Origin of the sequence: Mycobacterium gordonae (assembly GCF_001417955.2) — a bacterium.
Lineage (GTDB): Bacteria > Actinomycetota > Actinomycetes > Mycobacteriales > Mycobacteriaceae > Mycobacterium > Mycobacterium gordonae_B.
On the sequence record NZ_LKTM01000013.1, the window covers coordinates 56,615 to 111,573 of the forward strand.

Here is a 54,959-nt window from a genome sequence, read left to right on the forward strand (position 1 = left end):
TTGCTGTCCACCGATCCGAGCCTCATCGAAGCGGCCCAGCGCCTGCGCTACGACGTGTTCAGCAGCACCCCCGGTTTCGCCCTGCCCACCGCTGTCGACGGCCGAGCGGGTCTGGACAAGGACAGGTTCGACGAGTACTGCGACCACCTCCTGGTCCGCGACGACGACACCGGCGAGCTCGTCGGTTGCTATCGCATGCTGCCGCCGTCGGGCGCCATTGCCGCCGGCGGCCTTTACACCGCAACGGAATTCGACGTCCGGGACTTCGACGCGCTGCGGCCGTCACTGGTGGAGATGGGGCGCGCGGTGGTGCGCGACGGCCACCGCAACGGCGGGGTGGTGCTACTGATGTGGGCGGGCATTCTGGCCTACCTGGATCGCTGCGACTACGACTACGTGACCGGTTGTGTCTCGGTGCCGGTCGAAACCGGCGGCGAGGCGCCCGGCAGCCAGATCCGCGGCGTGCGCGACTTCGTCCTCAGGCGGCACCCTTCGCGGTACCGGGTAAGGCCGTACCGTCCGGTGTGCCTCGACGGCGTGGCTCTCGACGACATCGCACCACCCGCACGGCCAACCGTCCCGCCGTTGATGCGCGGTTACCTGCGACTCGGCGCCCGGGCCTGCGGCGAACCCGCCCACGACCCGGACTTCGGCGTCGGCGACTTCTGCGTGCTGCTGGGCAAGAGTGACGCAGACACCCGCTATCTCAAGCGACTGCGGTCAGTGTCGGCCGCCAGCGAAATGGGCGGCGCGGGACTGGGGGGAGCGGCCCGGTGAACACACCGGGCGGGCACTCCTGGCTGCCCCGCGCATCGTGTGACGTCGGCTGTCTGGACGCCGCGGCGGTGTCGGGGCCGGCGGTGCGGTTGCGGGCCGCGCTGCGCATCACGCTGGTCCTGCTGCTGGCCCCCGGCCTGCCGTTGCTGGGCATCCCGCTGCCGGGTTCCACCCACCTTCAGCGCGCCTACTGCCGGTTGATGCTGCGCAGCCTTGGGGTGCGAATTTCATTGTCGGGCAACCCGATTCGCAATCTCAGCGGAGTCCTCGTGGTGAGTAGCCACGTCTCGTGGCTGGATGTCTTCGCGATCGGCGCGGTGCTGCCGGGGTCGTTCGTCGCGCGGGCCGACATGTTCGCCGGCCCGGCGAGTGGCATCGTAGCGCGGATCCTGAAGATCATCCCGATCGAGCGGAGCAGTCTGCGGCGGTTGCCCGCCGTGGTGGACGCCGTCGCCCGGCGACTGCGGGCCGGCCAGACGGTGGTGGCATTCCCGGAGGGCACCACCTGGTGCGGTGTCGCGTTCGGCAGCTTCTACCCGGCCATGTTCCAGGCCGCGATCGACGCGGGCCGGCCGGTGCAGCCGCTGCGCCTGACCTACCACCACCTCGACGGGCGGATGTCGACCGCACCGGCCTACGTCGGCCGGGACACCCTGCTGAGCTCGGTCTACCGGGTGGTCTGTGCGCGCCGCACGGTGGCCCGGGTCCGGGTCGAGTCGCTGCAGCTACCGGGGGCCGACCGGCGCGCCCTGGCCCGTCGCTGTCAGTCCGCGGTGCGCTCGGGCGCACCGGCGGCGCTGGACCACGCGCTGGTGGCCTGAAAGCTCCTCCGCGTCTCGATGGACAATGGAGTTCGTCGAGCGCGGAGGTACCTAAATGAGTCGTTGGCCGAAGCCGGATGTCGCTGGTCCTGGGCAGGAGTCCGTGTGGGACTATCCCCGCCCGCCGCGGCTGGAAGACTTCGCCGGTTCGATCACCATCGAGTTGGGTGGTCAGCAGATCGCCGCGACGCAGCGCGCCTGGCGGGTGCTGGAGACCAGTCACCCGCCGACCTATTACCTGCCCCGGGAAGCGTTCGCCGAAGGTGTGCTGCGGCCGGCGGCCGGTTCCTCGTGGTGTGAATGGAAGGGCCAGGCCAGCTACTTCGACCTGGTGACGCCCGCGCGGGTGGCTCCGCGCGCGGCCTGGACCTATCCGCGGCCTACGGCGGGGTTCGAGCCGATCGCCGGCGCGATCGCGGTGATGGCCGCGCAGGTGGACCGCTGCACCGTCAACGGCGAAGAGGTGATTCCGCAACCCGGCGGGTTCTACGGGGGCTGGATCACCAGCTGGATCGTCGGCCCGTTCAAGGGAATTCCGGGATCGATGGGTTGGTAGCCGGCGAATGGGAAACCTGGATCGATGACGTTCAGTGTGAATCGGTTCGTTGCCGCGTCCCCGGAGGCGGCGTGGGACCTGCTCGTCGACCTCGACGCCTGGCCGCGCTGGGGGCCGTCGATCAACGGGGCCGAACTCGACCAGCCCGGGAGGCGCCTGGGTCCGGGTGTCACCGGCACGGTCCAGACAGCGCTGCTGGTCCGACTGCCGTTTGCCGTCACCGACTTCGAACCCGGCAGGTGCTGGGCCTGGAAGGTGGCCGGTATTCCCGCCACCTGGCACCGGGTGGATCCGGCGGACGGCGGTGCACGGGTCACCTTCGGGGTGCCGCGGTGGGCTCCCGCCTATCTGGCCGTGTGTGAGATCGCGTTGCGCCGCATCGAGAAGCTGCTGACCTGACGGACTTACGGGGGACCGTCGGCGAGGCGACGCTGCTGGGCGACCACCTCGTCCAGGTCCTTCAGCCTGCCCAGCCCCGCCATCGGTTGCGCCATCCGCCGGTTGCGTCCCAATTCCTCGGTGTTGCGTGCCAGAAACCACCAGTAACCGCCGGTGAACGGGCAGGCGTGCTCGCCGACCCGCTTGCTGGGCTGGTACCTGCAGCCGCCGCAGTAGTCGCTCATGCGGTTGATGTAGGCGCCGCCGGACGCATACGGCTTGGTCGCCATCAATCCGCCGTCGGCATGCAATGACATCCCAACCACGTTGGCCACCATCACCCAGTCGTAGCCGTCGACGAAGGATCGGTGGAACCAGTCGGTGACGGCGGCTGGGTCCCAACCCCGTTGCAGCGCATAGTTGGACAGCACCATCAGGCGCGGGATGTGGTGGACCCAGCCGTGGTCGCGCACCTGCGCCAGCACGTCGGAGAGGCAGTTCGCTTCCACCGCATCGGCGTCCAGTTCGGTGAACCAGGTCGGCAATGCGGCTTTGGCATGTAATGCGTTGCGGTGACGGTAGTTTCGCCCGAAATGCCAGTAGACGTGCCAGATGTAGTCGCGCCAGCCGATCAGCTGGCGGACATATCCCTCGACGCTGCTGATCGGCGCGTCGCCGCTGCGGTAGGCGTCCTCGGCGGCGTAGGCGCAGTCCAACGGGTCCAGCAGGCCCAGGTTCATCGGCGCCGAGAGCAGGCTGTGGGCCATCAAGCGGTCGCCGGTGAGCATGGCGTCCTCATGCGGGCCGAAGTGCGGCAGCCGTTCGCGGACAAAGATTTTCAGCGCCTGCTGCGCCTCGGCCGCGGTGACGGCGAACTCCCGCGGGCCGTCGCGTCCGACGAACGACACCGCCCCGTCGCGCTCCCAGCGGTCCAGGTCGGCACGGACCTGTTCGTCGATCTCGTCCTCCTCGGGCTGCCACGGCGGCGGAACGCCCAGGTCTTCGGTGTCGTTGGGCGCGGGCTCGCGGTTGTCGGAGTCGAAATTCCACCTGCCCTCGACGGGCTGGTCACCGTCCATCAACAGGTCGAACCTGCGGCGAGCGCTGCTGTAGAAGTTCTCCATGCGCAGGGTGCGCTGTGATTTCGCCCACTCGTCGAAATCCTCCCGGCTGGTGCAGAACCCCCGGGCGGGCAGCACGTCGACCGACGGCAGCGACCGGACGAACCGGTCGGCCGCCCACGAGGTGGGCTGGCATACGCTGACCGGCTCCTTGAGCTGATCGAGTGCCTCCCGATAGCTGCTGGTCTGCAGAAACACGGCCTGCTCACCGAGTTCAGCCGCCCGGTGGCGCAGCGCCGAGAGCACCAGATGAGCCTTGCGCCGGTGGAAACGGCGACGTGCGAACACCGCCTGCGACTCGATCAGCAGCACCGGCTGGGCGGGATCGTCCAGAAAGTGGGGGCCGAGTTGATCGGCGAAGCACCACCGCCGGGCGTCGGCGCTCATGCGGTCCCGGGCTTGGTCGGCAGTACGGTCAACTGTCCCCCTATAGCAGTACTGAACACTTTGTTCACTACGCTAACAGGCGCCGGCCTTTCCGCTGCTCCGGCCGGAATCGTCGCAGACGGTGCTGGATGGTCCGGCTCCTCATCCGGCCGTTCCGGCCGGAATCGTCGCAGGACGGTGCTGGATGGTCCGGCTCCTCATCCGGCCGTTCCGGCCGGAATCGTCGCAGGACGGTGCTGAACGGTCCGGCTCCTCATCCGGCCGTTCCGGCCGGAATCGTCGCAGGACGAGCCGGTATCGTGGGGCGGGTCATGGTCTACCTCGATCACGCCGCCACCACCCCGATGCACCCCGCCGCCATCGAGGCGATGACCGCTGTGCTCGGCACCGTGGGCAACGCGTCGTCGCTGCACACCACCGGTCGCACGGCGCGCCGGCGGATCGAGGAATCGCGGGAACTGATCGCCGACAAACTCGGTGCGCGCCCCTCGGAAGTCATCTTCACCGCTGGCGGCACCGAAAGCGACAATCTGGCCGTCAAGGGCCTGTACTGGGCCCGTCGCGACGAGAACCCGAACCGCCGCCGCATCGTCACCAGCGAAGTGGAGCACCACGCCGTACTGGACAGCGTCAACTGGCTCGTCGAGCACGAAGGCGCCGAAGTCACCTGGCTGCCCACCGACTCCGACGGTTCGGTGTCGGCCGCCGACCTGCGCGAGGCGCTCGACGGCGGTGACGACGTGGCGCTGGTATCGGTGATGTGGGCCAATAACGAAGTCGGCACCATTCTGCCGACGGCCGAATTGGCAGCTGTGGCAGCCGAGTTCGGCGTCCCGATGCACTGCGACGCCGTGCAGGCGGTCGGGCAGCTGCCGGTCGACTTCGGTGCCAGCGGACTCTCGGCGATGAGCGTGACCGGGCACAAGTTCGGCGGCCCGCCCGGGGTGGGTGCGCTGTTGCTGCGCCGCACCGTCGCGTGTGTGCCGCTGCTGCACGGCGGTGGCCAGGAGCGCGACATCCGTTCCGGGACACCGGATGTCGCCGGCGCGGTGGGGATGGCAGCGGCGGCCCGCATTGCGGTGGACGGGCTGGAGTCCAACAGCGCTCGGCTGCGGGCACTGCGGGACCGGCTGGTCGAGGGTGTGCTCACGCAGATCGACGACGTCCGGGTCAACGGAGCCCCCGACCCACGGCGGCTGCCAGGCAACGCGCACTTCACCTTCCGCGGCTGCGAAGGCGACGCGCTGTTGATGCTGCTGGACGCCAACGGAATCGAGTGTTCGACCGGATCGGCGTGTACCGCCGGGGTGGCGCAGCCGTCGCACGTGCTGATCGCGATGGGCGCCGACCCGGCCAGCGCCCGTGGATCGCTACGACTTTCCTTCGGGCACAACAGTGTTGACTCTGATGTCGACGCCGCGTTGCAGGTACTGCCCGGTGCTGTGGCCCGCGCGCGGCGTGCCGCCCTGGCCGCCGCGGGGTCGGCCCAGTGAGAGTTCTCGCCGCGATGAGCGGTGGGGTGGACTCGTCGGTGGCCGCCGCTCGCATGGTGGACGCCGGGCACGACGTGGTCGGCGTGCATCTGGCGCTGTCGACCGCCCCGGGCACCTTGCGCACCGGATCGCGCGGCTGCTGCTCCAAGGAGGACGCCTCCGATGCCCGCCGCGTCGCCGACGTCCTCGGAATACCGTTCTACGTCTGGGATTTCGCGGAGAAGTTCCAGGCGGACGTCATCGACGATTTCGTTTCCTCCTATGCGCGCGGGGAGACTCCGAATCCCTGCGTCCGCTGTAATCAGCAGATCAAGTTCTCGGCCCTGTCGGCGCGCGCGCTGGCGTTGGGATTCGACCAGGTGGTCACCGGGCATTATGCGCGGCTGTCCGGCGGACGGCTGCGCCGCGCCGTCGACCGCGACAAGGACCAGTCCTACGTGCTGGCCGTGCTGACCGCCGAGCAGTTGCGGCACGCGGCCTTCCCGATCGGCGACACCCCCAAGCCGCAGATCCGTGCCGAGGCGGCCCGGCGCGGACTGGCGGTCGCGGAAAAGCCGGACAGCCATGACATCTGTTTCATCCCGTCCGGCAACACCCAGGCCTTCCTCGGCGAGCGGATCGGCGTCCGGCGCGGAGCGGTGGTCGACAAGGACGGCGCGGTGCTGGCCGAACACGACGGCGTGCACGGCTTCACCATCGGCCAGCGCAAGGGTCTGGGCATCGCCGGGCCGGGCCCGGACGGTCGTCCCCGCTATGTGACGGCGATCGATGCCGACACCGCCACCGTGCGTGTCGGCAGCGCGGCCGAACTGGACGTCCACACACTGACCGGCCGCGCCCCGGTCTTCACCGGCGGGACGGCGCCCACGGGTCCGATCGAGTGCGCGGTGCAGGTGCGCGCACACGGCGAAATCGCCGACGCGGTAGCCGAATTGGTCGACGGTGAGCTGGTGGTGCAGTTGCGGGCACCGCTTCGCGGCGTGGCGCGCGGTCAGACGCTGGTGCTCTACCGTCCCGACCCCGAGGGCGACGAGGTGCTCGGCAGCGCCACCATCGCCGGCACCGGGCAGGCCTAACTTCCCGGCACGTTGGCCGCCATGTTCGTCATGACGATCTCCGAGACCGATTCCGGGAAGCCGCAGAAGGTGACTTCCAGCAGGGCCACCGAGAGCACCCGGTAATCGCGACCGCACGACCCCGGTCGCATCCGCAGCGAATCGGTGCCGGCGTCCCACGAGTTGACGAACAACCAGCCCATCGAGCTGTCCGCACAGCCCTTGACCGTGGACACCAGCCCGTCGAAAGCCCGCCGGGCGGTACCGGCGTCGTGGTAGCTCGCGGCGCCCTCGGAGATCAGCCGGCCATCGGGAGGGTCCTGAAAGGTCGTCTTGTGGAAGGCCTTGACATCGGGGCCGAACGTGGCCGTCTCGGCGAAAACGAACCGGCATTCTGCCGGCGCGGTCGTGGCGAGTTCCTCGATGTCCACCGGGTATCTGCCGTCCATCGAGGGAATGATCGTCAGGTGCTCGCCGGCGCCGGTGATCGACCGCATCCGTGACTGGTCCAGCAGGACCGTGCCGGCGTCGAGCACGCCCAGAGGGACGGCGCCGAAGGCCGGCAGTGCCTCGCCGCTCAGCACGCGAGTGCAGGCCGTCGCCAGCACCACCGCGCCGCACGCCAGGAGCAACCGCGTCGATCTCGCCATATGCCGCCCTTCCGGCTCGAAATCTACCCGCGTCCAACAGTGCTAAACACCCCTGCTCGGAGGCCCGTTGTGTGAGGTCGAATACGGTTGGCCGGTGAGCGTTTTCGCACAGGGCAGCGGCATCGGATCCTGGCCCGGCACCTCCGCGCGCCAGGCCGCCGAAGTCGTCGTCGGTGAACTGGCCGGAGCGCTGGCCCATCTCGTCGAGTTGCCGGCCCGCGGAGTGGGCGCCGACATGCTCGGGCGCGCCGCGGCCCTGCTGGTCGACGTGGCCCTGGACACCGTGCCGCGCGGCTACCGCATCGCCTCCCGTCCGGGTGCGGTGACGCGCCGGGCCGTCAGCATGCTGGACGAGGACATGGACGCGCTGGAGGAGGCGTGGGAGACCGCGGGCCTGCGGGGCGGCGACCGGGTGGTCAAGGTGCAGGCGCCAGGGCCGGTGACCCTGGCGGCGGGGCTGGAGCTGAGCAACGGCCACCGCGCGATCACCGACGCGGGTGCGCTGCGCGACCTGACCGCCTCGCTGGCCGAAGGGGTCGCCGCCCACCGCGCCGCGCTGTCGCGCCGGCTGGACACCCCGGTGGTGGTGCAGTTCGACGAACCGACGCTGCCGGCCGCGCTGGGCGGACGGCTGACCGGTGTCACCGCGCTGAGCCCGGTGCCCTCGCTCGACGAGGCGGTGGCCGAGACCCTGCTGACAACGTGCGTCGAGGTGGTCGGCGTCGATGTCGTGCTGCACACCTGCGCTCCGGATGTTCCGTGGGACATGTTGGGGCGCACCGGTATTGACGCGGTATCGGTGGATGTCAACACGCTGCGCGCCGCGGAGCTGGACGGGATCGCGGCTTTCCTGGAGACGGGGCGCGCCGTGGTGCTGGGGGTGGTCGACAGCAGTGCGCCCGAGCGCCGGCCGTCGGTCGAAGAGGTGGCCACCAGGGTGGTCGGGGTGACCGACCGGCTTGGGTTCCGGCGTTCGTCCCTGCGCGGACGTATCGGTGTCAGCCCCGCGTGCGGGTTGGCGGGCGCGACGCCCCAGTGGGCGCGCACCGCCGTCGGGCTGGCCCGGGACGCCGCCGAGGCGTTCACCCGGGATCCCGACGCCATCTAGATCTTTGCGCAACCATTTGGTTGCATTTCTGAGCCTGGCGTGATGGGGTAATACGCAACCAGGAGGTTGCGCGTGGAGAGTGATCGGATCGAGAAGCAGGTCCTGCTGCGGGCGCCGCTGCAGCGGGTGTGGGCGGCGATCAGCGATGCGGAGCAGTTCGGACGCTGGTTTGGCGTCCGGTTCGACGGTCCGTTCGTCGAGGGCCGAGAGGTCACCGCGACAATCACGCCCACCGAGGTCGACGCCGAGGTCGCCAGGCGTCAGGAGCCCCACGCCGGCGTCGCCAGCCGGTGGCAGATCGTCGCGGTGGAGCCGCCCCGGCGGTTCGCCTACCGCTGGCCTATCGACCCCGACCGCGAGGACACCACGCTGGTGGAGTTCACCCTTGCCGAGGTTTCCGGCGGGGTATCGCTCACCATCGTCGAGTCGGGCTTCGACGCGATACCGGAGGCACGCCGCGGTCCTTCCTTCGAGGCGAACTCCGAGGGCTGGGCGATCCAGGCCGATTTGGTGCGCCGCTATCTGGAACTCGCGTGACGGCCGTCGGTGCGGCGCTGTTCGACGCCCTCGGCGACGCCAACCGGCTGCGCATCGTGGTGCGGCTGTGTGAGGTGGGTCCGAGCTCGACAACCCAAGTGACACAGGCTATTCCGGTCACCCGGCAGGCGGCCAGCAAGCATCTGCAGCTGCTGGAGTCGGCGGGAGTGGTGAGCAGCTGCCGGCGCGGCCGCGAACGAGTGTGGACGGTGCGGACCGAGCCGCTGGCCCAGGCCGGCGACTATCTCGCCCAGTTGTCGCGGCGCTGGGACGCCGCGGTGGATCGGCTGCGCGCCTACGTGGAGGACTAGGGCCCGTTCGCCGACACTGCCGGGAGGGCTGTGATGTCGTCCCCGGCGAGACCATGGCGGCAATGTCGGCGCGAGCGGATAGCCTGCCAAGGTGACGTCTCCCGAGGTGCTACGGCCCGAAGTGATGCGCGCATGGCAGGACCTGGCCGAGGAGGTACGCGAACACCAGTTCCGCTATTACGTGCGCGACGCGCCGGTCATCACCGACGCGGAATTCGACCAGCTGCTGCGCAAGCTGGAGGCGCTGGAGGCCGAGTACCCCGAGCTGCGTACACCCGACTCGCCCACCCAACTGGTCGGCGGCGCCGGGTTCGCGACGGAGTTCGAGGCGGCCGAGCACCTCGAGCGGATGCTGAGCCTCGACAACGCGTTCAGCGCCGAGGAACTGAGTGCCTGGGCGGCCAGGGTGCACGCCGAGGTCGGGGACGAGGCGCACTACCTGTGCGAACTCAAGATCGACGGCGTCGCACTGTCGTTGGTGTACCGGGACGGACGACTGGCCCGCGCGGCGACGCGGGGAGACGGCCGCACCGGCGAGGACGTCACCCTCAACGCGCGCACCATCGACGACGTGCCGCTGCGCCTGGCCTCCAGCGACGAATACCCGGTGCCCGATGTTCTCGAGGTGCGCGGTGAGGTCTTCTTCCGGGTCGACGATTTCGCGGCCCTGAACGCGAGCCTGGTCGAGGAGGGCAAGGCGCCGTTCGCCAATCCGCGCAACAGCGCCGCGGGCTCGCTGCGCCAGAAGGATCCCGCCGTCACCGCCCGCCGGAAGCTGCGGATGATCTGCCACGGGCTGGGGCACACCGAGGGTTTCCGGCCGGTCAGCCAACACGCGGCCTACCTGGCGCTCAAGGAGTGGGGACTGCCGGTGTCCACGCACACCACCGTCGTCAGCGGCCTGGCGTCGGTCCAGGAGCGCATCGAGTACTGGGGTGAGCACCGCCACGAGGTGGACCACGAGATCGACGGTGTGGTGGTCAAGGTCGACGAGATGGCGTTGCAGCGCCGGCTGGGTTCCACATCGCGGGCCCCGCGCTGGGCGATCGCCTACAAGTACCCGCCGGAAGAGGCCCAGACCAAGCTGCTCGACATCAGGGTCAACGTCGGCCGCACCGGGCGGGTCACTCCGTTCGCATTCATGACTCCGGTCAAGGTGGCGGGCTCGACGGTGGCGCAGGCCACGCTGCACAACGCCTCGGAGGTCAAACGCAAGGGCGTGCTGATCGGCGACACCGTGGTGATCCGGAAGGCCGGCGACGTGATCCCCGAGGTGCTGGGTCCCGTGGTCGACCTGCGCGACGGCTCGGAACATGAATTCGTCATGCCCACAACGTGTCCCGAGTGCGGCACCACCCTGGCGCCGGAGAAGGAAGGTGATGCCGACATCCGGTGCCCGAACTCCCGGCGGTGCCCGGCGCAGTTGCGCGAGCGCGTTTTCCATGTCGCCAGCCGGAACGCACTGGACATCGAGGTGCTCGGTTACGAGGCCGGGGCCGCGCTGCTGCAGTCCGGGGCGATCTCCGACGAAGGCGACCTGTTCAGCCTCACCGAAGAGGACCTGCTGAGCACCGAGTTGTTCCGGACCAAGGCCGGCGACCTGTCGGCCAACGGCCGGCGCCTGCTGGCCAACCTGGACAAAGCCAAGGCCGCGCCCCTGTGGCGGGTCCTGGTGGCGTTGTCGATCCGTCATGTGGGGCCGACGGCGGCGCGCGCGCTGGCGGCCGCTTTCGGCAGCCTCGACGCGATCGCCGAGGCGACGACCGAGCAGTTGGCCGCCGTCGAAGGGGTGGGCACCACCATCGCGGCCGCGGTCACCGACTGGTTCACCGTCGACTGGCACCGCGACATCGTGGACAAGTGGCGCGCCACCGGTGTCCGAATGGCCGACGAGCAGGACGACAGCGTGCCCCGCACGCTGGCGGGGCTGAGCATCGTGGTGACCGGCTCGCTGGCCGGCTTCTCCCGCGACGATGCCAAGGAGGCGATCGTCAGCCGGGGTGGCAAGGCGGCCGGTTCGGTATCGAAGAAGACCTCGTTCGTCGTGGTGGGGGACTCGCCCGGCTCGAAATACGACAAGGCCGTCGAACTCGGCGTGCCTGTCCTCGACGAGGACGGGTTCCGCAGATTGCTGGCCGAGGGACCGCCGGAAGCCGAGGCCGAACCGGAGTGAATCGGTACGGTACTGGACCGTACTAGGGCCGGAGTCCTATCGTGGGCGCTATGGCGGGCACGGCGGAACTCCCCACGGAGGCATCACCGTGGTCGCCGCGTGAAGCCGAGTTGCTCGCGGTGACGTTGCAGCTGCTGGCCGAACACGGGTACGACGGGCTGACGGTGGACGCCGTCGCCAACACCGCCCGCGCCAGCAAGGCCACCGTCTATCGCCGCTGGCCCTCGAAAGCCGAACTGGTATTGGCGGCCTTCATCGAGGGTGTCTGCCAGGTTGCGGTGCCTCCCAACACCGGCTCACTGCGAGGCGACCTCGTCCAGATCGGCGAGACCATCTGCGAGCACGCCGCCCAACAGTCCAGCACCATCCGCGCGGTGCTCGTCGAAGTGTCGCGCCACCCGGCGCTGGCCGACGCCATGCAGCATCAGTTCCTGGATCAGCGAAAAGCCCTCATTCAGGACGTATTACGGCAGGCGGTCGACCGGGGCGAGATAGCGGAGGCGGCCATCACCGACGAGTTGTGGGATCTGCTGCCGGGGTACCTCATCTACCGCTCCATCATCCCGAACCGGCAGCCGGACAGCCGCACCGTGCGGGCTTTGGTGGACGGCTTCATCCTGCCCGGCCTGACCCGATCCGGCTGACACCGCCCGCCACCGGCGGTTAGCAAAGTGCACGCGCGCGTCTCTTGTGCAGTACGGTCCAGTACCGTACTGTCAAAGCCAGAGAACGTGCCGGCGCGCCGGTGGAATCGCCCGATCATCGAAAGGTCAACGGGTGAAAGGTGTTTCGCGGACATCCTGGTTCAGGAGGGGATGGATGGGGCTGGTTGCGGTCGTCGTCGTAGTGACCGCGGGATTTGCCATCTACCGCCTGCACGGCATGTTCAACGCCGGCAAGAGCGCGTCGGCCGGCCACGGCATTTCCAATGAGATCGTCCCGTTCAACCCCAAGCACGTGGTTCTCGAGGTCTTCGGCGCCCCGGGGGCGACGGCCACCATCAACTACCTCGACGTCAACGCCCAGCCGCAGGAGGTCGTCAACGCCGTCCTGCCGTGGTCGTTCACCATCACCACCACCGAGCCGGCGGTCCTGGGAAACGTTGTGGCACAAGGCAGCGGTGACACCCTCTCGTGCCGGATCACCGTCAACGGCGACGTCAAGGACGAACGCACCGTCACCACGCCCAACGCGTACACCTTCTGTCTGGACAAGTCCGGATGAGCAACGAGCAGCTGCCACGAATTCCGCACACCATCCGCCGGCTCTCGGTGCCGATACTGCTGTTCTGGGTGGTGCTGGCGGGAGTCTCCAACGCGCTGGTGCCGCAACTGGAAGAGGTGGGCAAGACCCACAACGTGGCGCTGATCATGGCGGACGCGCCGTCGCTGCAGGCGACCAAGCGCATCGGTCAGAAGTTCCACGAGTTCGACACCGACAGCACCGCCATGGTTGTGCTGGAAGGTGATCAGCCGCTGGGAGCCGACGCCCACCGGTATTACGACACGCTGATCCGCAGGCTCGAGGCCGACCGCAAGCACGTCGAGCACGTTCAGGACTTCTGGGGGGACACGCTGACCGCCGCCGGGTCGCAGAGCTCCGACGGCAAGGCCGCCTACGTGCAGCTGAATCTCGCCGGCAATCAGGGTTCGGCGCTGGCCAACGAATCCGTCGGCGCGGTAAGGGAAATCATCGAACACCTACCACCCCCGGCGGGTGTCAAGGCCTGCGTGACCGGTGCGGCGCCAGTGATCTCGGATCAGTTCGACGTCGGAAGCAAGGGGACCGCCAAGGTCACCGGCATCACCGTCGGGGTGATCGCCTTGATGCTGCTCTTCGTCTACCGCTCCTTCTTGACCATGCTGCTGGTGCTGGTGACGGTCCTGATCGAGATGGCCGCGGCCCGCGGCATCGTCGCCTTCCTCGGTAATGCCGGCATCATCGGATTGTCGACCTATGCGACGAATCTGCTCACCCTGCTGGTGATCGCCGCCGGAACCGACTATGCGATCTTCGTCGTCGGTCGCTACCAGGAAGCGCGCGGCGCAGGCGAAGACCGGGATACGGCCTACTACACCATGTTTCGCGGCACCGCCCACATCGTATTGGGTTCGGGGCTGACCGTTGCCGGTGCGGTGTTCTGTTTGAGTTTCACCCGGCTGCCGTACTTCCAAAGTCTGGGTATCCCGGCGGCACTTGGCATCCTCGTCGCCCTGGTCGCCGCGCTGACGCTGGCCCCGGCCGTGCTGACCCTGGGCGCCCGGGTCGGCATCTTCGAACCCAAACGTGCGATGCGGACCCGCGGTTGGCGCCGAATCGGAACGGCCATCGTGCGCTGGCCGGGCCCGGTGCTGACGGTGGCGTGCGCCCTGGCCTTCATCGGCCTGCTCACCCTGCCCGGATACAAAACGAGCTACGACACCCGCCCCTACATGCCGGACAGCGCGCCGGCCAACGTCGGATACGCCGCTGCCGAACGGCATTTCTCGCGGGCCCGGCTGGAACCCGAATTGCTGATGCTGGAAAGCGACCATGACATGCGCACCCCAGCCGACATGCTGATCCTGGACAGGGTGGCCAAGGCGGTGTTCCACCTACCCGGCATCGCGCAGGTGCAGTCCATCACCAGGCCGCTGGGCACTCCGCTCAACCACACCTCGCTGGCGTTCCAGATCAGCGCGCAGAGCGCCAACCAGACCGAAAACCTGCGTTACCAACGAGATCGCGCGGACGACCTGCTACGCCAGGCCGGTGAGCTGTCGAAGGGCATCGACATCCTGCGCCAGCAGTACACCCTGCAGCAGGAACTTGCGGCCACCACGCACAGCGAGGCCCAGAGTTTCCGCGACACCGTCGCCATCATGAACGACCTGCGCGACAAGATCGCCAACTTCGACGATTTCTTCCGGCCCATCCGGAGCTACTTCTATTGGGAGAAGCACTGTTTCGATATCCCGGCCTGCTTCGCAATCAGGTCGGTGCTCGACGCCCTGGACGGGATCGACCAACTCACGTCACGGTTTGAGGACCTCACAGCCACCCTGGAGAAACTCGACGCGTTGCAGCCCAAACTGGTGGCTCTGATCCCGCAACAGATCGCCAGTCAGGAGACCAATCATGACCTGACGATGGCGAACTACGCCACGCTGTCCGGAATCTACGCGCAGACCGCCGCGGCCATCGAGAACTCGACGGCGCTGGGGCGCGCCTTCGACACCGCCAAGAACGACGACACCTTCTACCTGCCGCCGGAAGTCTTCAACAACCCCGACTTCAAACGGGGGCTCAAGCTCTTCCTCTCACCCGACGGCAAGGCCGCGCGAATGATCATCACCCACGAAGGCGATCCCGCAACGCCGGAAGGCATTTCCCATATCGAGCCGATCAGGAACGCCGCACACGAGGCCGTGAAGGGCACGCCGATGGCCGAGGCGAAGTTCTATCTCGGCGGCACCGCGGCCACCTATTCGGACATCCAGGACGGCGCCAAGTACGACCTGATGATCGCCGGAATCGCCGCGCTGAGCCTGATTCTGTTGATCATGATGATGCTGACCCGCAGCCTGGTCGCCGCGCTGGTGATCGTCGGCACGGTGGCGCTTTCGCTGGGCGCCTCGTTCGGGCTGTCAGTGTTGGTGTGGCAGTACATGTTCGGGATCAAGCTGTACTGGGTGGTGCTGGCGCTGGCGGTGATCCTGCTGCTGGCCGTCGGCTCGGATTACAACCTGCTGTTGATCTCCCGGTTCCGCGAAGAGATCGGGGCCGGTCTCAACACCGGAATCATCCGGGCGATGGCGGGATCGGGTTCCGTGGTCACCTCGGCGGGCCTGGTGTTCGCGGTCACCATGTGCGCCTTCCTGTTCAGCGGCTTTCAGGTGCTGGGTCAAATCGGGACCACCATCGGGCTGGGCCTGTTGTTCGACACGCTGATCGTGCGGTCGTTCATGACGCCGTCAATCGCGGCGCTGCTGGGGCGCTGGTTCTGGTGGCCGCAACGCGTGCGTCCGCGTCCGGCCAGCCAGATGCTGCGACCGTACGGCCCCCGGTCGGCGGTCCGGCAGCTGCTGCTGTGGGAGGACGACGACCCGGTGGTGAAACCCCAAGCGCACTAACGCAATCCGGTTTCGATGCGCCCGGCCGCAAGCAGCTGTCGGGTTGCCGAGGCGGACAGCGGCCGGCGGAACAGGAAGCCCTGAGCCCGCACGCAGCCCTCCTTCAGCAGTGTCCGGGCCGCACCTTCGCTCTCGACGCCCTCGGCGACCACGTTCAGGTCGAGCGCCTCGGCCAGCCCCATGACGGCCCGGACGATGGCCAGATCGTCGGCGCTGACGTCGAGATCCCGGACGAATCCGCGGTCGATCTTCAGGGTGCTCACCGGCAGTGTCCTGAGCAGTCCCATGCCGCTGAACCCGGTGCCGAAGTCGTCGATGGCGATGTCGATGCCGAGGTCGGTGAGTGCGCTCAGCGTGGCCCGGGTGCTGGACACGTCTCGGATGAGCATGCTCTCGGTGATCTCCAGCCCGATCGCCATGCCGGTGAGGCCGAACTTGCCGACGATCCTGCTGACCGTGTTCACCAGGTCCTGGGCGACCAGCTGGGCCGGGGAGACGTTGACGCGCAACATGGTATCGAGGCCGACGCCTTCGGAGCGCCACTGTGACAGGTCGGCGCAGGCCGCGTTGAGCACCCACTTGCCCAACTCGCCGGCCAGGTTCAGCGATTCGGCGATGGGGATGAACACGTCGGGCAGCAGGAGTCCCCGGGTCGGGTGTTGCCAGCGAGCGAGCGCCTCAACCGCGAGGATCTTGCCGGTCAGCATGTCTATCTCGGGCAGGTAGAGCACCGTCAGCGCATCGGTTTCGATGGCGCCCGGCAGGTGCAGCTCGATGTCGGCACGAATCTTGCGCCGGTTGATCACATCGGTGGAGACGACGCCGATCCGTTGCGCGCCAGTGCCTTTGGTGCATTGCAGTGCGTCGTCGGCGTGCCGGAGCAGGTCCAGGCTGGAGTCTTTTCCGGGGGTGCCGGTCGCGACACCGACGCTCACTGTGCGGTTGAGCACCTCGCCGCCGATGGCCACGTGATCCGTCAGCCGGGAGCTCAGTCGCTCGGCCAGGAGCCTCGCTTCGGCGAGGTCCATCGCCGTCGCCGGCACGACGACGAATTCGTCGCCGCCGATCCGGGCGATCAGGCCCTGCCCCTGTATTGCCGCACTGGTTTCGGTGGCGAAGTCGCGGATGAACGCATCGCCGGCGTCATGCCCGAGGTAGTCGTTGATCGCCTTGAGACGGTCGAGATTGAACACCAGCACCGTCACCGGGCCGGGCTGGCCCGCGGCCAGACGCCCGTCGAGGTGGTTCACCAGGGCGCGCCGGTTAGGCAGGGCGGTCAGATCGTCGTGGCTGGCTTGATAGCTCAACTGATCCTCGATGCTGATCCGAGCCTGAACCTGCGCCAGCATGGTGGCCACCACGGTCAGCGCGTTGATCTCGTCGCCGCTCCAGCTACGGTCGCCGTATTTGATGAAACCGAGTGTCCCGGTGGTGACATCGCCGGACAGCAGTGGAATTGAGGCCAGCGAGACGGCCGGAAGGCCGCTCGCTTCGGAGATGGTCTGCTGGTATTTCTCGTCCTGGGATTCGGGCCGCAGGATCACCGGTTCCTTGGCGTTCTCGGCGAGCGCGAACACCGGGTCGGCATCGGCGAAATAGATGGTGTGCAACGGGTCGGGGTCCGGAATGTGTGGTCGCGGCGGCCATTCGGCCACCAACACGGTGGCGCGGATGGTGTGGTCGTTGTGCCGCAGAAAGCTGACATCGACGTCGAGGTAACGAACGAGCTCAGCCAGGACCTCCGTAGTTTTCGCCATGGCGGTGCTGCTGGTGGCGCCCAGCAGCTTGGTGGCCACCGTGGTGATGATGGCGTGCAAACTGGCCGGTGAAGGGTGGCTCTGCATGTGGCGGCTATCGAGCTGGTTTGCTGAAAACGGTCCGATGCGAACCCTAACAGCACATTCGTCCAGCCCGGCAACATTTCGTCTATTTGCCAGGTAATTCGCTCCGCAACCTGGATGGGAGTGGCGGGCCGGCTCGGGCGTCCAGATTATGCTGATGAAATCCGTTGTGGCGCAATCGGTCGTGCCGTCTTCAGCGCAGCAGGGTGGCGACGATGCCGGCCAGGTAGCCCAGGCGGGCCACCTCCGACGGCCGGAATTCCGGACCCGGCCGGCCCAGCACCACGGCGGTGTGCGAGTCGCCCAGCGGGGCCGCGACCATCGTCGTGTCCATATCGCGCCAGGCCTGCGGCACCCATTCGGCGCTGCCGTCGAGCGTCAGGGCGTGTTCGATCGGTAGCCATGGTGCCGAATCGGCCCGTGTTTCGGGTGCACCGGTGCTGCCGGCCAGCCGCTGCACCTTGCCCTGGGTGTCGCGCAGTACCGTGCACCAGCTCACCCGCAGGATCCGCGGCGCCTGGTCCGCCAGCACCTGCAGCCTGGACGCGTTGTCGCCGGCGGCGGAGACGAGGTCGAGCAGTTCCAGCTCGCGGTGGGCCTCGAGCAGGCCGGTGTGCGGGCGCACGCTGTCCACGCGAACTCCGGGCAGCGATTCGGCTGCGGTGATCAGAGTGTCGGGCATTGCTCCCGGGGGAAGTTCGATCACCAGGTCGTCGATCGCGTATCCGGCAGCGCGCTCCACGACATCCAGCGACAGGATGTCGGCGCCTACCGACCCGAGCGCGACGGCGAGCGACCCCAGACTGCCTGGTCGGTCGACCAACTCGATGCGCAACAGATACGACGGCACGGCCAACACTGTTGCACAGCGACGCGCGAGTGGCATGTCGGCCGCTGCGGCCGGACGGTCCCCCTACGCGAGCGTGAAGCCGTCTTCACGCTGGTAGGCGGGCGTGAAGCCAGCTTCACGCCCGCGGCACGTTAGGCTTTTCGCTCGTGTCCCAGATCTCCCGCGACGAGGTGGCCCACCTGGCCCGGCTGGCCCGGCTGGCATTGACCGAGACCGAGCTGGACAGTTTCGCCGGCCAGCTCGACGCCATCTTGAGCCACGTCAGCCAGATTCAGGCCGTTGACGTGACCGGCGTCGAAGCGACCGACAACCCGCTCACGGACGTCAACGTGACCCGTCCGGACGAGCCGGCGCCCTGCCTGACTCAGCAGCAGGCGCTCGCCGCGGCGCCGGAGGCGGTCGACGGGCGCTTCGCGGTCCCGCAGATCCTGGGGGAGAGCCAGTGACCGACATCATCCGGCTCGACGCTGCCACCCTGGCCGCCAAGATCGCCGCCAAGGAGCTCTCGTCTGTCGAAGTCACGCAGGCCTGCCTGGACCAGATCGAGGCGACCGACGACCGCTACGGCGCCTTCCTGCACGTCGCCGCCGACCAGGCGCTGGCGGCCGCGGCGGCGGTTGACGAGGCGGTGACCGCCGGCAAGCAGCTCCCGTCGGCGCTGGCCGGAGTGCCGCTGGCGCTCAAGGATGTGTTCACCACAGCGGACATGCCGACCACCTGTGGCTCCAAGATCCTGGAAGGCTGGCAGTCGCCGTATGACGCCACGCTGACGGCGCGGTTGCGGGCGGCGGGCATCCCGATTCTGGGCAAGACGAATATGGACGAGTTCGCCATGGGCTCGTCGACGGAGAACAGCGCCTTCGGCCCGACCCGCAACCCCTGGGACGTCGAGCGGGTGCCAGGCGGTTCCGGCGGCGGCAGCGCGGCCGCCCTGGCCGCGTTTCAGGCGCCCCTGGCCATCGGGTCCGACACCGGCGGCTCGATCCGGCAGCCGGCGGCGCTGACCGCCACCGTCGGCGTCAAACCGACCTATGGCACGGTGTCGCGCTACGGGCTGATCGCCTGCGCGTCGTCGCTGGACCAGGGCGGTCCGTGCGCGCGCACCGTTCTCGACACCGCGTTGCTGCACGAGGTGATCGCCGGCCACGACCCCCGCGACTCCACCTCGATCGACGCTGCGGTGCCCGACGTCGTCGGTGCCGCACGAGCGGGCGCCGCCGGGGACCTGAGCGGCGTGCGTGTCGGTGTAGTACGCCAGCTGCACACCGGGGAGGGCTACCAGCCGGGGGTGCTGGCGTCGTTCGAGGCCGCCGTCGAGCAGCTCAAGTCTTTAGGTGCGCAGGTCAGCGAGGTCGACTGCCCGCATTTCGACTACTCGTTGCCGGCGTATTACCTGATCCTGCCGTCCGAGGTGTCGAGCAACCTGGCTCGCTTCGATGCGATGCGTTACGGCCTGCGCGTCGGCGACGACGGCACGCACAGCGCCGAAGAGGTCATGGCGATGACCCGGGCAGCCGGCTTCGGGCCGGAGGTCAAGCGGCGCATCATGATCGGCACCTACGCCCTGTCCGCCGGGTACTACGACGCCTACTACAACCAGGCGCAGAAGGTGCGCACGCTGATTGCCCGGGATCTCGACGAGGCTTACAAGTCCGTCGACGTGCTGGTGTCGCCGGCGACCCCGACCACCGCGTTCCGGCTGGGGGAGAAGGTCGACGACCCGCTGGCCATGTACCTGTTCGACCTGTGCACCCTCCCGCTGAACCTGGCCGGCCATTGCGGCATGTCGGTGCCGGCCGGACTGTCACCGGATGACGGACTGCCGGTGGGCCTGCAGATCATGGCGCCCGCGCTGGCCGACGACCGGTTGTACCGCGTGGGCGCGGCTTACGAGGCCGCCCGGGGCGCCTTGCCGACCGCGATTTAGACCTGGCGAGCAGACGCAAAGTCGCATGAAACCCTGGGTTTCTATGCGATTTCGCGTCTGCTCGCGCCAGGTAGGGGGCCACAGGGCAAGATGAGGACATGCGGATCGGAGTTCTCACAGGCGGTGGTGACTGTCCCGGCCTCAACGCCGTCATCCGGGCGGTAGTGCGCACCTGCGACGCCCGCTACGGCTCGTCGGTGGTCGGATTTCAGGACGGCTGGCGCGGGCTGCTGGAGAACCGGCGCATGCAACTGCGTAACGACGACCGTAACGACCGGTTGCTGGCCAAGGGCGGAACGATGCTGGGGACGGCCCGCGTGAACCCCGCCAAGCTGCGGGCCGGGCTCGATCAGGTCAAGCAGACCCTCGACGACAACGGCATCGACGTCCTCATCCCGATCGGCGGCGAGGGCACCCTGACGGCCGCGCACTGGCTCTCGGAAGAAAACGTCCCGGTGGTCGGGGTGCCGAAGACCATCGACAACGACATCGACTGCACCGACGTGACCTTCGGCCACGACACCGCGCTGACCGTGGCCACCGACGCCATCGACCGCTTGCACAGCACCGCCGAATCCCACCAGCGCGTCATGCTGGTCGAGGTCATGGGCCGCCACGCCGGATGGATTGCGCTGAACGCGGGCCTGGCCTCCGGCGCCCACATGACGCTGATCCCCGAGCAGCCCTTCGACGTGGAGGAAGTGTGCCGGCTGGTCAAGCGGCGCTTCCAGCGCGGCGATTCACACTTCATCTGCGTGGTCGCCGAAGGAGCCAAGCCGGTGGCGGGCTCGATCGCGCTGCGCGAAGGCGGCTTGGACGAATTCGGCCACGAGAAGTTCACCGGGGTGGCTGCCCAGCTCGGCGCCGAGGTGGAAAAGCGGATCAACAAGGACGTCCGGGTGACGGTGCTGGGCCACGTCCAGCGGGGCGGGTCCCCGACCGCCTACGACCGGGTGCTGGCCACCCGGTTCGGGGTCAACGCGGCCGACGCGGCGCACGCGGGCGAATACGGGCAGATGGTGTCGCTGCGCGGGCAGGACATCGGGCGGGTGCCGCTGGCCGACGCCGTGCGCCAACTCAAGCTGGTGCCGGAGAGCCGCTACGACGACGCGGCCGCGTTCTTCGGCTGAGTCTGTTGGCTCAGCGGTAGTCCAGCCTTCACCTTTTGGCAGGTTTTTCGTTTTTAAGAATCGGCTATACGTCAAATATGAACAACCGCGGTCCGTATCGCGGAGTCCTTGAGCGGCCCGTTTCACCGGCCCGGACACAGGGTGGTCCGGTTCGAGATGGGCGGGTGAACGGCGATAGCGGGGCCATCACGGTGCCCCAGCCGCTCCGCCGGGACACATCCGCGTCTCGGCCACCTGCACCACCGCAGCCTCGCCCGGACCGGTTCAGAGCGCCGGTCGTGTCGAACCCTTCGATCCCTTCGGTCCGGGTCGCGGCCCCACCTGTGCGCCGTGAGCGCGTTCCGGGCGGAACGGCCCTGGATGCAATTGAGCCCGAGGTGCCCGACCGTGGGGACTGGCGGAAGCTGGTCAGGCGGTATGTGGGCGTTGACCTGGGTCTGGGCCGCGAAGCTGCACGCGAGAACGCGCTGCGCGAAGAGATTTGCACCCCGGTTGGCGGGGCCTTCCCCATCGCGGTGCTCAACCTCAAAGGCGGCGTCGGCAAGACCGCCGTCGTCGAAGCGCTCGGCTCGACCTTCGCCAGTCTGCGCTCTGACCGCGTCATCGCCGTCGACGCCGACGCCGGCGACTTGGCGGACCGGCACGGAAGGCGGAACAGCCTGACCATGGCCGAACTGCTGTCCGACCCGTCGGTGGCGCGTTATGCCGACGTACGGGCGCACACATATATGAACAGCTCCGGGCTGGAGGTGCTCGGGCCCCCGGACTACGCCAACAGCCACTGGAGCATCGGCCGCCAGGATTTCGTCAAGGCGTATTCGATATTGCGCAGCCACTATTCGCTGGTGTTGGTGGATTGCCCCAAGACACTCAAGTCGGGCGTGATGGAGGCGGTGTTGCCCGAGTCGCGCGCCCTCGTGGTGGTCACCAGCACCTCGATTGACGCCGTGCAGAAGACTCATATCACGCTGGAATGGTTGCGCCACAACGGATATGGCAAGTTACTCGAGTCGACCGTGCTTGCTGTGAACCACGTCGAGCGGACCAAGCTGAGCGCTTTGGCGGCGAAGGAACTCGAGTTGTTGTCGGCGCGGGTGGCGGCCACCGTGGTGCTGCCGTTCGACCGGCACGTGCACCGGGGGACGGAGATCGGGCTGGACCGCTTGAGCAAGGAGAGCCGGCGCTGCTATCTGGAGATGGCCGCCGCGGTGGCCCGGACGTTCCCGAAGCGCTAGCCCGGCGACCCGCTTCGCCCGGCTCCGCCGCGCTCGCGATCCCCACTAGGTCGATGGTGGTGACCCGCTTCGCCCGGCTCCGCCGCGCTCGCGATCCCCACTAGGATCAATTGCTATGACGGTTGCTGGTGCTGAGCTGCTCGAATACGACGAGGTCATCCAACGATTCGATCCGGTACTCGGACTCGAAGTCCATGTCGAGCTGTCAACAGCCACCAAAATGTTCTGCGGCTGCACCAACACTTTCGGCGGCGAGCCCAACACCCAGGTGTGCCCGGTCTGCCTCGGTCTGCCCGGCTCGCTGCCGGTGCTCAACCGGGTCGCGGTCGAGTCGGCGATCCGGATCGGCCTGGCGCTGAACTGCGAGATCGTCGACTGGTGCCGGTTCGCCCGGAAGAACTACTTCTACCCGGACATGCCGAAGAACTACCAGATCTCCCAGTACGACGAGCCGATCGCCATCAACGGCTACCTCGAGGCGCCGCTGGAGGACGGCACCACGTGGCGGGTGGAGATCGAACGCGCTCACATGGAGGAGGACACCGGCAAGCTCACCCACATCGGCAGTGAAACCGGCCGAATCCACGGCGCGACGACGTCGCTGATCGACTACAACCGGGCCGGCGTACCCCTGATCGAGATCGTCACCAAGCCCATCGTCGGCGCCGGCGAGCGCGCCCCGCAGATCGCCCGCGCCTATGTGACGGCGCTGCGGGCCCTGTTGCGCGGACTCGACGTATCCGACGTGCGGATGGATCAGGGTTCGATGCGTTGCGACGCCAACGTATCGCTGATGCCCAAGGGCACCACCGAATTCGGCACCCGCACCGAGACCAAAAACGTCAACTCACTCAAGAGCGTCGAGGTTGCGGTCCGCTACGAAATGCAGCGTCAGGCCGCGGTTCTGCTGGCCGGAGGCTCGATCGTCCAGGAGACCAGGCACTTTCACGAGGCCGGCTACACCAGTCCCGGCCGCGCGAAGGAAACCGCCCAGGACTACCGGTACTTTCCCGAGCCCGACCTCGAACCCGTCGCGCCCAGCCGCGAGCTGGTCGAGCGGTTACGCCAGACCATCCCTGAGCTGCCGTGGCTGAGCCGCAAGAGAATTCAGGAGGAATGGGGTTTCTCCGATGAGGTGATGCGGGACCTCGTCAACGCGGGCGCCGTCGAACTGATCGCCGAGACCGTCAAGCACGGAGCGGCTAGCAAGGACGCCCGCTCGTGGTGGGGAAACTTCTTGCTGCAGAAGGCAAATGAGGCCGGTATCAGCTTGGAAGAACTGGCGATCACCCCGAAGCAGGTGGCCGAGGTGATCGCTCTGGTGGACCAGGGCAAGCTGTCCAACAAGCTGGCGCGCGAAGTCGTTGAGGGTGTGCTGGCCGGGGAAGGCGAACCCGAAGCCGTGATGACGGCGCGCGGCCTGGCGCTGGTGCGCGACGATTCGCTCACCCAGGCCGCGGTGGACGAGGCGCTGGCCGCCAATCCCGATGTGGCAGAGAAGATTCGGGGAGGAAAGGTGGCCGCGGCGGGCGCGATCGTCGGTGCGGTGATGAAGGCCACCCGCGGGCAGGCCGACGCGGCGCGGGTGCGCGAGCTGGTACTGGCTGCTTGCGGCCAGGCCTGACGATCGGGTTATCGGCTTCAAGCGTGTCACCGATTGCGACCGCCAAGTGACGGCGTAGGACTTCGGTAGGAAAAGACCGGAAAGAGTCCCGCAACGGCCGCGGCGCACCCATCATGGTGGAGTGATGGGTGAACCGTTCGACGACCTGATGTCGATGCTGGACTCTCCGGTGTTCATAGTGACCACGGCGGCCGACGGTATTCCGTCGGGCTGCCTGGTCGCCTTCGGCACCCAGACCAGTGTGCAGCCGCCCAGCTTCATGGTGGGTCTGCCTGCCGGCAGCGGCACCCATGAGGTGGGCAGCCGGTCCGAGTACGTCGCGGTGCACGTCGTGCCGCGCAGCCGGCAGGTGCTGGCTGAGTTGTTCGGGAATTGCCCGGACGACCCGTTTGCGCACTGCTCGTGGCGGGCGGGTCCGCTGGGAATGCCGATCCTTGACGACGCCGCCGCGTGGTTCGTAGGGCGGATTGTGAGCCGCAGCCCGGTCGCCGACCATGTGGCCTATCTGCTGGAGCCCGTCGCCACCTGGGCTCCCGAAAACGCCGACGAGTTGCTGTACCTGTCGGACCTCGATGAGGAGTTCGAGCCGGGCCAGGAGGAGCAGCAGCGGCTCTACAGCGGTGAGCGGAACGCGGCGCAACCCAAGTACGGCATGCGGTTCACCCTCAACGCGCCGTTCTAACGGGCCGCGAGAAGACGCAAAAGCGCCGTGGAGCACGCGCTCCCGGGCGATTTTGCGTCTGCTCGCCAGGGGACCGGTCAGGTCTTGTCGTCGTTGTTGCGCGGGAAGCCGCCGCCCTGCGGGAACAGCGGGAACACCACGTCGTCGAGCTTCTCGGCGTCACCCGCGGTCTTGTTGACCGTCGCACCCCAGACGTTGCCGTCCGGGGACATCCGCAGCGCCCACGCGTGCGCGTGCGTGTCCTTACGGACCACGTCGGGTTCACCGGTGACCGCGCCGGTCTTCGGCGCCAGCCGCACCGCCACCGTCAGCTTGGTGTTGATCAGGTTCACCAGCACGGTGCCGTCCATCGCCGCACAACCCGCCACGCCGGGCTTGTCCGGCCAGGTCCACACCGTGGAGACCTCGGACTTCTTGGTGATGCGCTGCAGGCGGTCGGCGCCCGGCGTGCGGTCTGCCACATACAGCGAGCCGTCCACGGGATCGATGCACATGCCGCCGCCCGCGCCGACGCCCGACAGGGCCGTCGTCGGGGGTGCTTGCCCCAGGGTGGTGGGCTGCTCGATCCGCAACACCTTGCCGGCCAGCGACCTGGGGTCAGCGGCCATGGCCGGATTGCCGGCGTCGCCGGTCATCACCACCAGGGTCGTAGGGGTGGTGAAGATCAACGCGCCGGTGTTGCCGGTGGCACCTTTCGGGATGCCCGTCAGGATGTCTTTCGGGACGTCACCTTCGGCGATGCGGATGACGCGATTGTCGGTCGGGGTGCTGACGTAGGCGTACATCAGGCGGTCCTGGGAAAACGTGGGCGACAACACGATGTCCATCAGGCCGCCGTCGCCGGACGGGTCGACCGGGATGACCATCTTCACCTTGGGCTCGGCGCTGACGGAGATCTCCTTGACGGCACCGGTAGTGCGCTCGGCGACCAGGGCCGTCTTGCTGTCGACGCCCATGATCAGGCCGCTGGTGCTCTCCAGGCACCCCTGCATCACCCCGGGCGCCGGGCAGGCCTTGGGGAAGGGCGTGGGCGGCAGGGGAGGCGGCGGCGGAGGCGTGGAGCTGGGCTGCGGCTTGAGTTCCGGATTGGTCGTGAACGGCTGCGACTGGGCGTCGTTGAACCGTGCGCAGCCGCTGGACAGCAGCACCGCCGCAGACAGCGCAGCCAGCGCGCACCGAACCGACCGCCTTATCCGCATGACCGACAGGCTACGGAATCGGCGGTCAGGGCCGCCACCTGCCGCCGGATCCAGGGGCTTTCACGCGCATCGGAACCGCCGGTCCGCAGAGGCCGTGGTGTTGCCACAGGCCCCGGCGGTGGCGGCGGCGTCTCTGCCGCCGGGACCGGCCTGCCCGGCGGTTCCGGAGGCTCCGGCAGCTATCAGTAGGGATACCGGCTTTTTCCGACGCCGGTCGGTTCTGGGGCCTATCGTGACGTTTCAGTCGTCCAACTGCGGATTTAACAGTCCGAAGCGCCGCTCAAATCCCAGCTTCCAGCAAAAAAGCCCTTACCCTGACACGAGTGACCAGTTCGAATGACTCGCATTGGCAGCGGCCGGACCTCGCCCCAGGTGCGACGGCAGTGCCAACCTCCAGCCGTCCCGCCTCGGCAAGCCTGGTCGACCCCGAAGACGACCTGACACCCGCCGGCTACTCGGGTAACTTCGCCAACACCGGCACCACGACGATCATCCCGCCGTACGAACCTCAGACCGGCGGCTCGTCCTACAACCTGTTGGACGCGCAGGAGCCGTTGCCGTACGTGCAGCCGCAACCGACCAGCCGGCAGATTCCCGCTGCTTCCCCACCCGTCGATTTCGACGAAGAAGACGAGCGGATGCGCGCCGCCGGCCGGCGCGGCACCCAGAACTTCGGCCTGCTGGTGCTGCGCGTCGGACTGGGAGCGGTGCTGATCGCGCACGGGCTGCAGAAACTGTTCGGCTGGTGGGGCGGATCCGGCCTGCACGGATTCCGGAACTCGCTGCACGACATCGGATTTCAGCACGCCGACGTCCTGGCCTACGTCAGTGCGGGCGGCGAGATCGTCGCCGGGGTGCTGCTGGTGCTGGGACTGTTCACCCCGATCGCCGCCGCGGGTGCGCTGGCGTTCCTGCTCAACGGTCTGCTCGCATCCGCCTCGGCGCGGCCGCGCACCAACACCTTCACCTACTTCCTGCCGGACGGGCACGAATATCAGATCAGCCTTATCGTGATGGCCGTCGCCGTCATCTTGTCCGGTCCGGGGCGTTACGGCCTCGACGCGGGCCGGGGCTGGGCCCACCGGCCCTTCATCGGGTCGTTCGTGGCACTGCTGGCTGGTATCGCGGCCGGAATCGCCGTGTGGGTGCTGCTGAACGGTGTGAATCCGCTGGCCTGACGCCCGCGCTTTTCCCACCTGTGCGGCGCGGATGAATTAGCGTGGAGGCGGCCCGTTCACGTGCTGCGCAGATCGGCGCGGTGTTGCATGACCCGATGGGGGGACACCGGTGAGCACACCCCGTGATTACAACCAGCCTCCCTGGCCTCAACAGCCGCAGCGAGGGCCCGATCCGGGGCCGCCGGCCGGAACCCCCTGGTACCAGCAGCCGGTGGCTCGTCCGCCGTATCCGCCGCCCGGCCAGCACGGCCGACCCGGCCAGTACGCCCCGCCCGGCCAGCACGGCCGACCCGGCCAGTACGCCCCGCCCGGCCAGTACGGACAGCCCGGCCAGTACGGACAGCCGCCACAGTGGGGCCAGCCCGGTCCCACACCCTCGGCTGACACGCCAAAAGCCAAGAGCTCGAAGGGCTCCAAGAGCAAACCCTTTCTCATCGCCGGTGCAGTCGCCGCGGTGCTGATCGTCGGGGTGGTTGTAGTCCTGTTGGTGTCATCGGGCCTGAATCGGGACAGCAAGAAGGTCGCCGTGGCCGGAGTCCAGACCCAGGTCGAGCAGACCCTGGTGGACCGGATCACCGGCTACAGCTCCGGCGACATCTCCGACGTCAGGTGCAACGACGGTCGAGACCCGACGGTGAAAAAGGGCGGGAGTTTCACCTGTGACGTCACCGTGCGAGGTCAACGACGTCAGCTGAAGGTGACTTTTCAGGATGACAGCGGGACCTACTGGGTGGGCCTGCCCCAGCTCGAGGGTGGCAAATGAGGGCCTTCGTCCGGAACGTCGTCATAGCGTGCGGCGCCATGCTGGTGCTGGCCGGCTGCGGCGGCGGAACAACGAGCATGGTGAGTGGGCGGGCGGTTTCCGGTCTCTACGACCCTGCCGCTGCGGGCGGCCTGCCGGTGAGCGAGGGCCCGAGTGGGCCGCGAAGCGATGCGCCGAAGCCGACCGGCACGGTGAAGAACACCGACAACGGCGAAATCGACCACCTGGCGATGCTCGCGCTCAATGACATCGAAGAATTCTGGCAGAACAACTGGCCGGTTGCGGCCAAGAAGCCGTTCAAGGCCGTCGGCACGGTGGTGTCCTACGATTCCACCGACCCGTCGAGCCCGATAGTGTGCCGCTCCAAGACCTACAAGGTCATCAACGCCGCCTATGCGTTCAATTGCAATCTCGTGCTGTGGGATCGGGGGCAGCTGTTTCCCGCGGCCAAGAAGTACTTCGGCGATATGGCGGTGGTGGGGATTCTTGCGCACGAATTCGGGCACGCGCTGCAATTCAATGGGGGACTGGTCAACATCAGGACCACCCCGACCCTGGTCGAGGAGCAGCAGGCGGATTGTTTCGCGGGTGTCTATATCCGGTGGGTTGCCGAGGGCCACTCGTCACGGTTCACGGTGAACACCGGCGATGCGCTGAGTCATCTGATCGCCGGAATGCTCAAGACTTCGGACCCGATCATGTCGGAGGCTGACTTCGAGCAAAGTGAAGACGATGCGCACGGGACCGGGCTCGACCGGGTCAGCGCATTTCAGATGGGATTCGACAGCGGGTCCGCCACCTGCGCCAAAATAGACATGAATGAGATCAAACAACGACGCGGCGACGAGCCGTTGGCATTGCAGACCGACTCCTCAGGTGAAACCGACGCGGGCGAAGTGGCCATTGACAATGGCAGTGTGACCACGCTGATCGACATTCTGAATGCGGTCTTCACCCCGAAATCACCGCCCACATTGTCGTTCAGCACCGCGACGTGTTCGGATGCCCAGGCGACCCAGGGCGCCTCGTACTGCCCGGCAACCAACACCATCACCGCTGATTTGCCCGCTCTGCAGCAAATCGGTAAGCCCGGCGGCCGGAAAGGAATGACCGACCCGCAGATGTTGCAGGGCGACAACACCGCTATGTCCATCGTCACCTCCCGATATGTGCTGGCTATTCAGCACGAACGGGGGCTGCCCCTGGACACTCCCGTGAGCGCGGTGCGCACGGCGTGCCTGACCGGCGCCGCCCAGCGCAACATGGCTCAGCCGGTCAGCATCGCCTCCGGCAAGCAACTCGTGTTGACCGCCGGCGACCTGGACAAGGCGATCATCGGACTGCTGGTGAACGGCGTGGCTGCCAGTGATGTCAACGGTGCGAACATGCCGGCCGGCTTCACCCGCGTTCTCGCCTTCCGGGGCGGCGTTCTCAACAACATCGACGAGTGCTTCGACAGGATCGCCTGAGCCGGCGGTTTCAGCGGTAGGGGTTGGGCACCCGGCCCGCGCTGGCCTCGGTCAGCTGCGGGAGGGTCGCGAAGGTGACGGCCGGTAAGCGCAGCTCCGAGCCGTTCTTCAGGTGCGCGCGCGCCCAGTTGCCCCGGTGGAACCGCAATCCGTCGATGTCCTCCCAGGCCACGGACTGGCTGCCGAACAGCGTGCGCGCGGTCACGCTGCGGTCGTCGGCGACCGTGCGGAACCGGATGATCAACGCGGACAACAACACCGGAATCACCAATATCGGGGCGGTGAAGGGGAAGGCCGTCACCGGAACCAGCAGGCACAGGGTCAGAAACCCGACGGCGATATGCGCCATCGGCGACAGTTTGATGACGACGGGTGACTCGGTAACCACCCTCGCATCATTGCACCGCCTGCATCTCGGGTCGCTTTCGAGCGTGCCGACATGGCCTCGGGCGTGCAACGGTGGCGGCTATCCGGCGTGTTTCCAGCCCACGATGTACACGCGATGCCGGCATCGCACACTCGATCCCGGGTGCCGGATTTGACGGTTGAGCAGTGCGAAGGCTACCGTCGAGCATTATGCAGTCTGGAATGCTCGTAGTAATTAGTCGGCGCGTTGGTGCCTGACTAGCTCTATCGAGCACCAACGCAGCCCTCGTACAGCAGCCCAGCTGGCGGGGGTTTTTTAATGCCCCGAGACGCCACATACGAAAAAACCGAAGAGGAAACCGTGAGCGCACCCACCAAGCCACCGGCACCGGCCGCGACGCCCGCTTCACAAGAGGCCGCCGAAATCGCCTCGGATGCCGGGAAGGCAGCCGCCAAGCCGGCCACTGGCCAACCGAAACGCATTGCCCCGCACCAACTTACCGGCGCGCAGGCGGTCATCCGGTCGCTGGAGGCACTGGACGTCGACATCATCTTCGGCATCCCGGGCGGCGCGGTACTGCCGGTGTACGACCCGCTGTTCGACTCCCAGCAGCTGCGCCACGTCCTGGTGCGTCACGAGCAGGGCGCCGGCCACGCCGCCAGCGGCTACGCCCACGCCACCGGCCGGGTCGGCGTGTGCATGGCGACGTCGGGCCCCGGGGCCACCAACCTGGTCACCCCGCTGGCCGACGCGCAGATGGACTCCATCCCCGTCGTCGCCATCACCGGTCAGGTCGGCCGGCAGCTGATCGGGACCGACGCCTTCCAGGAAGCCGACATCTCGGGCATCACGATGCCGATCACCAAGCACAACTTCCTGGTCCGCACCGGTGACGAGATCCCCCGGGTGATCGCCGAGGCCTTCCACATCGCGGCATCCGGGCGGCCCGGCGCGGTTCTCGTCGACATCCCCAAGGATGTGCTGCAGGGCCAGTGCACGTTCAGTTGGCCGCCGCGCATGGAACTGCCCGGCTACAAGCCGAACACCAAACCGCACAGCCGCCAGATCCGCGAGGCAGCCAAGCTGATCGCCGCCGCGAAGAAGCCGGTGCTCTACGTCGGCGGCGGCATCATCCGCGGCGAGGCGACCCAGGAGCTCCTGCACCTGGCCGAACTCACCGGCATCCCGGTGGTGACGACGCTGATGGCGCGCGGTGCCTTCCCGGACAGCCACCGGCTGAACATGGGCATGCCCGGCATGCACGGCACCGTGGGTGCGGTGGCGGCGCTGCAGCGCAGCGACCTGCTGATCGCGCTGGGCACCCGCTTCGATGACCGGGTGACCGGCAAGCTCGAATCGTTCGCTCCGGAAGCCAAGGTCATCCACGCCGACATCGACCCCGCCGAGATCGGCAAGAACCGGCACGCCGACGTGCCGATCGTCGGTGACGTCAAGAACGTGATCACCGAACTGATCGAGATGCTGCGGCACTATGACACTCCCGGCAACCTCGACATCACGGACTGGTGGGAGTACCTGGAGGGCGTCCGCAAGACGTACCCGCTGAGCTACGACCCGCAGAGCGACGGCAGCCTGGGCCCGGAATTCGTGATCGAGAAGCTGGGCCAGATCGCGGGTCCGGACGCCATCTACGTGGCCGGCGTCGGCCAGCACCAGATGTGGGCCGCGCAGTTCATCAAGTACGAAAAGCCGCGCACCTGGCTGAATTCCGGCGGTCTGGGCACCATGGGCTTCGCCATCCCGGCGGCCATGGGAGCCAAGATCGCGCTGCCGGACACCGAGGTGTGGGCGATCGACGGCGACGGCTGCTTCCAGATGACCAACCAGGAGCTGGCCACCTGCGCCATCGAAGGCATCCCGATCAAGGTGGCGCTGATCAACAACGGCAACCTGGGCATGGTGCGGCAGTGGCAGACCCTCTTCTACGAAGAGCGGTACTCGCAGACCGACCTGGCCACCCACTCGCACCGCATCCCGGATTTCGTGAAGCTGGCCGAGGCGCTCGGTTGCGTCGGAATGCGTTGCGAGCGTGAGGAAGACGTCGAAGAGATGATCAACCGCGCGCGCGAGATCAACGACCGCCCGGTGGTGATCGACTTCATCGTCGGCGCCGACGCGCAGGTCTGGCCGATGGTCGCCGCGGGCACCAGCAACGACGAGATCCAGCACGCGCGCGGCATCCGCCCCCTGTTCGACGACATCACCGAAGGGCACGCCTGATGGCCAACGGATCGCCTAAGACGCACACACTCTCGGTCCTGGTCGAGGACAAGCCCGGTGTGCTCGCCCGCGTGGCGGCGCTGTTCTCGCGGCGCGGGTTCAATATCGAGTCCCTTGCTGTCGGTGCCACCGAGCAGAAGGACATGTCGCGGATGACCATCGTGGTCTCCGCCGAGGCGACCCCGCTCGAGCAGATCACCAAGCAGCTCAACAAGCTGATCAACGTGATCAAGATCGTCGAGCAGGACGTCGACAACTCGGTGGACCGGGAACTGGCGCTGATCAAGGTGCGCGCCGACGCCGGCACCCGCAGCCAGGTCATCGAAGCCGTGAACCTGTTCCGCGCCAACGTGATCGACGTGTCGCCGGAGTCACTGACCGTGGAGGCCACCGGCAACCGCGGCAAGCTGGAGGCGCTGTTGCGGGTATTGGAGCCGTTCGGTATCCGCGAGATCGTGCAGTCGGGTGTGGTGTCGATGGCCCGCGGGCCGCGCGGCATCGGCACCGCCAAGTAAGTTCTAGCTGTTTAACAAGAAGGAGTAATACCCGTGCCGCAGGCATTAGAGATGTTCTACGACGACGACGCAGATCTGTCGATCATCCAGGGCCGCAAGGTCGGCGTGATCGGTTACGGCAGCCAGGGCCACGCGCACTCGCTGAGCCTGCGTGACTCCGGCGTCGAGGTGAAAGTCGGGCTGAAAGAGGGCTCGAAGTCGCGCGCCAAGGTCGAGGAGCAGGGCCTCGAGGTCGACACCCCGGCCGAGGTGGCCAAGTGGGCCGACGTCATCATGCTGCTGGCTCCGGACACGGCGCAGGCCGAGATCTTCACCAACGACATCGAGCCCAACCTGAAAGCTGGCGACGCCCTGTTTTTCGGGCACGGGCTCAACATCCACTTCGGCCTGATCAAGCCGCCGGCTGACGTCACCATCGCGATGGTCGCTCCCAAGGGCCCCGGCCACCTAGTGCGCCGTCAGTTCGTCGACGGCAAGGGTGTGCCGGCGCTGATCGCCGTCGAGCAGGACCCGACGGGCAACGGCCAGGCGCTGGCGTTGTCCTACGCCAAGGCCATCGGCGGCACCCGCGCCGGCGTCATCAAGACCACGTTCAAGGACGAGACCGAGACCGACCTGTTCGGTGAGCAGGCCGTGTTGTGCGGTGGCACTGAGGAGTTGGTGAAGACCGGCTTCGACGTCATGGTCGAGGCGGGTTACCCGCCGGAGATGGCGTACTTCGAGGTGCTGCACGAGCTCAAGCTGATCGTCGACCTGATGTACGAGGGCGGCATCGCCCGGATGAACTACTCGGTGTCCGACACCGCGGAGTTCGGCGGCTACCTGTCGGGCCCGCGCGTCATCGACGCCGGCACCAAGGAGCGGATGCGGGAAATCCTGCGCGACATCCAGAACGGCGACTTCGTCAAGAAGTTGGTGGCCAACGTCGAGGGCGGCAACAAGCAGCTCGAGCAGTTGCGCAAGGAGAACGCCGAGCACCCCATCGAGGTCACGGGCAAGAAGCTGCGCGACCTGATGAGCTGGGTCGACCGGCCGATCACCGAGACGGCCTGATAGGCCGAGCAGACGCAGAAGCCCCTTGGAACCGCGTTCCGAGGGGCTTTTGCGTTGCGGCCGGCCTCGTCCAGATTGAAACCTGGCACACGTCCCGCGGCGTGTCGTGTGCGCAGGTTCAGTGTCGCGGCGGGTTCAGGCGCTGAGCCGGTCGGCAGTCTGAACCACCCGGCGCGCCAGGTGATCGAGGGCGTCACCCGTGGCCGAGTCGAACTCGTTGATGTTGTCGTGCGTCGAAACCAGGCTCGCACCATAGGGATTGCCGTCGACGAACTTCGACGGGTCGGTGTATCCGGGCGGCACGATGATGCCACCGAAGTGCATCAGCGTGACATATAGCGTCAACAGCGTGGTCTCCTGACCACCGTGCAAAGTGTTCGAGGATGTGAAGCCGGCATACACCTTGTCGGCGAGTTTCCCCGCGGCCCACAGTCCGCCGAGCCCGTCCAGAAAATCACGCAACTGCGAAGCGACCGAACCGAAGCGGGTGGGGGAGCCGAAGATCACCGCGTCCGCCCACTCGATGTCTTCACCGGTGGCGGCCGGAAGGTCCTTGGTCGCTTCGTAATTCGCCGTCCAGGCCGGGTTGTGCGCGAACGACGCCGGGTCGCGGGTTTCGGCGACGTGGCGGACCCGGACTTCGGCGCCCGCGGCTTCGGCCGCCGCGGCGACACGTTGCGCCATGGAGGTGCCGTGGCCCGTGGCGGAGTAGTAGATGATCGCGAGTTTCGTCATGGGCTCAGCTTAGGCATCTCGCTGATGCCGAATTCCCGCCGCAACGCCGTGCGCGCGGCGTAATAGCCGCCCATGCCGTGCACTCCGGCGCCGGGCGGGGTGGCCGCCGAACACAGGTAGGCCTTGGGAATCGGTGTGCTCCAGGGATTCAGCCGCGGCGTGGGGCCCAACGTCGCGCGCAACACCGAGGCCCCGCCCACGGCGATGTCACCCCCGACATAGTTGGCGTTGTGCTCGGCCATCCGTGCGGCGGGCACACTGCGCACCGCCACCACGATGTCGCGGAACCCCGGCGCGAACCGCTCGACGACGGCGGTAACGGCTTCGGTCGCGTCGACGGTCGATCCGGCCGGCACATGCGCGTACGTCCAGAACGGGCGGTGACCGTCGGCGTCGATCCGGCCGGGATCGGCAAGGTGCGGCAAGGACGCGAGCACCATCGGCAATTGCGCGTGGCGTCCCGCGGCGATGTCGGCTTCGGCCCGCGCCATCTCCTGGCGGGTCCCCCCGAGATGCAGGGTCGGCGCCTGCTTGAGTCGCGGGTCCGCCCAAGGGATCTCGTCGCCGAGGACGAAATCGACCTTGGCCGCTCCCGATCCGAATCGATAGTGCTGCAACGCTTTGGCGTAACCACCGGGAATCGTGTCGCGGTATACGCGCAGCAGTGTCGTCGGGGAGGTGTCGAAAATGGCCACACCTTCGGGCGGGGAATCGACCTCTACGCCCGACGTCAGTTCACCGCCATGCGCACGCAGATCGGCGATCAGGGCGTCCGAGATCCGCTGGGTGCCGCCCACCGGTATCGGCCAGCCGACGGAATGGGCGAGTGTGGAGAGCATGAGCCCCGCACCCGCGGAGGCCAGCGAAGGTAACGGCGTAATCGCATGGGCGGCAACGCCGGTGAATAAAGCCCGGGCATCGTCACCGCGCAGCGCGGCCCACGCCGGGGTGCCCTGGGTCAGCATGCGCAGCCCGAGGCGAACGACGGGCACCAATGATGTGGGCACCGAACGCTTGTCCCCTAGTAGGAACGCGACCACCGCATCGGAGTTCGATACCAGCGGGCCGAGGAAGCGCCGCCATGCCGCACCGTCATCCAACTCGGCGCAGGTCCGCTCCAGGTCGCGATACGCGATCGCCGCCGGCCGGCCCGGCAGTGGGTTGGCATAGGAAATCTCCGGGACCGCCAAAACGACTCCGCGTGCGGACAGATCGAACTCGGCGAAGAACGGCGACGCATAGCCCAGTGGGTGCACCGCCGAGCAGATGTCGTGCAGGACTCCGGGGAATTCGACGTCGGCCGCGCTGCGCGCACCCCCGCCGAAGGTGGGCTGTGCTTCGAGTACCTGCACTTTCAATCCGGCGCGGGCACAGATGACGGCCGCGGCGAGCCCATTGGGCCCGCTGCCGACGACGGTGACGTCCATCTGTGAATTACAGCCCACGATGTCGTCGAAGGGAATTCCGCTACCGGTTCAGGCCGGACGTGATGCACAACACCTCGTCGAGGCTCGCGGTCACGAGCCCGGCCGTGGCAGCCCGCCGGCCCAGTTCGGCGAGCGGATCGGGGTCATCGGCACGGAAACCCCCGACGCGATCGAGTCGGGCCGTGTCGAACATCGCCGGGCCGTACGCCGCTTGCTCCCCGAGCACATAGCGTCCGGCACCGGGTGTGCGGGACACCATCTCGTGGGCCGCGCTCACACCGATCAGCCGGTCCGCATCGGTGAAGTTGACCGCCACCTGGTACACGTTCTCCTCGGCCTCGAACACTCTTGTCAGGCGGGTGATTAAGCACTCCCGGGCGTAGAACTGCCCACCGTGCCCCAGGTGCAGCCAGAACCGTCCGTAGATCTGGTCTCGGATCTGCGACAGGAGGGCTCCCGCAGACTCTCCGGCGGAGATCGGACAGAACTCCAGAAACGGATACCGTTCCAGCAGTTCCGCGCGATCGGCCGCGGGCAGGCCCGCATCGACCACCAGATAACGACCGATCCGCCATACGTCGGTGCAGCAGTTCAGAAGTGAGTTCAGCGTCACCTCGGTGCTTTTGATGCCGTTGCGTTCCGGCCCGGCGACCAGGCTGAGCACCACCTCGGCGTCGCGGCGGCGGCCCGGCAGGTGCAGCGCCAACTCACCGGGGTAAGCGGCGGCCGCTTCGAAAATCCGCGGCGCACTGTTGTCGCAGTTCTTGGTGATTCGTTGCCGATCTTCGTCGGGAATGGCGGGCTTGGCCAGGATGCGCCGCCAGAACGCGATCGCCTCGGCGTGCTCGCCGATCCATGATGCGCAGACGGCAGCCTCGTCGAGCGCACCCCAGGTGTAGGTATCCGCACCGACAAGCAACGTGTCCTCGGTGGGAAACGGGATCTCGGCGGCATGCTTGGCGAACAGGTAGCCGAGCCGGTAACGCTCGTCGAGACGGTAGCGATAAGCGATGGCGTACAACGGTTCCGCGCGAGTCGGCCGGAACTCCCAGGCCCGTAGGTAGGCGTTCTCCACCTCCGGCCAGGGCGCACCCATCGACCACATTGACTCCGCGATGCGGTACATCGAATAGTAGGTCTCCTCGGCCCACCCGCCCAGGTCGACGCGGCGCTGATACCACGTGCGGGCGTTCTCGAAATCGCCCAAGTCGAAATAACTCTGCGCCAGATAGAACACCGAGCGCGCATCATCAGGATTGCGTTCGATCTCGGCCAGCAGCAGGTCGCGGTCGCTCTCGAACTTCTGCCGCGGATTCCGGTTGCGCGCTCCGAGACGGCGAGAATCGATGTAGTAGTCACCTTCTAGTCGGTCGTGACTGAAATCGGAGTCGACCATGACGTATTCGTGGACCACGCCTTCGTAGCGGACCGGCAATCCGTTGCGGAAGAGGCTCGGCCGCCAGCAGATGTCAGAGGTTTCGCCATAACGGAGCTGGTAGAGATCCTTGCCCAACTTGCCGAAATCGAGGTTGCCCATGACCTTGTCGTCGGCGTCGAGGACCCAGATGTAGTCGCCGTGGCCCTGGGCGAGGGTCAACGCCTCGGACCGGTTGTGCCCGAAATCGCGCCACGGCCGCTCGTGAAGCTCACCGGGAATTCCAAGGCGGGCCATGTGATCGCGGATGACGGCCTGGGTCCCGTCGTCGGAGCCGGTGTCCACGATCACCCATGCACTGATGTAACGCCCGATGTCGTCAAGGGTTTGCCGGATGATCGCCGCCTCGTTGCGGACGATCATGTTGACGCAGATCGTCGGGCGGACTGGGGAGGACACGGCCGGATCGTACTCAGCGGCGCTGGTTGTGGTTAGGGGATTGGCCCGAGTATGTGGTTGCGGCTGCAGCCGACAGGCTGGGATTGCGGGGACCCGCTTCGCCCGGCTCCGCCGGGCTGACGATCCCCGCGGGGCCTGATGGCGGCGCTCCTCAGCGGGCCCGTAGGGCCCGCATCGTCGCACCGCGGGGCCTGATGGCGGGGACCCGCTTCGCCCGGCTCCGCCGCGCTCGCGATCCCCGCGGGGCCTGATGGCGGGGACCCGCTTCGCCCGGCTCCGCCGCGCTCGCGATCCCCGACTACGCTGTCCGCGTGAACTTGCCTGTTGTTTTGATCGCCGACAAACTCGCCCAATCGACCGTCGCCGCCCTGGGAGACCAGGTCGAGGTGCGCTGGGTAGACGGGCCCGACCGGGAGAAGCTGCTGGCCGCGGTCCCCGAGGCCGACGCTCTGCTGGTCCGCTCGGCCACCACGGTCGACGCCGAGGTGCTCGCCGCGGCCCCCAAGCTCAAGATCGTCGCCCGCGCCGGCGTCGGACTGGACAACGTCGACGTCGACGCCGCCACCGCCCGCGGCGTGCTGGTGGTCAACGCCCCCACCTCGAACATCCACAGCGCCGCCGAACACGCGATCGCCCTGCTGCTGGCCGCGTCCCGCCAGATCCCGGCCGCCGACGCCACGCTGCGCGAGCACACCTGGAAGCGCTCCAAATTCTCGGGCACCGAGATCTTCGGCAAGACCGTCGGCGTCGTCGGACTGGGCCGCATCGGCCAGCTGGTCGCCCAGCGCATCGCCGCCTTCGGCGCCCACCTGGTCGCCTATGACCCGTACGTGTCGCACGCCCGCGCCGCCCAGCTCGGCATCGAACTGCTGCCGTTGGACGAGCTGCTGGCCCGCGCCGACTTCATCTCGGTGCACCTGCCCAAGACGCCGGAGACGGCCGGGTTGATCGGCAAGGAGGCACTGGCCAAGACCAAGCCCGGCGTCATCATCGTCAACGCGGCCCGCGGCGGCCTGATCGACGAGGCCGCCCTGGCCGAAGCCATCACCAGCGGCCACGTGCGCGGCGCGGGCCTGGACGTGTTCGCCACCGAGCCCTGCACCGACAGCCCGCTGTTCGAGCTGCCCCAGGTGGTCGTCACACCGCACCTGGGCGCCTCGACCGCCGAGGCGCAGGACCGGGCCGGCACCGACGTCGCCGAGAGCGTGCGGCTGGCGCTGGCCGGCGAGTTCGTCCCCGACGCCGTCAACATCGGCGGCGGCGTGGTCAACGAAGAAGTGGCGCCCTGGCTGGACCTGGTGCGCAAGCTCGGCGTCCTGGCCGCAGCGTTGTCCGACGAGTTCCCCGCGTCGCTGTCGGTACAGGTTCGCGGAGAGCTCGCGGCCGAGGACGTCGAGGTGCTGAAGTTGTCGGCGCTGCGCGGCCTGTTCTCGGCCGTCATCGACGAGCCCGTCACCTTTGTGAACGCCCCGGCCCTGGCCGCCGAGCGCGGCGTCACCGCCGAGATCGGCAAGGCCACCGAAAGTCCCAACCACCGCAGCGTTGTGGACGTGCGAGCGGTCGGCGCCGACGGTTCGGTGGTCAATGTCGCGGGCACGCTGACCGGCCCGCAGTTGGTCCAGAAGATCGTCCAGATCAACGGCCGCAGCTACGACCTGCGCGCCGAGGGCGTCAATTTGGTGATCAACTACGCCGACCAGCCCGGCGCGCTGGGCAAGATCGGCACATTGCTCGGGGCGGCAGGGGTGAACATTCAGGCCGCGCAGTTGTCCGAGGACACCGAGGGCCCGAGCGCCACCGTCGCGCTGCGCCTGGACCAGGACGTGCCGGCCGACGTGCGGGCGGCCATCACGGAGGCGGTAGGCGCGAACAAGCTTGAAGTGGTTGACTTCTCGTGACGAAGCTCGCCGTCATCGCCGGCGACGGGATCGGTCCGGAAGTCATCGCCGAGGCCCTCAAGGTCCTCGACGCCGTCCTGCCCGGGGTGGAGAAAACCGAATACGACCTGGGCGCCCGGCGCTACCACGCCACTGGCGAAGTGCTGCCGGAATCGGTGGTACCCGAGCTGCGCCAGCACGACGCGATCCTGCTCGGTGCCATCGGTGACCCGTCGGTCCCCAGCGGTGTGCTGGAGCGAGGGCTGTTGCTGCGCATGCGTTTCGAGCTCGACCACCACGTCAACCTGCGCCCGGCCCGGCTGTATCCGGGAGTGAGGAGCCCGCTGGCCGGAAACCCGGACATCGACTTCGTCGTGGTGCGCGAAGGGACCGAGGGGCCGTACACCGGAAACGGCGGCGCGATCCGCGTCGGCACGCCCCATGAAGTGGCGACCGAGGTGAGCGTCAACACCGCGTTCGGGGTGCGCCGGGTGGTCAAAGACGCTTTCGAGCGGGCTCGTAAGCGCCGCAAGCACCTCACCCTGGTGCACAAGACCAACGTGCTGACCTTCGCCGGGGGACTCTGGCTGCGGACCGTTCAGGAGATCGGCGAGCAGTACTCCGACGTCGAGGTCGCCTACCAGCACGTCGACGCGGCGACGATCTTCCTGGCCACCGACCCCGGACGATTCGACGTGATCGTCACCGACAACCTGTTCGGCGACATCATCACCGACCTGGCCGCGGCCGTGTGTGGCGGAATCGGCCTGGCCGCCAGTGGCAACATCGACGCGACGCGCACCAACCCGTCGATGTTCGAACCGGTGCACGGCAGCGCTCCCGACATCGCCGGACAGGGCATCGCCGATCCCACCGCGGCGATCATGTCGGTGGCGTTGCTGCTGGCCCATCTAGGCGAGGACGAGGCGGCTGCCCGGGTCGATCGTGCGGTGGCGGCCTACCTGGCAACTCGCGGGGACGAACGGCCTGCCACCAGCGTTGTCGGCGAACGGATTGCAGCCGGGCTCTAGTTTCCAGGCCCGGCGGCAGCACCCGAGTCGGCACCAGGGGCACCGCGGCCAGGGGGAACAGCGCGCACAGCCCCCAGGCCAGCGGGTAGGCGGCCGCGGTGATCAACGCCCCGAACATCGGCGGTCCGGCCGCGGCCATCAACCGCTGCGTGGTGTTCTGGGTGCCCAGCGCGCGTCCACTCCAGTACGGTCCGGCGAATTCGGTGATGGCGGTGGCCTCCAGGCCGTTGTCGAGCACCGCCAGCACAGAGACGGTGATCATCAACATCACGTCGAAACGGGAACCGACTCGGTCGCTCAGGGCCAGCAGGAGCAGGGCCAGCGCGGCCGCGAGGGCGATGATGCGGACCGGCCGCATCCGCGAGCCGACGCGATCCGACCAGCGGCCGACCAGGATGCGCCCGCCCGCGCCGATCAGCTGCGAAATGGTCACCAGACCACCGGCCGCCGCGACCGACCAGTGATGCTCGTTGATCAGCCAGACGAGCATGAAGGTGACCGTCACCGTCTGCGGCATCATCAGCAACGCCGAGGCCGCGTGAATTCGCCACAGCACGTTCGAACCGCGGTAGGGGCTGGCCAGTTCCGCATGGGTGGCCGTACGGCGGGATTTGCGTGGCGGGTCGACCACTCCGAAGACGCTGACCACCGCCGCGATGGCACACATCACCGCCGGGAACATCAAACCCGCGTGTGGACCGTCCTCGGCCAGCTCGGGAATCACCAAGGCGCCCAGAGCGATTCCGAGCGGTTGGGCGGTCTGCCGGAAGCCCATCGCCAGGCCGCGCTGCTCGGGCGGAAACCACCCCGACACCAACCGGCCGCCGGCGGTGTTGCAACTGGCGGCGGCCATCCCGCCGAGGAACAGGAAAACGCCCATCAGCACCAGCGAGTGAACCGAAGCGGCGGCGTAGGCCGCCAGCGCCGTCAACGCCGAGCCGGCGGTCAACACGACGCGCTCACCGACGCGGTCCAGCACATAGCCCCAGGCGACCAGGGTGACGACCATGCCCCAGCTGGGCATCGACGCCAGCAGACCCGCCTGGGCGAGTGGCGTTCCGCGCGCCGCTTCCAACCGGGGGATCAGGAAGGCGATGCCGTTGATGAAGAGGAAAGAGCTCGTGGTCGCGACCAGCGAGACCGCCACGATCGACCAGCGTGCCACCGCACTGGCCGGATCCCGAGGCATTCGTTAATGCTTGCACAGCAACGGCCTCGTTCCGCTCGCCGCCGCATCGTCGAGCCTGCAGATCTGGCGCGCGCCACTCGCACTTTCCCTGCAACTTTGCAGCCTGGGCGGACCAGATAGGCTCATCCGAATGCGCCTTGGACGAATCGCCAGCCCAGACGGTGTCGCTTTTGTCAGCATCGAAGGAGACCTGGACAACCCCGACAGCCTGACGGTCCGCGAAATCGCCGAGCATCCGTTCGGCACGCCGACCTTCACCGGCCGGTCCTGGCCCCTGGCCGACGTCCGGCTGCTGGCCCCGATACTGGCCAGCAAGGTGGTCTGCATCGGCAAGAACTACGCCGACCACATCGCCGAGATGGGTGGCCAGGCCCCTGCCGACCCGGTGATCTTCCTCAAGCCCAACACCGCGATCATTGGACCCAACGTGCCGATTCGCCTGCCCGCCAACGCATCACCCGTGCACTTCGAGGGTGAGCTGGCGGTGGTGATCGGCCGGGCGTGCAAGGACGTCAGCGCCGCCCAAGCCGCCGACAACATCCTCGGTTACACCATCGGCAACGACGTCTCGGCCCGCGACCAGCAGAAGTCCGACGGACAGTGGACCAGAGCCAAGGGGCACGACACGTTCTGTCCGGTCGGCCCGTGGATCGTCACGGATCTGGACCCCGGCGACCTGGCCCTGCGCACCGAGGTCAACGGTGAAGTCAAGCAGGACGCCCGCACCTCGCTGATGATCCACGACGTCGGCGCCATCATCGAGTGGATCTCGGCGGTAATGACCCTGCTGCCAGGCGATCTCATTCTCACCGGAACCCCGGCGGGAGTCGGGCCGATCGAGGACGGCGACACCGTCTCGGTCACCGTCGAGGGTATCGGCACTCTCACCAATCCCGTTGTCCGCAAAGGAAAGTCGTGACCAACGCAGAGCACGTCCGGGTTCGGTTCTGCCCGTCTCCCACCGGCATACCCCATGTGGGAATGATCCGCACCGCGCTGTTCAACTGGGCCTACGCCCGGCACACCGGCGGTACCTTCGTCTTTCGCATCGAGGACACCGACGCCGAACGGGACAGCGAGGAAAGCTATCTGGCACTGCTCGACGCCCTGCGCTGGCTCGGGCTGGACTGGGACGAGGGACCCGAAGTGGGCGGGCCGTACGCCCCGTACCGGCAGTCGCAACGCCGCGAGCTCTACCGCGACGTCGTGACACGGCTACTCGAGGCGGGCGAGGCCTACTACGCGTTCTCGACACCGGAAGAGGTGGAGGCCCGGCACGTGGCCGCCGGACGCAATCCCAAGCTCGGCTACGACAACTTCGACCGTCAGCTGACCGACTCGCAGCGCGCGGCGTTTCTGGCAGAGGGGCGCCAGCCCGTGGTCCGGTTGCGGATGCCGGACACCGACCTCGCGTGGGAAGACCTGGTGCGCGGCACCACCACCTTCGCGGCAGGCACCGTGCCCGACTTCGCGTTGACCCGCGCCAGCGGGGATCCGTTGTACACGTTGGTCAATCCGTGCGACGACGCGTTGATGAAGATCACCCACGTGCTGCGTGGTGAGGACCTGCTGCCGTCGACTCCACGCCAGATCGCGTTGTATCAGGCCTTGATCCGAATCGGGGTTGCCGAGCGCATCCCGGAATTCGGCCACTTCCCGCCGGTATTGGGGGAGGGGACCAAGAAGCTGTCCAAGCGTGACCCGCAGTCGAACCTGTTCCTGCACCGCGACCGCGGGTTCATCCCCGAGGGTCTGCTGAATTACCTTGCGCTACTTGGCTGGTCCATCGCCGACGACCACGACCTGTTCAGCCTCGACGAGATGGTCGCCGCGTTCGACGTGGTCAACGTCACCTCCAACCCGGCTCGCTTCGACCAGAAAAAGGCCGACGCCATCAACGCCGAGCACATCCGGCGGCTGGCCCTCGACGACTTCACCGCCCGGCTGCGCGACTACCTGGACACCCACGGGCATCGGATTGCCTTGGACGACGCGGCTTTCAAGACGGTCGCCGAGTTGGTTCAGACCCGCATCGTCGTGCTCGGCGACGCTTGGGAGCTGCTGAAGTTCTTCAACGACGACGAGTACGCCCTCGACCCCAAGGCCGCCGCCAAGGAGCTGGGTCCGGACGCCGCCCCGGTGCTCGACGCCGCCATCTCGGCGCTCGACGGGATCACGGACTGGACGACGGAGCACATCGAAGGCGCGCTGAAAAGCGCTCTGATCGACGGGCTGGCACTCAAGCCGCGCAAGGCCTTCGGACCGATTCGGGTGGCCGCCACGGGCACCACCATCAGCCCGCCGCTGTTCGAGTCCCTGGAACTGCTGGGGCGGGACCGCAGTCTGAGCCGGCTGCGCTCGGCGCGGCAGGCTGCGGCGTTCTAGGGCGTGCGTAGACCTGCCGAAGTCTTTGGTAGTGTGCACTGCGGCTTCAAAGGCATAGGACGGCTGGATCCAGCGGTGCCAGGACGCGGGTAGCGAACCCGGGAAATGGGCTCTGACCAGCAGTTTTAAGTCGCACATGGGGTATGGTGTAATTGGCAACACAGCTGATTCTGGTTCAGCCATTCTAGGTTCGAGTCCTGGTACCCCAGCAAAGCTCCGCCTGCTCGCGTGATTAGGTGGGGTATCCGGGTTGGGCTATGCTGACTGCTCGGATCATGTCCGGCCCCGTCGTCTAGCGGCCTAGGACGCCGCCCTCTCACGGCGGTAGCGTGGGTTCGAATCCCATCGGGGCTACAAAATCACTGAGCGCCGCCCTTGGGCGGCTGCATATCACTCAGCGCCGCCCTGTGCGGCCGGCGCCGTCGTACCACCCACCGGCATGCTCGGCAGACCCAGCTTGCGGTGATCCCACGAACGGCTGCGCCGGCTCACGATGCGCACGCCGACCCGCTTGTTCATCATCTGGTCCACGAACGGCTTCATGTCGTCGCTGTAGGGGCCCGTGTAGCGCTCCCACACGCTGACGCCGACGCGGTGCAGCGCGTCGGGCTCGTCGACGATCTCGGCGACGCCTTCGAACGACACTCCGCGCAAGGTGTCGTAGGTGTCGCCGTCCTCGAGCAGGAAGCTGACCCGCGGGTCGCGTTTCAGGTTCACCGCCTTCTGCGACTTGGCCTTGGTCTCCAGCCAGATCTCGCCGTCCACCACCGCGTACCACATCGCCGTCAGGTGCGGCTGTCCGTCCGGCCCGATGGTCGCCAGGGTTCCGGTCCGGCTGTTGTTGACGAAGTCGGTGATTTCGGCCTCGGACATGACGATGCTCGCGCGCTGATTCGTTCCCATAGCGTCAGTTTGTCAGGCGCCCGCGCGTCGCCTCTGATCTGGTGGCGCCGAGCTTGCGCTCACGGTCGGCTCAAGCCTCCGTGAGTGACCCTGGACGCAATCTCGGCGCAACCGTCGCCGCGGTACTACAACCGCCGCGTCAGCGCCTCAGCGGCGGCCAGAAGATCGGCGGCCCACCGTGCCCCGGGTCGCCGCCCCATCCGGTCTATCGGCCCGGACACCGAGATGGCGGCGACCACCACGCCGCGCCCGTCACGCACCGGCGCCGAAACGCTTGCCACCCCCGGCTCGCGCTCGGCGACGCTCTGCGCCCAGCCACGTTTGCGGACTTCGGCGAGCACCCGGTCGGTGAACATCGCCTTGGGCAGCACCGCTTTCTGGGTAGCGGCGTCGGAAAAGGCCAGCAGCACCTTGGCCCCGGATCCCGCGGTCATCGGCAGCCGGGCGCCGACCGGGACCGTATCGCGAAGCCCCGCAGGTGGTTCCAGGGCGGCGATGCAGATTCGCGAAGTGCCCTCCCGGCGGTAGAGCTGCACGCTCTCGCCCGTGGTCTCCCGCAGCTGAGGCAGCACCGAGGCGCTGGCGGCCAGCAGTGGGTCGCTGACGTAGGACGCGAGTTCGGTGACGGCGGGCCCGAGGCGCCACCGGCCGTCCTCGTCGCGGCCGGCCAGGCGGTGTACCTCCAGCGCGGCGGCCAGGCGGTAGGCGGTGGCCCTGGGCAGGCCGGTGCGTTCGCAGAGTTCGGCCAGCCCGCAGGGCGATTCCGCGATCGCGTGCAGGATGCCGACCGCTTTGTCCAGGACGCCGATGCCGCTATGCTGTCTCACAAGAAGATACTAGCGTCTCGCATTGTGAGATCACACTCCGGACCGATCGGCGAGCCGCGAACTGACGAATCGAGTTGAAGATGGCATCGCAGACGCACGACCCCGACGCCGGCCGGCCGCGCACGTTGGCCGAGAAGGTCTGGGACGACCACGTTGTGGTGTCCGGCGGCGACGAGGCGCCGGACCTGATCTACATCGATCTGCACCTGGTGCACGAGGTCACCAGTCCGCAGGCGTTCGACGGCTTGCGACTGGCCGGCCGGCCGGTGCGGCGGACCGATCTGACGATCGCCACCGAAGACCACAACGTGCCCACCGTCGACATCGACAAGCCGATCGCCGACCCGGTGTCCCGCACGCAGGTCGAGACGTTGCGGCACAACTGCGCCGAATTCGGTGTCCGGCTACACCCGATGGGCGACATCGAACAGGGCATCGTGCATGTCGTCGGGCCGCAATTGGGTCTCACTCAACCCGGAATGACGATCGTGTGTGGCGATTCTCACACCTCCACCCATGGTGCATTCGGCGCAATCGCCATGGGCATCGGCACTTCTGAGGTCGAACATGTGCTCGCCACCCAGACGCTGGCGCTGCGCCCGTTCAAGACGATGGCGGTCAATGTCGACGGTGCATTGCCGCCGGGGGTCACGGCGAAGGACGTCATTCTGGCGCTGATCGCCAAGATCGGGACCGGTGGCGGCCAGGGTCACGTCATCGAATACCGCGGCAGCGCCATCGAATCGCTCTCCATGGAAGGCCGGATGACGATCTGCAACATGAGCATCGAGGCCGGCGCGCGGGCCGGCATGGTCGCGCCGGACGACACCACTTTTGAATTCTTACGCGGTCGGCCGCATGCGCCGACCGGTGCGGACTGGGACGCGGCGCTGGCCTATTGGCAGCAGCTGCGTACTGATCCCGGAGCGGTTTTCGATACCGAGGTGCACCTCGATGCGGCGTCCCTCACCCCGTTCGTCACCTGGGGAACCAACCCCGGACAGGGGGTGCCGCTGGGTGCCACCGTGCCCGATCCGGAGTTGATGACCGATGACGCGCAGCGGCAGGCCGCCGAGAAAGCGTTGGCGTACATGGACCTTCAGCCGGGGATGGCGATGCGCGACATCGCGGTCGACACCGTCTTCGTGGGGTCGTGCACCAACGGCCGGATCGAGGATTTGCGGGTCGTGGCCGACGTTTTGCGTGGTCACAAGGTTGCCGACGGTGTGCGGATGCTTGTGGTTCCGGGTTCGATGCGGGTTCGCGCGCAGGCGGAGGCCGAAGGTCTCGGCGAGATTTTCACCGCCGCCGGCGCGGAATGGCGGCAGGCGGGTTGCTCGATGTGCCTGGGAATGAATCCCGATCAGCTTGCGCCAGGGGAGCGTTGCGCCGCGACGTCCAACCGCAATTTCGAAGGGCGGCAGGGCAAGGGTGGTCGCACGCACCTGGTTTCGCCGGCCGTCGCCGCAGCTACGGCGGTGCGCGGCAAGCTTTCCGCGCCGGCAGATTTGAACTAGCCGACTTGAATTCACATTGAGAATTAGGGGAACAGCATGGAAGCCTTTGACACCCACACCGGCATCGGAGTACCGCTGCGCCGGTCCAATGTCGATACCGATCAGATCATTCCCGCGGTCTACCTGAAGCGGGTAACCCGAACCGGTTTCGAGGATGGCTTGTTCGCGAGCTGGCGGTCGGATCCGTCATTCGTCCTCAACCTCAGCCCCTTTGACCGCGGGTCGGTTCTGGTCGCCGGACCGGATTTCGGCACCGGATCCTCGCGCGAGCACGCGGTCTGGGCGCTGATGGATTACGGATTCCGGGTGGTTATCTCGTCCCGGTTCGGCGACATCTTTCGCGGCAACGCCGGCAAGGCGGGGTTGTTGGCGGCCGAGGTCGACCAGGATGGTGTCGAACTTCTCTGGAAGCTGATCGAGCAGAGCCCAGGGCTGGAAATCACTGTCAATCTTCAAGATCGAAACGTCACCGCGGGAACGGCGGTGCTGCCGTTCAGGATTGACGATCACACCGCGTTCCGGTTGCTGAACGGACTCGACGATATAGCCCTTACGCTGCAGAAACTCGACGAAATCGAAGCTTTCGAGGCGGCCCGCCCGGCCTGGAAACCGCGCACTTTGCCGGCCTCCTGAAGCACGGAACGGCGCGGAATTTGCGCGCCGATCCGGGGGCATTTCGCGGTGGCGCCAGCGGCCAAGGGCGGCAATCGGATTGCCGAAATGGCGACTTTCCGGCAGCAATAGCGGGCTGAAATTGCGCGTGGCTCTTGGCAATTTGCCAGTTGAGGGTTTACCGTAGTGCACTAGTCGGTTCCAAAAGAGGACCACTGGCCTCGGAGGGTTGGATGAATAAAGCAGAGCTCATAGATGTGCTCACACAGAAATTGGGCTCAGACCGTCGGCAGGCGACCGCCGCCGTCGAGAATGTCGTCGACACGATTGTGCGCGCGGTCCACAAGGGTGACAGCGTCACGATTACCGGTTTCGGCGTCTTCGAACAGCGTCGCCGCGCGGCTCGCGTCGCCCGCAACCCGCGCACCGGCGAGACGGTGAAAGTCAAGCCGACGTCTGTTCCGGCATTCCGTCCGGGAGCTCAGTTCAAAGCGGTTGTGGCTGGCGCACAAAAGCTCCCGGCCGAAGGACCCGCAGTGAAGCGCGGCGTGGTTGCCAGCGCGGCCAAGAAGACGACGGCCAAGAAGGCTCCCGCCAAGAAGTCTGCCACCAAGGCTCCGGCCAAGAAGGCTGCGACCAAGGCTCCGGCCAAGAAGGCTGCCACCAAGGCTCCGGCCAAGAAGGCTGCCACCAAGGCCCCCGCCGCGAAGAAGGCTGCGACCAAGGCTCCGGCCAAGAAGGCTGCCACCAAGGCTCCGGCCAAGAAGGCCGTGACCAAGGCTCCGGCCAAGAAGGCCGTGACCAAGGCTCCGGCCAAGAAGGCTGCCACCAAGGCTCCCGCCAAGAAGGCTCCGGCCAAGAAGGCTGCGAGCACACGGCGCGGCCGCAAGTAGTCAAACCCAAGCAGATACCCTCCGGCGGGCAGCGATGCCCTCGGAGGGTATTCGCTTGTCAGGCGCGCACGTTGGCGGCCAGCGCGCCGCCGATGTGGTCAGCGGCGATCAGCCGGCCCGCCGACAGCGACAGCACCCAGGTGCTGCCTTTGAGGTTGCGCGACTTGTCGGGACGCACTCCGTCGCGTTCGCACCACCACGCGATCAGGTCCGGAATCACCTTGCCCTGCGTGCAGATCACGGGCGTTCCGGCCCGTTCGGCGATTTGCAGAACCCGCTGCCGGCCGCGCTTGGGGTTCTTGGCGTACGCCTCCTCGGTCAGGTTGGGCTCGTTGTGAATATCGACGCCCAACTCGGCGGCGAGCGGTTCCACCGTCTGGTGGCACCGCACCCGATCGGCCGCGTACACCCGGTCGGCGCCGAACGCCAGCAGCTGCCCCACCAGCGCCTCGGCCTGGGCGCGGCCCTTCTTGTCCAACGGCCGCTTGGTGTCGTCGCCGCGGTAGCGTGACTTGCTGCCCGCGGTACCGTGCCGCACCACCAGCACGGTCTTGGTGTCCGGCGGCTGTTTGACGAACCGGCGCAGGACCTTTCGGTCCGGCGCGTAGTCGAGCTTCTTCATGGCGTCGGCGACCGGCAGCCAGATCAACTCGTCGACCTCGTGTCCGGGGGCGAAGGTGCCTCCGGTGCTGCGCGCGGCCCAGTAGTGCACCCGCTTGATGCCCTGGTCGATCGGGTACGTGATGGTGGTCAGGCAACGGCCGAGATGGCTGTGGTGGCCGGTCTCCTCGAGCACCTCGCGCACGGCGGCGACCGCTGCGGTCTCGCCGGGGTCGACCTTGCCCTTGGGCAGCGACCAGTCGTCATACCGGGGGCGGTGAATGACGGCGATCTCGAGCGATTTCGCCGGGTTGCCCTTACCGGACCGCCACAACACCGCGCCGGCTGCGTAGACGACCCGGTCTCCGGGGCGTCGACGGTCCGACGAGTTCTGGATCGACACCTTCACTCCTGCAGGTCAATTCGGCCAGGTGGCTCATGCTGGTGGAGGTGGCCCCGGAGGACACCACTGGACTACGGGCTGCGGTGCCTTTCCATGAGCGAAGCCTGGTGGTCGCGGACGCTCTCGCCTTCCTGCGGCGACGCCGTCCACTGCCCATCGGACCCGAGCTCCCAGCACCGGGTGGAGGGGTCCAATGCGGACTCGAACAATTCGTCGAGTTGCGCGGTCAAACGCGGGTCCTTGACCTGTGCCATGACCTCGACGCGGCGGTCCAGGTTGCGGTGCATCATGTCGGCGCTGCCGATCCAGAATTCGTCGATGGCGTTGAAATGCAGAATGCGCGAATGTTCCAGGAACCGACCGAGAATCGAGCGGACGGTGATGTTTTCGGAAAGGCCCTCGGTGCCCGGGCGCAGCGCGCAGATACCGCGCACCACCACCTCGACCCGCACCCCGGCCTGCGACGCGCGATACAGCGCGTCGATGACCTGCTCGTCGACCAGGGCGTTCATCTTGAGCCGGATCCGCGCGTCGTTGCCGCGACGATGGGCCTCGACCTCCCGTTCGACGCGCTCGATGATCCCGGTGCGGATGCCGTGCGGGGCCACTAACAGATTGCGGTAGGTCAGCTTTCGCGAGTAACCGGTCAGCGTGTTGAAGAGGTCGGTCAGGTCCGCACCGATGTTGGGGTCGGCGGTCAGCAGGCCCACGTCCTCGTACAGTCGCGCCGTCTTGCCGTTGTAGTTGCCGGTTCCGACGTGGCAGTACCGCCGGATGATGGGACCTTCACGACGCACCACCAGGCAGGTCTTGCAGTGCGTCTTGAGTCCGACGAACCCATAGACGACGTGCACGCCTGCCTGCTCAAGGGTTCGCGCCCAACGGATGTTCGCCTGCTCGTCGAAGCGCGCTTTGATCTCAACCATTGCCACAACTTGTTTTCCGGCTTCGGCGGCGTCGATCAATGCCCGCACGATCGGGGAATCCCCGGAGGTGCGGTAGAGCGTCTGTTTGATCGCAAGCACATTCGGATCTGCGGCGGCCTGTTCGACGAACCGCTGCACGCTCGTCGAGAACGAGTCGTAGGGATGGTGCACCAGCACGTCGCCCTCGCGCAGCGTGGCGAAGATGCTCTTGGGCGTCTCGCGCTCCGCGAAGGCGGGGTGGGTGGCGGGCACGAAAGCCCGGTCCTTCAGCGCCGGCCGGTCGATGCCGTAGATCTGCCACAGCGACGACAAATCCAGCAGCCCAGGCACTTCGATGACATCACCGGGATGTACGTCGAGCTCGCGCAGCAGCAGCTCCAGCATGCTCTCGGTCATGTCGTCGGATGCTTCGAGCCGTACCGGGGACCCGAACCGGCGCCGCGCCAATTCCCGTTCGAGCGCCTGCAACAGGTCCTCGTCGCGGTCCTCTTCCACCTCGAAGTCGGCGTTGCGGGTGATCCGAAACGCATGGTGCTCCACGATTTCCATGCCGGGGAAGAGCACCGGAAGGAAGGCCGCGATCAACTCCTCCATCGGCAGGAACCGCACGGCCACCTGGTCTTCGCCGTCGTCGTCCTTGGCGTCCAGTTCGACGAACCGGTCCACGTTGTCGGGCACCTTCACTCGCGCGAAATGCTGGGTGCCGTCCTCGGGCTGCTTGACGGTGATGGCGAGGTTCAGGCTCAGCCCGCTCACGAAGGGGAAGGGGTGGGCCGGGTCCACCGCCAACGGCGTGAGAACGGGGAAGACCTGCTCGTGGAAATAGGTCGACAAGCGCTCTTGCTCAGCCTCATCGAGGTCGGCCCACGTGACGATGTAGATGCCTTCCTCCTCGAGCGCGGGCAGTACCGAATCGAGGAACACGCGCGCCTGCCGGCTGGCGATCTGTTGGGTCTGCTCGCCGATGCGCCGCAGTTGCTCGCGCGGCGTCAGTCCGTCCGCTGAGCGCACCGACAGGCCCATCTCGTCGCGCCGCTTCAGGCCGGCGACCCGAACCATGTAGAACTCGTCCAGGTTGGAGGCGAAGATGGCCAGGAACTTCGCGCGCTCGAGCAGCGGCATCGAATTGTCGTCGGCCAGTGCCAGCACGCGGGCGTTGAAGTCGAGCCAGCTCAGTTCCCGGTTGAGGTAGCGCTCTTCCGGCAGCGCGTCGATGATCGCCGCGGGAGTCGCGGCCGGAGGGGCCGCGGGAGCCGAGTCACCAGGGTGCCAAGCGTGCTCGTCGGGACGTGCCTCTGCCTCTGGGGTGGCTTCGATTTCGGTCACCCTGCGATCATTGCCTATCACCCGGCGATGCGGCCAGCAGTCAGCAGAGATCCATGTGCCGTTGGGCTGCCATTCACCTGGCGGCCCGGTTCACCGCGCGGAGCGATGCGCGATGGCGCGTGCGGTCGCCGGGCCCACCCCGAGCTGGCGGGCGGCCGCCAGGTCAGCCGGTGTGTCGACGTCGCAACGCAGCCCGGGCCAGGCGCCGGTCAATTCGATCGCACCCGAACGACGGTGTCGCGCTGCGGAATCCGGCCCGAATCGCGGGTCGAGCGAGGTCCCGAACGCGCACAGCACCGCGGTGCCGGTGCCCAGCCGGTCCGCGACGAAGCTGCGCTCGTGGTGTCGTGCCGCCGAGATGGCCTCGGTAAGCTCCTGGGTCTGCAACGCGGGCAGATCACCTTGCAGGACAACAACATTCGGGACATCGACCGCACCCGCTGCGGAACTGACCGCGCTGTTCAGCGGGTCGGGATCGTCCGGCGCGGTCGGGTCCGCCAGCACCTGTGCGCCGAGCTCGGTGGCCGCGGCCGCGGCGACGTCGTCGGGGGTGATGACCGTGATCGAGTGCAACGAACTCACCCGGGTTGCCGCGGACAAGGTGTCGACCAGCATGGCCAGGACCACACTCTCACGCGTCGGGGCCGCGAAGACCGGAGCCAGCCTGGTCTTGGCGGCGGCCAAACGCTTGACGGCGATGATCAGCCCGACATCCCCGTGTGCGCTGCCCATGTGAAACATCCTGCCAGCGCAACGCCGCTGGAGGTGACGGCGCCCGGTCGCTGGGACTACTGTTTAGCGGCTGCCGTCGCCGTAACGGGGCACAGGGCTAGATATAAGGGGTGGTTGATGGCCGGCACGGGAACCGTCGCGGTGATGGGCGCGGGCGCATGGGGCACGGTGCTGGCCAAGGTGCTTGCCGATGCCGGGGGCGACGTCACATTGTGGGCGCGGCGCGCGGATGTCGCCGACAAGATCAATAAGACCCGGTACAACCCCGACTACCTTCCCGGCACCTTGCTTCCGGCGGGCATCCGCGCCACCAACGACGCGGAGGAAGCGCTGGCCGGCGTCACGACTGTGCTACTCGGGGTCCCGGCCCAGACCATGCGCGCCAATCTCGAACAGTGGAACGGCATGTGGGCCGACGGCGCGACTCTGGTCAGCTTGGCCAAGGGGATCGAGCTGGGCACCCTGATGCGGATGAGCCAGGTGATCGTTTCGGTCACCGGGGTGGACGCATCCCAGGTCGCGGTGATCTCCGGGCCGAACCTCGCCAGTGAGATCGCCGAGAGTCAGCCCGCCGCCACCGTCGTCGCGTGCAGCGACTCCGGACGTGCCGTGGCGTTGCAGCGGTTTTTGAACAGTGGCTACTTCCGTCCCTACACCAACTCCGATGTGGTGGGGACCGAGATCGGTGGCGCGTGCAAGAACGTCATCGCGCTGGCGTGCGGGATGGCGGTCGGGGTCGGGTTGGGGGAGAACACGGCGGCGGCCATCATCACTCGCGGGCTGGCCGAGATCATGCGACTGGGGCTGGCGCTGGGCGCCAAGGGCACGACGTTGGCGGGGCTGGCCGGGGTGGGTGACCTGGTGGCCACCTGCACCTCTCCTTATTCGCGCAATCGCTCGCTGGGCGAGCGGCTGGGACGCGGCGACACCATGCATACGGCCCTGCACGGCAAGGACGGCCACGTCGTCGAGGGCGTGACCTCCTGCGAGTCGGTGCTGGCCCTGGCGTCCAGCTACGACGTCGAGATGCCACTGACGGACGCCGTGCACCGGGTCTGCCACAAGGGGCTGTCGGTCAACGACGCGATTGCTCTGCTACTGGGCCGCAGCACCAAGCCGGAGTGAATTGCAGTAGTCGCCGGCGGATCCCGCGCGATTTTGCAGTAGTCGGACCCGGATCGAATCCGCCCGCGTTGGCGTGACAATCAGCTACTAATAAGCGGCGGCAAGAAGCGTCGCCGCGCGAATGGCTGTATTCGATGACCGGTGCCTGTCGGGGAGCGTGGGGGAAGTCGGGCTGCGCTCGGACAGCGTGCCCCGGAGTTCGCGACTCATGACTGGGCCGTTTGACCTCTCCGGGTCGATTGGAGCTCCCTGATGTCGCCCTTTCTGATCGCCGCTCCGCAGGCTCTGAGCGCTGCGGCCGCGGACTTGGGAGCGATAGGGGAGGCGGTCCGCCAGGCGACGGCGGTGGCGGCGCCGACGGCGACGATCATGCCCGCCGCCGCCGACGAGGTGTCGGCGGTCATCGCGGCCCTATTCGGCACCGTCGGCCAGGAGTATCAAGCAGTCAGTGCGCAGGCGGCGGAGTTCCACGCCCAATTCGTGCGGGCGCTGGCAGCGGCGAGCGGCTCTTACGCGGCTGTGGAAGCGGCGAGTGCCGACGCCCTGGGCTCGCTGGAGGAGCAGGTCTTGGGTGCGATCAATGCGCCGGCGAATCTGCTGTTGGGGAGGCCTTTGATCGGCCCGGGGACCGATGGCGCGGCAGGTACCGGTGCCGCGGGTGGGCCCGGCGGACTGCTGTGGGGGCGCGGAGGCAACGGCGGGTCGGGCGCGGCCGGGCATGCCGGTGGGGCCGGCGGCGCCGCCGGGTTGTTGGGTGTGGGCGGAGCCGGCGGTGCCGGCGGCGCGGGCGCCAACGGTGGAACAGGTGGCAGCGGCGGTTGGTTGTGGGGCAACGGCGGTGCCGGCGGTATGGGTGGGGTCGGCGGTAACGGAGGCACCGGCGGCAATGCGTTGCTCTTCGGTTCCGGTGGTGCCGGCGGGGCAGGCGGGACGGGCCTCGGCGGCTCGATCGGCACACCGGGCAGCCCAGGCAGCGCCGTGGCTGCCGGCGGCGGCGGTGGCGACGGCGGCAGCGGCGCTGGGGGCACTGGTGGAGCGGGCGGGCGCGGTGGACTGATCCTGGG

Annotated in this window: 48 protein-coding genes, 2 tRNA genes and 1 pseudogene (1 of these 51 cut by a window edge); 36 read left to right on the forward strand and 15 right to left on the reverse strand. The window is 67.5% G+C overall.

What is annotated here, in order from left to right:
- The 4 genes in view from AO501_RS03790 to AO501_RS03805 are tightly spaced (at most 55 nt apart) and all read left to right on the forward strand, a layout consistent with a single transcriptional unit that may run on beyond the window.
- Nucleotides 1-777 carry the 3' portion of a GNAT family N-acetyltransferase gene (locus AO501_RS03790; RefSeq protein WP_055576450.1) on the forward strand. It extends 84 nt beyond the left edge of the window, so the window shows 777 of its 861 coding nt (coding positions 85-861); the start codon falls outside the window, past its left edge; the stop codon is at nt 775-777.
- Nucleotides 774-1,598, forward strand: coding sequence for a lysophospholipid acyltransferase family protein (locus AO501_RS03795; protein WP_055576451.1), 825 nt, complete (start codon nt 774-776; stop codon nt 1,596-1,598). Before AO501_RS03790 ends, AO501_RS03795 begins: the two co-directional genes overlap by 4 nt.
- 55 nt (nt 1,599-1,653) lie before the next feature.
- The gene (locus AO501_RS03800; RefSeq protein WP_055576452.1) at nt 1,654-2,154 is read left to right on the forward strand and encodes a DUF427 domain-containing protein; all 501 of its coding nucleotides are present in this window, start codon (nt 1,654-1,656) and stop codon (nt 2,152-2,154) included.
- 24 nt (nt 2,155-2,178) lie between these two features.
- The gene (locus AO501_RS03805) at nt 2,179-2,553 is read left to right on the forward strand and encodes an SRPBCC family protein (protein ID WP_055576453.1); all 375 of its coding nucleotides are present in this window, start codon (nt 2,179-2,181) and stop codon (nt 2,551-2,553) included.
- 5 nt (nt 2,554-2,558) lie between these two features.
- Here the strand turns inward: AO501_RS03805 and AO501_RS03810 are convergent, their stop codons facing one another.
- Nucleotides 2,559-4,040: a cryptochrome/photolyase family protein gene (locus AO501_RS03810; protein WP_055576454.1), complete on the reverse strand. Its 1,482-nt coding sequence runs from the start codon at nt 4,038-4,040 to the stop codon at nt 2,559-2,561.
- Between the two features lie 311 nt (nt 4,041-4,351).
- Between AO501_RS03810 and AO501_RS03815 the strand changes: the two genes are divergently transcribed.
- Both AO501_RS03815 and mnmA read left to right on the forward strand, forming a co-directional pair.
- Nucleotides 4,352-5,533 (forward strand): cysteine desulfurase family protein, encoded by a 1,182-nt coding sequence (locus AO501_RS03815; RefSeq protein WP_055576505.1) that lies wholly within the window; start codon nt 4,352-4,354, stop codon nt 5,531-5,533.
- Nucleotides 5,530-6,609, forward strand: a complete 1,080-nt coding sequence (mnmA, locus tag AO501_RS03820) for a tRNA 2-thiouridine(34) synthase MnmA (RefSeq protein WP_055576455.1) — start codon at nt 5,530-5,532, stop codon at nt 6,607-6,609. The genes AO501_RS03815 and mnmA overlap by 4 nt, the downstream gene beginning before the upstream one ends.
- Here mnmA and AO501_RS03825 read toward each other — a convergent pair.
- Nucleotides 6,606-7,238, reverse strand: coding sequence for a sensor domain-containing protein (locus AO501_RS03825; RefSeq protein ID WP_055576456.1), 633 nt, complete (start codon nt 7,236-7,238; stop codon nt 6,606-6,608). The genes mnmA and AO501_RS03825 overlap by 4 nt on opposite strands.
- 94 nt (nt 7,239-7,332) lie before the next feature.
- On the opposite strand from AO501_RS03825, the gene AO501_RS03830 reads away from it, so the two are divergent.
- The 7 genes from AO501_RS03830 (at nt 7,333) to AO501_RS03860 (ending at nt 15,479) form a co-directional block, all read left to right on the forward strand.
- On the forward strand, nt 7,333-8,346 hold the full coding sequence (locus AO501_RS03830) for a methionine synthase (protein WP_055576457.1): 1,014 nt from the start codon (nt 7,333-7,335) through the stop codon (nt 8,344-8,346).
- A gap of 72 nt (nt 8,347-8,418) precedes the next feature.
- Nucleotides 8,419-8,883 carry an SRPBCC family protein gene (locus tag AO501_RS03835; RefSeq protein WP_055576458.1) on the forward strand — a complete coding sequence of 155 codons (465 nt, stop codon included), beginning with the start codon at nt 8,419-8,421 and terminating at the stop codon, nt 8,881-8,883.
- Nucleotides 8,880-9,194: an ArsR/SmtB family transcription factor gene (locus AO501_RS03840; RefSeq protein ID WP_156452290.1), complete on the forward strand. Its 315-nt coding sequence runs from the start codon at nt 8,880-8,882 to the stop codon at nt 9,192-9,194. Before AO501_RS03835 ends, AO501_RS03840 begins: the two co-directional genes overlap by 4 nt.
- A 124-nt stretch (nt 9,195-9,318) precedes the next feature.
- Nucleotides 9,319-11,367 (forward strand): NAD-dependent DNA ligase LigA, encoded by a 2,049-nt coding sequence (gene ligA, locus AO501_RS03845; protein WP_371935019.1) that lies wholly within the window; start codon nt 9,319-9,321, stop codon nt 11,365-11,367.
- A 38-nt stretch (nt 11,368-11,405) separates the two neighbouring features.
- Nucleotides 11,406-12,011 carry a TetR/AcrR family transcriptional regulator gene (locus AO501_RS03850; protein ID WP_156452291.1) on the forward strand — a complete coding sequence of 202 codons (606 nt, stop codon included), beginning with the start codon at nt 11,406-11,408 and terminating at the stop codon, nt 12,009-12,011.
- Nucleotides 12,012-12,186: 175 nt separating this feature from the next.
- Nucleotides 12,187-12,591, forward strand: coding sequence for an MmpS family transport accessory protein (locus AO501_RS03855; protein ID WP_055576461.1), 405 nt, complete (start codon nt 12,187-12,189; stop codon nt 12,589-12,591).
- Nucleotides 12,588-15,479 (forward strand): RND family transporter, encoded by a 2,892-nt coding sequence (locus AO501_RS03860; RefSeq protein WP_055576462.1) that lies wholly within the window; start codon nt 12,588-12,590, stop codon nt 15,477-15,479. The genes AO501_RS03855 and AO501_RS03860 overlap by 4 nt, the downstream gene beginning before the upstream one ends.
- Here the strand turns inward: AO501_RS03860 and AO501_RS03865 are convergent.
- Together AO501_RS03865 and AO501_RS03870 are read right to left on the reverse strand one after the other, a co-directional pair.
- On the reverse strand, nt 15,476-17,323 hold the full coding sequence (locus tag AO501_RS03865; protein WP_055576463.1) for an EAL domain-containing protein: 1,848 nt from the start codon (nt 17,321-17,323) through the stop codon (nt 15,476-15,478). The genes AO501_RS03860 and AO501_RS03865 overlap by 4 nt on opposite strands.
- Before the next feature lie 190 nt (nt 17,324-17,513).
- The gene (locus AO501_RS03870) at nt 17,514-18,170 is read right to left on the reverse strand and encodes an amino acid-binding protein (protein WP_156452292.1); all 657 of its coding nucleotides are present in this window, start codon (nt 18,168-18,170) and stop codon (nt 17,514-17,516) included.
- Nucleotides 18,171-18,316: 146 nt separating this feature from the next.
- Between AO501_RS03870 and gatC the strand changes: the two genes are divergently transcribed.
- From gatC to AO501_RS03900, 6 genes are all read left to right on the forward strand, one after another.
- A complete protein-coding gene (gatC, locus tag AO501_RS03875) occupies nt 18,317-18,616 on the forward strand; it encodes an Asp-tRNA(Asn)/Glu-tRNA(Gln) amidotransferase subunit GatC (protein WP_055576465.1) in 300 nt (99 codons plus the stop codon).
- Complete coding sequence (gatA, locus tag AO501_RS03880) at nt 18,613-20,097, forward strand: Asp-tRNA(Asn)/Glu-tRNA(Gln) amidotransferase subunit GatA (protein WP_055576466.1); 1,485 nt, start codon at nt 18,613-18,615, stop codon at nt 20,095-20,097. Before gatC ends, gatA begins: the two co-directional genes overlap by 4 nt.
- A gap of 98 nt (nt 20,098-20,195) precedes the next feature.
- Nucleotides 20,196-21,227, forward strand: a complete 1,032-nt coding sequence (locus AO501_RS03885; RefSeq protein WP_055576467.1) for an ATP-dependent 6-phosphofructokinase — start codon at nt 20,196-20,198, stop codon at nt 21,225-21,227.
- A gap of 377 nt (nt 21,228-21,604) precedes the next feature.
- Nucleotides 21,605-22,462, forward strand: a complete 858-nt coding sequence (locus AO501_RS03890; RefSeq protein WP_231752326.1) for a MinD/ParA family ATP-binding protein — start codon at nt 21,605-21,607, stop codon at nt 22,460-22,462.
- Nucleotides 22,463-22,577: 115 nt separating this feature from the next.
- A complete protein-coding gene (gene gatB, locus AO501_RS03895; RefSeq protein ID WP_055576469.1) occupies nt 22,578-24,086 on the forward strand; it encodes an Asp-tRNA(Asn)/Glu-tRNA(Gln) amidotransferase subunit GatB in 1,509 nt (502 codons plus the stop codon).
- Between the two features lie 124 nt (nt 24,087-24,210).
- The gene (locus tag AO501_RS03900) at nt 24,211-24,768 is read left to right on the forward strand and encodes a flavin reductase family protein (protein ID WP_055576470.1); all 558 of its coding nucleotides are present in this window, start codon (nt 24,211-24,213) and stop codon (nt 24,766-24,768) included.
- Between the two features lie 77 nt (nt 24,769-24,845).
- Here the strand turns inward: AO501_RS03900 and AO501_RS03905 are convergent, their stop codons facing one another.
- Nucleotides 24,846-25,967, reverse strand: coding sequence for a PQQ-dependent sugar dehydrogenase (locus AO501_RS03905; protein ID WP_055576471.1), 1,122 nt, complete (start codon nt 25,965-25,967; stop codon nt 24,846-24,848).
- 323 nt (nt 25,968-26,290) lie between these two features.
- Between AO501_RS03905 and AO501_RS03910 the strand changes: the two genes are divergently transcribed.
- The 3 genes from AO501_RS03910 to AO501_RS03920 all read left to right on the forward strand — a co-directional run bounded on the left by AO501_RS03910 (nt 26,291) and on the right by AO501_RS03920 (nt 29,377).
- Nucleotides 26,291-27,145 carry a DoxX family protein gene (locus AO501_RS03910; RefSeq protein ID WP_055576472.1) on the forward strand — a complete coding sequence of 285 codons (855 nt, stop codon included), beginning with the start codon at nt 26,291-26,293 and terminating at the stop codon, nt 27,143-27,145.
- Between the two features lie 211 nt (nt 27,146-27,356).
- Nucleotides 27,357-27,908 (forward strand): DUF4333 domain-containing protein, encoded by a 552-nt coding sequence (locus tag AO501_RS40005; RefSeq protein ID WP_082658369.1) that lies wholly within the window; start codon nt 27,357-27,359, stop codon nt 27,906-27,908.
- Nucleotides 27,905-29,377, forward strand: coding sequence for a neutral zinc metallopeptidase (locus AO501_RS03920; RefSeq protein WP_055576474.1), 1,473 nt, complete (start codon nt 27,905-27,907; stop codon nt 29,375-29,377). The genes AO501_RS40005 and AO501_RS03920 overlap by 4 nt, the downstream gene beginning before the upstream one ends.
- A 10-nt stretch (nt 29,378-29,387) precedes the next feature.
- Here the strand turns inward: AO501_RS03920 and AO501_RS03925 are convergent, their stop codons facing one another.
- On the reverse strand, nt 29,388-29,765 hold the full coding sequence (locus tag AO501_RS03925; protein ID WP_231752327.1) for a PH domain-containing protein: 378 nt from the start codon (nt 29,763-29,765) through the stop codon (nt 29,388-29,390).
- A 339-nt stretch (nt 29,766-30,104) separates the two neighbouring features.
- Between AO501_RS03925 and AO501_RS03930 the strand changes: the two genes are divergently transcribed.
- From AO501_RS03930 to ilvC, 3 genes are read left to right on the forward strand one after another with little or no spacing between them, the layout of a single operon-like run.
- Complete coding sequence (locus tag AO501_RS03930; RefSeq protein WP_055576508.1) at nt 30,105-31,985, forward strand: acetolactate synthase large subunit; 1,881 nt, start codon at nt 30,105-30,107, stop codon at nt 31,983-31,985.
- Complete coding sequence (gene ilvN / locus AO501_RS03935) at nt 31,985-32,500, forward strand: acetolactate synthase small subunit (RefSeq protein WP_055576475.1); 516 nt, start codon at nt 31,985-31,987, stop codon at nt 32,498-32,500. Before AO501_RS03930 ends, ilvN begins: the two co-directional genes overlap by 1 nt.
- Nucleotides 32,501-32,551: 51 nt before the next feature.
- Complete coding sequence (gene ilvC / locus AO501_RS03940; RefSeq protein WP_055576476.1) at nt 32,552-33,553, forward strand: ketol-acid reductoisomerase; 1,002 nt, start codon at nt 32,552-32,554, stop codon at nt 33,551-33,553.
- A gap of 135 nt (nt 33,554-33,688) precedes the next feature.
- Here ilvC and wrbA read toward each other — a convergent pair whose 3' ends face one another.
- From wrbA to AO501_RS03955, 3 genes are read right to left on the reverse strand one after another with little or no spacing between them, the layout of a single operon-like run.
- The gene (wrbA, locus tag AO501_RS03945; protein ID WP_055576477.1) at nt 33,689-34,288 is read right to left on the reverse strand and encodes an NAD(P)H:quinone oxidoreductase; all 600 of its coding nucleotides are present in this window, start codon (nt 34,286-34,288) and stop codon (nt 33,689-33,691) included.
- The gene (locus AO501_RS03950) at nt 34,285-35,715 is read right to left on the reverse strand and encodes a phytoene desaturase family protein (RefSeq protein ID WP_055576478.1); all 1,431 of its coding nucleotides are present in this window, start codon (nt 35,713-35,715) and stop codon (nt 34,285-34,287) included. Before AO501_RS03950 ends, wrbA begins: the two co-directional genes overlap by 4 nt.
- 40 nt (nt 35,716-35,755) lie before the next feature.
- A complete protein-coding gene (locus tag AO501_RS03955) occupies nt 35,756-37,549 on the reverse strand; it encodes a glycosyltransferase (protein WP_231752328.1) in 1,794 nt (597 codons plus the stop codon).
- Between the two features lie 311 nt (nt 37,550-37,860).
- Here AO501_RS03955 and serA point away from each other — a divergent pair, with 311 nt between their 5' ends.
- Both serA and AO501_RS03965 read left to right on the forward strand, forming a co-directional pair.
- Nucleotides 37,861-39,447: a phosphoglycerate dehydrogenase gene (gene serA, locus AO501_RS03960; protein WP_055576480.1), complete on the forward strand. Its 1,587-nt coding sequence runs from the start codon at nt 37,861-37,863 to the stop codon at nt 39,445-39,447.
- Nucleotides 39,444-40,457, forward strand: coding sequence for a 3-isopropylmalate dehydrogenase (locus AO501_RS03965; protein WP_055576481.1), 1,014 nt, complete (start codon nt 39,444-39,446; stop codon nt 40,455-40,457). Before serA ends, AO501_RS03965 begins: the two co-directional genes overlap by 4 nt.
- Nucleotides 40,458-40,590: 133 nt before the next feature.
- Here the strand turns inward: AO501_RS03965 and AO501_RS34770 are convergent.
- Nucleotides 40,591-41,646: pseudogene (locus tag AO501_RS34770) on the reverse strand (MFS transporter); the annotation flags it as partial.
- 130 nt (nt 41,647-41,776) lie between these two features.
- Here AO501_RS34770 and AO501_RS03985 point away from each other — a divergent pair.
- From AO501_RS03985 to AO501_RS04000, 4 genes are all read left to right on the forward strand, one after another.
- A complete protein-coding gene (locus tag AO501_RS03985) occupies nt 41,777-42,565 on the forward strand; it encodes a fumarylacetoacetate hydrolase family protein (RefSeq protein WP_055576485.1) in 789 nt (262 codons plus the stop codon).
- Nucleotides 42,562-44,031: a glutamate--tRNA ligase gene (gene gltX, locus AO501_RS03990; protein ID WP_082658370.1), complete on the forward strand. Its 1,470-nt coding sequence runs from the start codon at nt 42,562-42,564 to the stop codon at nt 44,029-44,031. Before AO501_RS03985 ends, gltX begins: the two co-directional genes overlap by 4 nt.
- Nucleotides 44,032-44,168: 137 nt before the next feature.
- Nucleotides 44,169-44,240, forward strand: a tRNA-Gln gene (locus AO501_RS03995).
- Nucleotides 44,241-44,312: 72 nt separating this feature from the next.
- Nucleotides 44,313-44,385, forward strand: a tRNA-Glu gene (locus tag AO501_RS04000).
- Between the two features lie 36 nt (nt 44,386-44,421).
- Here AO501_RS04000 and AO501_RS04005 read toward each other — a convergent pair.
- Complete coding sequence (locus AO501_RS04005; RefSeq protein WP_055576486.1) at nt 44,422-44,934, reverse strand: PPOX class F420-dependent oxidoreductase; 513 nt, start codon at nt 44,932-44,934, stop codon at nt 44,422-44,424.
- A gap of 125 nt (nt 44,935-45,059) precedes the next feature.
- Nucleotides 45,060-45,761 carry an IclR family transcriptional regulator gene (locus AO501_RS04010; protein ID WP_055576487.1) on the reverse strand — a complete coding sequence of 234 codons (702 nt, stop codon included), beginning with the start codon at nt 45,759-45,761 and terminating at the stop codon, nt 45,060-45,062.
- An 80-nt stretch (nt 45,762-45,841) separates the two neighbouring features.
- Between AO501_RS04010 and leuC the strand changes: the two genes are divergently transcribed.
- The 3 genes from leuC (at nt 45,842) to AO501_RS04025 (ending at nt 48,783) form a co-directional block, all read left to right on the forward strand.
- Entirely contained in the window at nt 45,842-47,278 is a 1,437-nt protein-coding gene (gene leuC, locus AO501_RS04015) for a 3-isopropylmalate dehydratase large subunit (RefSeq protein ID WP_055576488.1), read from the forward strand.
- 36 nt (nt 47,279-47,314) lie between these two features.
- Entirely contained in the window at nt 47,315-47,911 is a 597-nt protein-coding gene (leuD, locus tag AO501_RS04020) for a 3-isopropylmalate dehydratase small subunit (RefSeq protein ID WP_055576489.1), read from the forward strand.
- A gap of 212 nt (nt 47,912-48,123) precedes the next feature.
- Entirely contained in the window at nt 48,124-48,783 is a 660-nt protein-coding gene (locus tag AO501_RS04025) for an HU family DNA-binding protein (RefSeq protein WP_055576490.1), read from the forward strand.
- A 58-nt stretch (nt 48,784-48,841) separates the two neighbouring features.
- Here AO501_RS04025 and AO501_RS04030 read toward each other — a convergent pair whose 3' ends face one another.
- The 3 genes from AO501_RS04030 to cofC form a co-directional block, all read right to left on the reverse strand.
- A complete protein-coding gene (locus AO501_RS04030; RefSeq protein ID WP_055576510.1) occupies nt 48,842-49,786 on the reverse strand; it encodes an NUDIX hydrolase in 945 nt (314 codons plus the stop codon).
- Between the two features lie 71 nt (nt 49,787-49,857).
- Nucleotides 49,858-52,059 (reverse strand): RNA degradosome polyphosphate kinase, encoded by a 2,202-nt coding sequence (locus AO501_RS04035; protein WP_055576491.1) that lies wholly within the window; start codon nt 52,057-52,059, stop codon nt 49,858-49,860.
- A gap of 69 nt (nt 52,060-52,128) precedes the next feature.
- Nucleotides 52,129-52,770, reverse strand: a complete 642-nt coding sequence (cofC, locus tag AO501_RS04040) for a 2-phospho-L-lactate guanylyltransferase (protein WP_082658371.1) — start codon at nt 52,768-52,770, stop codon at nt 52,129-52,131.
- 117 nt (nt 52,771-52,887) lie between these two features.
- Here cofC and AO501_RS04045 point away from each other — a divergent pair, with 117 nt between their 5' ends.
- Both AO501_RS04045 and AO501_RS04050 read left to right on the forward strand, forming a co-directional pair.
- Nucleotides 52,888-53,895, forward strand: coding sequence for an NAD(P)H-dependent glycerol-3-phosphate dehydrogenase (locus AO501_RS04045; protein ID WP_055576493.1), 1,008 nt, complete (start codon nt 52,888-52,890; stop codon nt 53,893-53,895).
- Between the two features lie 252 nt (nt 53,896-54,147).
- On the forward strand, nt 54,148-54,959 hold an 812-nt coding region (locus tag AO501_RS04050), incomplete at its 3' end, for a PE family protein (protein WP_156452293.1).

Coding starts and splice junctions, on each gene's coding strand:
- AO501_RS03905 (WP_055576471.1), bottom strand. CDS start 25,967: ATGCGGATAAGGCGGTCGGTTCGGTGCGCGCTGGCTGCGCTGTCTGCG.
- AO501_RS03920 (WP_055576474.1), top strand. CDS start 27,905: ATGAGGGCCTTCGTCCGGAACGTCGTCATAGCGTGCGGCGCCATGCTG.
- AO501_RS04045 (WP_055576493.1), top strand. CDS start 52,888: ATGGCCGGCACGGGAACCGTCGCGGTGATGGGCGCGGGCGCATGGGGC.
- AO501_RS03950 (WP_055576478.1), bottom strand. CDS start 35,715: ATGGACGTCACCGTCGTCGGCAGCGGGCCCAATGGGCTCGCCGCGGCC.
- AO501_RS03800 (WP_055576452.1), top strand. CDS start 1,654: ATGAGTCGTTGGCCGAAGCCGGATGTCGCTGGTCCTGGGCAGGAGTCC.
- ilvC (WP_055576476.1), top strand. CDS start 32,552: ATGTTCTACGACGACGACGCAGATCTGTCGATCATCCAGGGCCGCAAG.
- ligA (WP_371935019.1), top strand. CDS start 9,319: ATGCGCGCATGGCAGGACCTGGCCGAGGAGGTACGCGAACACCAGTTC.
- AO501_RS03805 (WP_055576453.1), top strand. CDS start 2,179: ATGACGTTCAGTGTGAATCGGTTCGTTGCCGCGTCCCCGGAGGCGGCG.
- leuC (WP_055576488.1), top strand. CDS start 45,842: ATGGCATCGCAGACGCACGACCCCGACGCCGGCCGGCCGCGCACGTTG.
- AO501_RS03855 (WP_055576461.1), top strand. CDS start 12,187: ATGGGGCTGGTTGCGGTCGTCGTCGTAGTGACCGCGGGATTTGCCATC.
- AO501_RS03860 (WP_055576462.1), top strand. CDS start 12,588: ATGAGCAACGAGCAGCTGCCACGAATTCCGCACACCATCCGCCGGCTC.
- AO501_RS04005 (WP_055576486.1), bottom strand. CDS start 44,934: ATGGGAACGAATCAGCGCGCGAGCATCGTCATGTCCGAGGCCGAAATC.
- AO501_RS03865 (WP_055576463.1), bottom strand. CDS start 17,323: ATGCAGAGCCACCCTTCACCGGCCAGTTTGCACGCCATCATCACCACG.
- AO501_RS04025 (WP_055576490.1), top strand. CDS start 48,124: ATGAATAAAGCAGAGCTCATAGATGTGCTCACACAGAAATTGGGCTCA.
- wrbA (WP_055576477.1), bottom strand. CDS start 34,288: ATGACGAAACTCGCGATCATCTACTACTCCGCCACGGGCCACGGCACC.
- gatB (WP_055576469.1), top strand. CDS start 22,578: ATGACGGTTGCTGGTGCTGAGCTGCTCGAATACGACGAGGTCATCCAA.
- AO501_RS03985 (WP_055576485.1), top strand. CDS start 41,777: ATGCGCCTTGGACGAATCGCCAGCCCAGACGGTGTCGCTTTTGTCAGC.
- AO501_RS03825 (WP_055576456.1), bottom strand. CDS start 7,238: ATGGCGAGATCGACGCGGTTGCTCCTGGCGTGCGGCGCGGTGGTGCTG.
- AO501_RS03810 (WP_055576454.1), bottom strand. CDS start 4,040: ATGAGCGCCGACGCCCGGCGGTGGTGCTTCGCCGATCAACTCGGCCCC.
- AO501_RS03885 (WP_055576467.1), top strand. CDS start 20,196: ATGCGGATCGGAGTTCTCACAGGCGGTGGTGACTGTCCCGGCCTCAAC.
- cofC (WP_082658371.1), bottom strand. CDS start 52,770: ATGGGCAGCGCACACGGGGATGTCGGGCTGATCATCGCCGTCAAGCGT.
- leuD (WP_055576489.1), top strand. CDS start 47,315: ATGGAAGCCTTTGACACCCACACCGGCATCGGAGTACCGCTGCGCCGG.
- AO501_RS03900 (WP_055576470.1), top strand. CDS start 24,211: ATGGGTGAACCGTTCGACGACCTGATGTCGATGCTGGACTCTCCGGTG.
- AO501_RS03815 (WP_055576505.1), top strand. CDS start 4,352: ATGGTCTACCTCGATCACGCCGCCACCACCCCGATGCACCCCGCCGCC.
- ilvN (WP_055576475.1), top strand. CDS start 31,985: ATGGCCAACGGATCGCCTAAGACGCACACACTCTCGGTCCTGGTCGAG.